Annotated in this window: 48 protein-coding genes, 1 pseudogene and 2 riboswitches (1 of these 51 running past the window's edge); of the genes and pseudogenes, 25 read left to right on the forward strand and 24 right to left on the reverse strand. The window is 57.9% G+C overall.

What is annotated here, in order from left to right; all coding sequences use genetic code 11:
- Nucleotides 1-19 precede the first annotated feature (19 nt).
- The 3 genes from FHK95_RS20555 (at nucleotide 20) to FHK95_RS04085 (ending at nucleotide 2,526) form a co-directional block, all read left to right on the forward strand.
- The gene (locus tag FHK95_RS20555) at nucleotides 20-526 is read left to right on the forward strand and encodes a sensor histidine kinase (RefSeq protein WP_456239135.1); all 507 of its coding nucleotides are present in this window, start codon (nucleotides 20-22) and stop codon (nucleotides 524-526) included.
- Between the two features lie 75 nt (nucleotides 527-601).
- Complete coding sequence (locus FHK95_RS04080; protein ID WP_150303346.1) at nucleotides 602-1,975, forward strand: sensor domain-containing protein; 1,374 nt, start codon at nucleotides 602-604, stop codon at nucleotides 1,973-1,975.
- Nucleotides 1,976-2,103: 128 nt separating this feature from the next.
- The gene (locus FHK95_RS04085; protein ID WP_150303347.1) at nucleotides 2,104-2,526 is read left to right on the forward strand and encodes an Hsp20/alpha crystallin family protein; all 423 of its coding nucleotides are present in this window, start codon (nucleotides 2,104-2,106) and stop codon (nucleotides 2,524-2,526) included.
- Nucleotides 2,527-2,738: 212 nt separating this feature from the next.
- On the opposite strand, the gene FHK95_RS04090 is transcribed toward FHK95_RS04085, so the two are convergent.
- The 3 genes from FHK95_RS04090 to FHK95_RS04100 are packed head-to-tail and all read right to left on the reverse strand — an operon-like array spanning nucleotide 2,739 to nucleotide 5,506.
- Nucleotides 2,739-3,032 (reverse strand): hypothetical protein, encoded by a 294-nt coding sequence (locus FHK95_RS04090; RefSeq protein WP_150303348.1) that lies wholly within the window; start codon nucleotides 3,030-3,032, stop codon nucleotides 2,739-2,741.
- 15 nt (nucleotides 3,033-3,047) lie between these two features.
- Nucleotides 3,048-4,139 carry a DMT family transporter gene (locus FHK95_RS04095; RefSeq protein WP_150303349.1) on the reverse strand — a complete coding sequence of 364 codons (1,092 nt, stop codon included), beginning with the start codon at nucleotides 4,137-4,139 and terminating at the stop codon, nucleotides 3,048-3,050.
- Nucleotides 4,136-5,506 (reverse strand): NAD(P)-binding domain-containing protein, encoded by a 1,371-nt coding sequence (locus FHK95_RS04100; RefSeq protein ID WP_150303350.1) that lies wholly within the window; start codon nucleotides 5,504-5,506, stop codon nucleotides 4,136-4,138. Before FHK95_RS04100 ends, FHK95_RS04095 begins: the two co-directional genes overlap by 4 nt.
- A gap of 570 nt (nucleotides 5,507-6,076) precedes the next feature.
- On the opposite strand from FHK95_RS04100, the gene FHK95_RS04105 reads away from it, so the two are divergent.
- Complete coding sequence (locus tag FHK95_RS04105) at nucleotides 6,077-7,720, forward strand: methyl-accepting chemotaxis protein (RefSeq protein ID WP_150303351.1); 1,644 nt, start codon at nucleotides 6,077-6,079, stop codon at nucleotides 7,718-7,720.
- Between the two features lie 22 nt (nucleotides 7,721-7,742).
- Here FHK95_RS04105 and FHK95_RS04110 read toward each other — a convergent pair whose 3' ends face one another.
- The 11 genes and pseudogenes from FHK95_RS04110 to FHK95_RS04160 all read right to left on the reverse strand — a co-directional run bounded on the left by FHK95_RS04110 (nucleotide 7,743) and on the right by FHK95_RS04160 (nucleotide 17,072).
- Nucleotides 7,743-9,074 (reverse strand): ferredoxin reductase family protein, encoded by a 1,332-nt coding sequence (locus FHK95_RS04110; protein ID WP_150303352.1) that lies wholly within the window; start codon nucleotides 9,072-9,074, stop codon nucleotides 7,743-7,745.
- A gap of 120 nt (nucleotides 9,075-9,194) precedes the next feature.
- The gene (locus FHK95_RS04115) at nucleotides 9,195-9,950 is read right to left on the reverse strand and encodes an alpha/beta fold hydrolase (protein ID WP_150303353.1); all 756 of its coding nucleotides are present in this window, start codon (nucleotides 9,948-9,950) and stop codon (nucleotides 9,195-9,197) included.
- Between the two features lie 261 nt (nucleotides 9,951-10,211).
- A complete protein-coding gene (locus FHK95_RS04120) occupies nucleotides 10,212-10,742 on the reverse strand; it encodes an outer membrane beta-barrel protein (protein ID WP_150303354.1) in 531 nt (176 codons plus the stop codon).
- Between the two features lie 153 nt (nucleotides 10,743-10,895).
- Nucleotides 10,896-11,282: a DoxX family protein gene (locus FHK95_RS04125; protein WP_178114707.1), complete on the reverse strand. Its 387-nt coding sequence runs from the start codon at nucleotides 11,280-11,282 to the stop codon at nucleotides 10,896-10,898.
- A gap of 180 nt (nucleotides 11,283-11,462) precedes the next feature.
- Entirely contained in the window at nucleotides 11,463-12,956 is a 1,494-nt protein-coding gene (locus FHK95_RS04130; RefSeq protein WP_150303593.1) for a cytochrome D1 domain-containing protein, read from the reverse strand.
- A pseudogene (cobA, locus tag FHK95_RS04135) lies at nucleotides 12,956-13,792 on the reverse strand (uroporphyrinogen-III C-methyltransferase); the annotation flags it as partial. The pseudogene cobA and the gene FHK95_RS04130, both read right to left, overlap by 1 nt.
- A 38-nt stretch (nucleotides 13,793-13,830) precedes the next feature.
- Nucleotides 13,831-15,027 carry a heme d1 biosynthesis radical SAM protein NirJ gene (nirJ, locus tag FHK95_RS04140; RefSeq protein WP_150303357.1) on the reverse strand — a complete coding sequence of 399 codons (1,197 nt, stop codon included), beginning with the start codon at nucleotides 15,025-15,027 and terminating at the stop codon, nucleotides 13,831-13,833.
- A gap of 91 nt (nucleotides 15,028-15,118) precedes the next feature.
- Nucleotides 15,119-15,628 (reverse strand): siroheme decarboxylase subunit beta, encoded by a 510-nt coding sequence (gene ahbB, locus FHK95_RS04145; RefSeq protein WP_150303358.1) that lies wholly within the window; start codon nucleotides 15,626-15,628, stop codon nucleotides 15,119-15,121.
- Nucleotides 15,603-16,085, reverse strand: coding sequence for an Lrp/AsnC family transcriptional regulator (locus FHK95_RS04150; protein WP_150303359.1), 483 nt, complete (start codon nucleotides 16,083-16,085; stop codon nucleotides 15,603-15,605). Before FHK95_RS04150 ends, ahbB (FHK95_RS04145) begins: the two co-directional genes overlap by 26 nt.
- Nucleotides 16,069-16,566, reverse strand: a complete 498-nt coding sequence (gene ahbB, locus FHK95_RS04155; protein WP_235906718.1) for a siroheme decarboxylase subunit beta — start codon at nucleotides 16,564-16,566, stop codon at nucleotides 16,069-16,071. Before ahbB (FHK95_RS04155) ends, FHK95_RS04150 begins: the two co-directional genes overlap by 17 nt.
- Before the next feature lie 41 nt (nucleotides 16,567-16,607).
- A complete protein-coding gene (locus FHK95_RS04160) occupies nucleotides 16,608-17,072 on the reverse strand; it encodes an AsnC family transcriptional regulator (protein ID WP_150303360.1) in 465 nt (154 codons plus the stop codon).
- Between the two features lie 306 nt (nucleotides 17,073-17,378).
- Here FHK95_RS04160 and FHK95_RS04165 point away from each other — a divergent pair, with 306 nt between their 5' ends.
- From FHK95_RS04165 to FHK95_RS04195, 7 genes are all read left to right on the forward strand, one after another.
- Nucleotides 17,379-17,717: a c-type cytochrome gene (locus FHK95_RS04165; protein ID WP_150303361.1), complete on the forward strand. Its 339-nt coding sequence runs from the start codon at nucleotides 17,379-17,381 to the stop codon at nucleotides 17,715-17,717.
- Between the two features lie 18 nt (nucleotides 17,718-17,735).
- A complete protein-coding gene (locus tag FHK95_RS04170) occupies nucleotides 17,736-18,953 on the forward strand; it encodes a cytochrome D1 domain-containing protein (RefSeq protein ID WP_150303362.1) in 1,218 nt (405 codons plus the stop codon).
- Nucleotides 18,937-19,695 carry a type 2 periplasmic-binding domain-containing protein gene (locus FHK95_RS04175; RefSeq protein ID WP_206668530.1) on the forward strand — a complete coding sequence of 253 codons (759 nt, stop codon included), beginning with the start codon at nucleotides 18,937-18,939 and terminating at the stop codon, nucleotides 19,693-19,695. Before FHK95_RS04170 ends, FHK95_RS04175 begins: the two co-directional genes overlap by 17 nt.
- A 105-nt stretch (nucleotides 19,696-19,800) precedes the next feature.
- Complete coding sequence (locus tag FHK95_RS04180; RefSeq protein ID WP_206668531.1) at nucleotides 19,801-20,505, forward strand: hotdog fold domain-containing protein; 705 nt, start codon at nucleotides 19,801-19,803, stop codon at nucleotides 20,503-20,505.
- A gap of 188 nt (nucleotides 20,506-20,693) precedes the next feature.
- On the forward strand, nucleotides 20,694-22,805 hold the full coding sequence (locus FHK95_RS04185; RefSeq protein ID WP_150303363.1) for a hybrid sensor histidine kinase/response regulator: 2,112 nt from the start codon (nucleotides 20,694-20,696) through the stop codon (nucleotides 22,803-22,805).
- Between the two features lie 42 nt (nucleotides 22,806-22,847).
- The gene (locus tag FHK95_RS04190) at nucleotides 22,848-23,645 is read left to right on the forward strand and encodes a glutaredoxin family protein (protein WP_150303364.1); all 798 of its coding nucleotides are present in this window, start codon (nucleotides 22,848-22,850) and stop codon (nucleotides 23,643-23,645) included.
- 51 nt (nucleotides 23,646-23,696) lie between these two features.
- A complete protein-coding gene (locus FHK95_RS04195; RefSeq protein WP_150303365.1) occupies nucleotides 23,697-25,412 on the forward strand; it encodes a sensor domain-containing diguanylate cyclase in 1,716 nt (571 codons plus the stop codon).
- Nucleotides 25,413-25,457: 45 nt separating this feature from the next.
- On the opposite strand, the gene FHK95_RS04200 is transcribed toward FHK95_RS04195, so the two are convergent.
- A complete protein-coding gene (locus tag FHK95_RS04200; protein WP_150303366.1) occupies nucleotides 25,458-26,519 on the reverse strand; it encodes an SDR family oxidoreductase in 1,062 nt (353 codons plus the stop codon).
- 337 nt (nucleotides 26,520-26,856) lie between these two features.
- On the opposite strand from FHK95_RS04200, the gene FHK95_RS04205 reads away from it, so the two are divergent.
- The 5 genes from FHK95_RS04205 to FHK95_RS04225 all read left to right on the forward strand — a co-directional run bounded on the left by FHK95_RS04205 (nucleotide 26,857) and on the right by FHK95_RS04225 (nucleotide 33,180).
- Nucleotides 26,857-28,323 carry a GMC oxidoreductase gene (locus tag FHK95_RS04205; RefSeq protein ID WP_150303367.1) on the forward strand — a complete coding sequence of 489 codons (1,467 nt, stop codon included), beginning with the start codon at nucleotides 26,857-26,859 and terminating at the stop codon, nucleotides 28,321-28,323.
- Nucleotides 28,320-28,742 (forward strand): hypothetical protein, encoded by a 423-nt coding sequence (locus FHK95_RS04210; protein WP_150303368.1) that lies wholly within the window; start codon nucleotides 28,320-28,322, stop codon nucleotides 28,740-28,742. Before FHK95_RS04205 ends, FHK95_RS04210 begins: the two co-directional genes overlap by 4 nt.
- Nucleotides 28,743-28,980: 238 nt before the next feature.
- Nucleotides 28,981-31,035 (forward strand): TonB-dependent receptor family protein, encoded by a 2,055-nt coding sequence (locus tag FHK95_RS04215; RefSeq protein ID WP_150303369.1) that lies wholly within the window; start codon nucleotides 28,981-28,983, stop codon nucleotides 31,033-31,035.
- Nucleotides 31,036-31,303: 268 nt separating this feature from the next.
- A complete protein-coding gene (locus tag FHK95_RS04220) occupies nucleotides 31,304-32,770 on the forward strand; it encodes a GMC oxidoreductase (protein WP_150303370.1) in 1,467 nt (488 codons plus the stop codon).
- Complete coding sequence (locus tag FHK95_RS04225; protein ID WP_150303371.1) at nucleotides 32,767-33,180, forward strand: type 1 periplasmic-binding domain-containing protein; 414 nt, start codon at nucleotides 32,767-32,769, stop codon at nucleotides 33,178-33,180. The genes FHK95_RS04220 and FHK95_RS04225 overlap by 4 nt, the downstream gene beginning before the upstream one ends.
- A gap of 1 nt (nucleotide 33,181) precedes the next feature.
- Here the strand turns inward: FHK95_RS04225 and FHK95_RS04230 are convergent, their stop codons facing one another.
- Nucleotides 33,182-34,171: an alpha/beta fold hydrolase gene (locus tag FHK95_RS04230; protein WP_235906709.1), complete on the reverse strand. Its 990-nt coding sequence runs from the start codon at nucleotides 34,169-34,171 to the stop codon at nucleotides 33,182-33,184.
- 49 nt (nucleotides 34,172-34,220) lie between these two features.
- The gene (locus FHK95_RS04235; protein ID WP_150303373.1) at nucleotides 34,221-34,919 is read right to left on the reverse strand and encodes a phytochrome family protein; all 699 of its coding nucleotides are present in this window, start codon (nucleotides 34,917-34,919) and stop codon (nucleotides 34,221-34,223) included.
- A 304-nt stretch (nucleotides 34,920-35,223) separates the two neighbouring features.
- On the opposite strand from FHK95_RS04235, the gene FHK95_RS04240 reads away from it, so the two are divergent.
- Together FHK95_RS04240 and FHK95_RS04245 are read left to right on the forward strand one after the other, a co-directional pair.
- Nucleotides 35,224-39,330: a CheR family methyltransferase gene (locus FHK95_RS04240; protein WP_235906710.1), complete on the forward strand. Its 4,107-nt coding sequence runs from the start codon at nucleotides 35,224-35,226 to the stop codon at nucleotides 39,328-39,330.
- A 14-nt stretch (nucleotides 39,331-39,344) separates the two neighbouring features.
- Nucleotides 39,345-39,671: a thioredoxin family protein gene (locus FHK95_RS04245; RefSeq protein ID WP_150303375.1), complete on the forward strand. Its 327-nt coding sequence runs from the start codon at nucleotides 39,345-39,347 to the stop codon at nucleotides 39,669-39,671.
- 48 nt (nucleotides 39,672-39,719) lie between these two features.
- On the opposite strand, the gene FHK95_RS04250 is transcribed toward FHK95_RS04245, so the two are convergent.
- Both FHK95_RS04250 and FHK95_RS04255 read right to left on the reverse strand, forming a co-directional pair.
- On the reverse strand, nucleotides 39,720-41,717 hold the full coding sequence (locus FHK95_RS04250; RefSeq protein WP_150303376.1) for a DUF3656 domain-containing U32 family peptidase: 1,998 nt from the start codon (nucleotides 41,715-41,717) through the stop codon (nucleotides 39,720-39,722).
- 113 nt (nucleotides 41,718-41,830) lie between these two features.
- Entirely contained in the window at nucleotides 41,831-43,282 is a 1,452-nt protein-coding gene (locus FHK95_RS04255; protein WP_206668532.1) for an alpha/beta hydrolase, read from the reverse strand.
- A gap of 300 nt (nucleotides 43,283-43,582) precedes the next feature.
- On the opposite strand from FHK95_RS04255, the gene tssI reads away from it, so the two are divergent.
- The 3 genes from tssI to FHK95_RS04270 all read left to right on the forward strand — a co-directional run bounded on the left by tssI (nucleotide 43,583) and on the right by FHK95_RS04270 (nucleotide 48,241).
- Nucleotides 43,583-45,520 carry a type VI secretion system Vgr family protein gene (gene tssI, locus FHK95_RS04260; RefSeq protein WP_150303377.1) on the forward strand — a complete coding sequence of 646 codons (1,938 nt, stop codon included), beginning with the start codon at nucleotides 43,583-43,585 and terminating at the stop codon, nucleotides 45,518-45,520.
- A gap of 397 nt (nucleotides 45,521-45,917) precedes the next feature.
- Nucleotides 45,918-47,297 carry a cytochrome c gene (locus tag FHK95_RS04265; RefSeq protein ID WP_150303378.1) on the forward strand — a complete coding sequence of 460 codons (1,380 nt, stop codon included), beginning with the start codon at nucleotides 45,918-45,920 and terminating at the stop codon, nucleotides 47,295-47,297.
- Nucleotides 47,294-48,241 (forward strand): c-type cytochrome, encoded by a 948-nt coding sequence (locus tag FHK95_RS04270; RefSeq protein WP_235906711.1) that lies wholly within the window; start codon nucleotides 47,294-47,296, stop codon nucleotides 48,239-48,241. Before FHK95_RS04265 ends, FHK95_RS04270 begins: the two co-directional genes overlap by 4 nt.
- 93 nt (nucleotides 48,242-48,334) lie before the next feature.
- On the opposite strand, the gene FHK95_RS04275 is transcribed toward FHK95_RS04270, so the two are convergent.
- Nucleotides 48,335-48,949 (reverse strand): trimeric intracellular cation channel family protein, encoded by a 615-nt coding sequence (locus tag FHK95_RS04275; RefSeq protein ID WP_150303379.1) that lies wholly within the window; start codon nucleotides 48,947-48,949, stop codon nucleotides 48,335-48,337.
- 22 nt (nucleotides 48,950-48,971) lie between these two features.
- Nucleotides 48,972-49,069: riboswitch (glycine riboswitch) on the reverse strand.
- A 23-nt stretch (nucleotides 49,070-49,092) separates the two neighbouring features.
- Nucleotides 49,093-49,180: riboswitch (glycine riboswitch) on the reverse strand.
- Between the two features lie 125 nt (nucleotides 49,181-49,305).
- On the opposite strand from FHK95_RS04275, the gene FHK95_RS04280 reads away from it, so the two are divergent.
- Together FHK95_RS04280 and FHK95_RS04285 are read left to right on the forward strand one after the other, a co-directional pair.
- Nucleotides 49,306-51,324 (forward strand): PAS domain S-box protein, encoded by a 2,019-nt coding sequence (locus tag FHK95_RS04280; protein WP_150303380.1) that lies wholly within the window; start codon nucleotides 49,306-49,308, stop codon nucleotides 51,322-51,324.
- Between the two features lie 590 nt (nucleotides 51,325-51,914).
- A complete protein-coding gene (locus tag FHK95_RS04285) occupies nucleotides 51,915-52,751 on the forward strand; it encodes an alpha/beta hydrolase family protein (protein ID WP_456239136.1) in 837 nt (278 codons plus the stop codon).
- Between the two features lie 85 nt (nucleotides 52,752-52,836).
- Here FHK95_RS04285 and FHK95_RS04290 read toward each other — a convergent pair whose 3' ends face one another.
- Both FHK95_RS04290 and FHK95_RS20200 read right to left on the reverse strand, forming a co-directional pair.
- On the reverse strand, nucleotides 52,837-53,922 hold the full coding sequence (locus FHK95_RS04290) for a 3-deoxy-7-phosphoheptulonate synthase (RefSeq protein ID WP_150303382.1): 1,086 nt from the start codon (nucleotides 53,920-53,922) through the stop codon (nucleotides 52,837-52,839).
- Between the two features lie 249 nt (nucleotides 53,923-54,171).
- The gene (locus FHK95_RS20200; protein WP_235906712.1) at nucleotides 54,172-54,300 is read right to left on the reverse strand and encodes a DUF3568 domain-containing protein; all 129 of its coding nucleotides are present in this window, start codon (nucleotides 54,298-54,300) and stop codon (nucleotides 54,172-54,174) included.
- Between the two features lie 248 nt (nucleotides 54,301-54,548).
- Here FHK95_RS20200 and FHK95_RS04295 point away from each other — a divergent pair, with 248 nt between their 5' ends.
- Complete coding sequence (locus FHK95_RS04295; RefSeq protein ID WP_206668534.1) at nucleotides 54,549-55,895, forward strand: alpha/beta hydrolase domain-containing protein; 1,347 nt, start codon at nucleotides 54,549-54,551, stop codon at nucleotides 55,893-55,895.
- Nucleotides 55,896-55,941: 46 nt separating this feature from the next.
- Here the strand turns inward: FHK95_RS04295 and FHK95_RS04300 are convergent, their stop codons facing one another.
- A complete protein-coding gene (locus FHK95_RS04300) occupies nucleotides 55,942-56,979 on the reverse strand; it encodes a sodium:calcium antiporter (protein ID WP_150303383.1) in 1,038 nt (345 codons plus the stop codon).
- Between the two features lie 243 nt (nucleotides 56,980-57,222).
- Here FHK95_RS04300 and FHK95_RS04305 point away from each other — a divergent pair, with 243 nt between their 5' ends.
- The gene (locus FHK95_RS04305) at nucleotides 57,223-57,513 is read left to right on the forward strand and encodes a hypothetical protein (RefSeq protein ID WP_150303384.1); all 291 of its coding nucleotides are present in this window, start codon (nucleotides 57,223-57,225) and stop codon (nucleotides 57,511-57,513) included.
- A gap of 127 nt (nucleotides 57,514-57,640) precedes the next feature.
- On the opposite strand, the gene FHK95_RS04310 is transcribed toward FHK95_RS04305, so the two are convergent.
- Nucleotides 57,641-57,671 carry the 3' end of a YgaP family membrane protein gene (locus tag FHK95_RS04310; RefSeq protein ID WP_150303385.1) on the reverse strand. It continues 329 nt past the right edge of the window, so 31 of the gene's 360 nt are visible here — the last part of the coding sequence; its start codon lies beyond the right edge, outside the window; the stop codon is at nucleotides 57,641-57,643.

Here is a 57,671-nt window from a genome sequence, read left to right on the forward strand (position 1 = left end):
AGAAATGCTGGATAACCTGATGGACTTTACCGAAAGCCGCCTTGGAACGGGCCTGAAGATAAGTTTTGGCAACGCCGATCTGGCTGCCATTTCTCGTCAGCTCGTAGAAGAATTTCGCTCCGTACATCATGCCCACCGTTTCAAGCATTATGTGTCGGGCGACTGTACCGGCACCTGGGACCGACTGCGCGTCGCACAGATCTGCCAGAACCTTATCAGCAACGCGATGCAGCATGGCGTGGCGGGCGGGGAGATCGTGGTGACCTGTGAAGGCGGTGATGGCAACGTCATCCTCACGGTCAAAAATGACGGCACACCCATACCGGTAGCGCACCAGCAGGAGATCTTCGAGATTTCCAACCGCAAGCATCATATGCAGGGCAACCCGAACAGAAATCTTGGGCTGGGCCTGTACATCGTCAAAGAGCTGGTGACAGCGCATAACGGCAGGATTCATGTGGAGTCCACCGAGAGTGCCGGGACGCTCTTCAGCGTGATGCTGCCCAAGGTCCCAGCCAAGCACTGAAAAGGTATGTATCTGCTGCAGAAAAAGCGCTATTGCGCTAGCGGACGCTACGAAAGTGCCAGTATAGTTACCGGCATGACCGCTCCTCCCCAACTCCCCCACGACAAGCTACTCGATCTGCTACTGGACGTTGTCTGCATAGTGGATACCGAAGGCCGTTTTCTCTCGGTCAGCGCGGCCAGTGAGCGTGTTTTCGGATTCCGACCCGACGAGATGATCGGTCGCACGTCCTTTGAGATGATGCACCCGGATGATCGTGATGCGACCCGGACCCTTGTAAAGCGCATCAATGCGGGCCTGCCCTCTTACGATCATGAGAACCGTTACCTGCACAAAAACGGCCATATTGTGCATATCATGTGGTCCACCCAATGGCTTGAGACTGAGCAGGTGCGGGTCGGTGTGGCGCGGGACATCACTGAGCGCAAGCGTGCCGAATCAATGCAGGCCGCCCTGTACAGAATTTCGGATGTCGCGCACTCGGCCAAGGATCTGCCGACACTGTATGCGCGGGTGCATGAGATCATCGGCCAGTTGCTGCCGGCCGAACATTTCTCCGTGGTGTTATACGACGCGGCGAATGATGAATTGAACGTCTCCTATTGCGTCGATCAATTCGACGCGCCCGCACCGCGCCAATCATTGCGTTCCGGCACGCTGAGTGCCGAAGTTATCCGCTCCGGCGAAGCCATGCTGTTCATGCCTGAGACGGCCGAACCCTGGTTGGCAACGTCGTGCACCCTAGCCGGAGCGCAGCCGGTTAACGGGCTGGGTGTACCGCTGCTATCGGGCACCGAGACCATCGGTGCTCTGGTGCTCCAGAGTTATACGGGCGCCGCGCGCTACAACGACGAGCATAAGCAGCTGCTGCAATTCGTAGCGGACCAGGTCACGACAGTGATAGAGCGCACGCGCACGCACTCGCAGCTGGAATACCTTGCATGCTACGACCACCTGACCCAACTGCCCAACCGGGCGCTGTTTCTGGATCGATTGCAGAATGGCCTTCAGCGAGCCAAAACCAACAGCTTGCGGCTGGCAGTTCTGTATCTGGACATGGATAACTTCAAGCAGATCAACGACAGCTTCGGCCATACCACAGGCGACCTTTTACTGCGCGAAGTGGCTGGACGCCTGACAAAGTGTGTGCGCGAGTCGGACACCATTGGCCGTCTGGGCGGCGACGAATTCGCCATTTTGCTGGATAACATCAGTAAACGGGAAGATGCCATTGTGGTGGCCGAGAAAGTGGTGGCCGCGCTGAGCACCCCCTACGTTCTGGATGGCAAAACCGTGTTCAGCGCGCCCAGCCTGGGCATCGCGGTATACCCCGAGCACGGCCAGAACCCGCTGCAGCTGATCCAGCTCGCGGACGAGGCCATGTACGTCTCCAAGCGCAACGGCGGCAGGCGCTATAACATTGTGGAGCACCCGGCAGCCGCCGGTTGAACCGTCGCTGGCGATAATGCCCATTGATCTGGGTCAGCCTTTGGTCATATTGCTGCAAGCCTCCTTGTAAAAGGGATTCCGGATAACTAGCTTCTCTCTTGTGCTAGGTGCTTCAAGAGGATATCCCCATGAGTAATCTTGTCCCGCGTAACCGGTTGCTTGACAATTTTTTCAAGGACTTTTCTGAGGGCTTTTTTATCCGCCCGCTGCATGGCGACAGCCTGCCTGAGCAGATCCGTATCGATGTGCAGGAAACTGACAATGCCTTTCAGGTCAGTGCGGAGCTACCAGGTGTAAAGAAGGAGGACATTCACATTGATGTGCAAGGCGCCCGGGTCACGCTGAAAGCGGAAGTGCACCAGCAGGACAGCAGTAAGGATGAGCGGTCCCTGCGCAGCGAACGTTACTACGGCAGTGTGGCACGTTCATTCGAGTTGCCCAGCGAGGTGGAAACTGACCAGGCCAGTGCCCGTTACGAAGATGGCGTGCTGAAGATGGAACTGCCCAAGCGGCAGAAATCACCGGGTGGTCGCAAGCTGGAAATCGAGTGAGAGGAAGGTCTGTATAGGAAAGGCAGTCCGCTGGCGCCCCGAACAGGGCGACCAGCGTTTTTGCTTTTAGAGCTTGGTTACAAAGGTTCGGGCCTGGTACAGAGCCAGGCCACTGAGCACGATGATAACCGCGACGGCGAGCATATCAGCCCCCGGAAAACCCCAGAAATCAGACATGGTATCTCCTTGGTTAGAGTGGGTGACGCTGGCGATCAGGCCAGCGCAGTATCACGCATGCGTTGCCGACCGAAGTCGTTGACTCTGAATTTGAACAGCACCCGACCTGCGCCGAAATACGCCTCGTCGTCGAGCTTCTCCTCAACGCTCTCGATGATGCCGCTGGAGAACAGGTCCGTCAGCGTGACGCGGGTGTTGCCGCGCCAGTAGGCGCCGCTCAAACCAAACTCCGCCATCAATGCGTCGGTGACTTGCCAGTCCCAGATGCCGGCGTCCTGCTTGGCATTGATCAGCTGAAGAATACGGCCTTTCATGTGCAGTTTATTCATGGGTTGCTCCTGTACTCACACATTGGCCGCATTAGCGGTGGTATTGGACGCTTTGCTGTCAGTGGACACGGCGCGCACGACTTCGAGTACTTCGTTATTTTCCGTGTACATAACGAACCCACCCGCGACGAACAGCACCAGACCTGCCAGGAAATTCCATTCCGGAAACTTGAAGGTAAAGGCCGCAAGGAAGATCACCGCGAAGAGTCCGTACAACGCCGCAATGGCCTGGCCACGCCCGACCCCAATCAACGGGAAGGACTTGTACCAGGAGACATAACAGAAGGCGAAGGTCACACCTGCCAACGTCAGCCAGCCCAGCGCTGCCCAATTGAATGTGGCCACGACCAGCTCCACTACCGGTTGATCAGTGAAGAGGTAGATCGCAGGCAGAATCAGCACTACCCAGTAGAGGACTTCAGCCGTGAACCGCACAGTGATGCCCACATCCGGGTCCGCCACGTCCAGCCCGCGGCCGGCGATAGCGCCTTCGACACCCCAACCCAGCGCCGCCATCGCGCCGCCGAGATAGCCAAGCCAGCCGGCCTCGCCCGTACCGGTCAGCTCGCCGATAATGCCGGGAGCATAGACGGTTACACCGCCGGCCAGGATGATGAAGATACCCAGCGCGGCGCGCCGTGTGATCTTCTCCTGATACCAGAGTCTGGCCAGCGTGGCGCCAATGATCGGATACATCAGCGCTGAAATAGCCGCGAACGCTCCGCCGATATACCCCATCGCCAGGTACGAGCCAAAGATCGCCATCGGACCGCCAAAGATGGCACCAATGAAGAACCATTTGGAGATGTAGCGCATCTGTTTGATGGTGCGTACATATTCACCCCATTTACCCAGCACCCCGTTCCAGACAAACAGGAAGAACAGCACGGCAATGGCATTGAAGGTAGTCAGCACCGCCGCTGCCAGCAGGAACTGGGCATTGGTGTCGTAGCTCAGGTCTACGTATGGCGCTTCAAACCAGACTGCCGAACCGGGTACATACCAGGCGCCCCAGAGCACGGCACACCACAGTGCCCACATGAACCCCCAGCGGATGCTGCTGGAGGTGAAACGCGAGCGTGCCTGGCTCAGGCTTGATTGACTCATGCACTCTCCTTGGCAGAGTGAGTCGGTTCTTCGTAGAGGAAGGCTTCCAACGAATCGTCCAGTGCATCCATCCAGCGCGTGTGGTGCACGGGCGCCAGAGTGCCGGTCAGGGTCGAGCGGTAGCTCTTGTTGCGATAACCGAGGATGTCCGCTGCCTTGTGGTGTTCCCACTCCTTGAAGATCTCGGCTACGCCGGTTACGTCGAACGCGGGGTAGTCAGTGGGCTCAAGCAGATCGAGTATGTAGGCTGCCTGGAAGTCGATCGCCTGGAAGGGATCAGCCACCTGCTCTTCGCGGCTAACCCATTCGTTGCAATCGGCCTGCATCGCTGCCGTTGTTGGCAGCTTGATGCGACCGAGCATCAGATCGCGGGCATACCAGGCCTGAGCATCGAACATGTTGAAGGTGTAGTACTGATCCTGCATGCCGAGAAACATCAGCTGCGGACAGGCCAGGGAAACGATGCCCTTGTACAAGCCTTCGGGGTACAGCCGGTTGTGCGTGGTCAGCGTCAGTTCATTGGGCAGAAACGGAAAGTGATGCTGATACCCGGTACACAGGATGATCGCGTCGACTTCCTTGCTGGTGCCATCCTTGAAGTGCGCCGTCTTGCCGACCACTTCGATCAACAGCGGCACTTCGGCGAAGGATTCCGGCCAATCGAAGCCCATCGGCTGGGTGCGATAGCTGAAGGTCACCGATTTGGCCCCGTACTTGTGGCACTGGGTGCCGATGTCTTCTGCGGAGTAGCTACTGCCGATCAACAGGAGATCCTTACCCTGGAACTCAACCGCGTCGCGGAAATCATGCGCGTGCAATACACGGCCGGGGAACTGCTCCAGACCATCAAAGTACGGCGCATTGGGGGTCGAAAAGTGCCCAGTGGCGACGATCACATGGTCGAACTCTTCGGTGCTCAGTTCGTCCTGCTTGAGATCGCGCACGGTGACCGCGAACTTACCGGTTGCTTCGTCCTGCGCTACCCAGTGCACCGCCGTGTTGAAGCGGATGTACTGGCGCACGTTGCTCTTGGCCACGCGCCCCATGATGTAATCACGCAACACGGCACGCGGCGGGTAGGACGGGATAGGCCGGCCGAAATGCTCTTCGAAACTGTAATCTGCAAACTCGAGACCTTCCTTGGGACCGTTCGACCACAGGTAGCGATACATGCTGCCGTGCACGGGCTCGCCGTAGGCGTCCAGGCCGGTGCGCCAGGTGTAGTTCCACATACCGCCCCAGTCGCTCTGCTTTTCGTAGCATACGATTTCGGGAATCTCAGCACCGTCACGGCGGGCGGCTTCGAAGGCACGTAGTTGGGCCAGGCCGCTCGGGCCGGCGCCTAGAATGGCGATTCTTAAGGTCATAATGACTCCAGTTAATAGCGATGCATCGTGCGTCGGGCGAGAACGCCCAGGCGACGATTAAAAGCGGAAATGAGCGCGGCACGAACCATAAAGGTTCGGCCATGAGGCTCCGCAATGGGCGCATTAATGTCGGGTTTACCGATGGCGCAATGTGATAAAGGCAGCATCTGTTTGATGAAACAGACGGCCGGGGGCGGACAGGCCGCCGAGCTGAAATACCAGTAAATCGAGAAGACGCCGGAGGGAAGCGCTCGACTGTCCAGGCAAATAAATCGCCGGGTAACGTGTATTCAGGAACGGCACGTTAACACAAGTTGGAGGTCCGTGTTTTCCATAACGGCCGTCCAGGTCGGCCGCGCCCCTCTGTGTCGGGCGTCGCAGGCTGACGCAAATATCTCTCATACATTCTTACAAGCGGCCGAAACAGTTAATAGGATCAGCATGCGGATCGCAGTCACCTGGACCGTATCAAGCTCGACAGTATCCCTTTAAGCCTTTCGGCGAATACGTTGCGCTAATGCTTGCAGACAGAGTATTTCAGCGAACAACCGCCCCTAATCGAGCGCACATATGAACCTTCTCCGTCGATTTACCATTTCCCAGCGGCTACTTGCCGTCACCTCGCTGACTCTGGTTATCATCTGTGTTTTGGTGGCGGGTTTTGCGGTGGACTTTCGACAAAGTCTGCTCGATGGGCGCGCGCTGAAAACCCAGCACATTGTCGAGTCCGGGATGGGCGTGCTGGAGTATTTCCATGACCGACAAATGAGTGGTGAACTCACCGAGGCGCAGGCCAAAGCACAGGCCATGGCGACTCTGGAGAAGCAGCGCTACGGGGAAAACGATTACTTCTGGGTGCACACGCTGGACTTGAAGATGCTTATGCATCCCTTCAGCAAGGCGCTGGAGGGCAACAGCATCGCCCAGGTAAAGGATCCGGACGGCAAGTTTCTATTCCGTGAAATGAACGATGTGGTCCGTGCCGATGCCGCCGGTTTTGTTGATTATGCCTGGCCGAAACCGGGCGTGACGGATCCGGCGCCCAAGATTTCCTATGTTTCGCTGTTCGAGCCCTGGGGCCTGGTGCTGGGTTCTGGCATTTATCTCGACGATGTTAACGGGTTTTTCTGGGCGCAAATGACGCCCAAGCTGACCCTTGTCGCGCTCGGTCTTGTGCTGCTCATTGGGTTCAATCTGCTCATCACCCGCAGCGTCAACGGTCCACTGGGCCAGGCAGTGCGCGCGATGAATAATATTGCCACCGGTGAAGGTGATCTGACCCAGCGGCTCGACGCGACTGGCAACGACGAAGTGGCCGGGCTGGCGCGCGGTTTCAACGCCTTTACCGACAAGTTGTCCGGGGTAATAGACGAGCTGCGCGATGTGGTCTCCCGCAACCGGCAGATCGCAACCGATGTGGGCACTGCAATGGGCAAGGCCGAGGCTTCCTACAATCAGCAGAGCAGTGAACTGGACACCATCGCCTCCGCAGTAGAGCAAATGAGTGCAACGGTGGAAGAAATCTCGCGGCGCATGTCCGATTCATCGGAGGCGGCAAAGGAAGCGGGAGCGCAAAGCGCACGGGGTCACCAGACGGCCGACAACACCTCGGCGATGATGACCACGCTGGCGACCGATATCACGCGTGCCAGCCAGGCAGTGAGTGAACTCAACGAGAACTCGAAAACCATTGGTTCGGTGCTGGAGGTTATCCGTGGCGTTGCCGACCAGACCAACCTCCTCGCTCTCAACGCGGCCATCGAAGCAGCCCGGGCCGGCGAACAGGGACGCGGTTTTGCCGTGGTCGCCGACGAGGTAAGAACGCTGGCCAGCCGCACGCAACGGTCGACTGACGAGATTCAGGGAATGATCAGCTTGTTGCAGAGTGGCACGACCAAGGCCGTGAACTCCATGGAAGGTAGCCACCGGCAGTCCGAAGAGATGCAGGTACAGGTTGAAGCGTCCCGGACCGCACTGGCGTCGATCGCCACGTCTGTATCGACCATTACCGATATGACGCACCAGGTGGCTGCGGCTACCGAAGAACAGTCACAGACATCCAACGAAATTGCGCGCAGCCTTCACCAGCTCAGCGCCCTGGGCGGCAAGGTCATGTTTGAACTCAAGGATACTGCCGAGAATACCGAGCACCTGAAGGTTGCGGCCGAACAGCTCGAGCGCCTGATTGGCCAGTTCAAGACAGCACGGCGCTGAGCGGGCAGAGACGATTGCACGCTCAACGCATATCAAACAGTTCCTGATGGAAGTCATCAACCTCAAAGCCCCGCGCAACCAGCCCCTCGCGCAGGGCATGCCCGAACCCCGCGGGGCCGCAGAACCAGACTGAGGCTTCCCGCCATCGGGGTACTCGCTCGCATAGCCGGTCGGGCGTTAGCCGCTCATCCCGGCCATTTATGATCAGATGCAGACGTACCCCTGCTTCCTGGGCCAGCTGCTCGAGACGCTTGATGAATTCCTGGTCAGGTTCGGCGGTGGAGTAAAACAGATCGATGTCCCGGCCGTCCTTCTGCACGGTCAACGCCTGCAATCGCGCGATAAAGGGCGTTATCCCGATGCCACCGCCTACCCAGATCTGGCGATCCTGTCGGCTGGCAAAATCAAAACAACCGTAGGGCCCCTCGACCGTCACCACTTCCCCGGCTTTGAGGAGTTTGGGCAGTTTGCTTGTGTAATCGCCAAGCGCCTTGATGTGAAAACGCAGCGTGCCAAGGTGGTTCCAGCTGGAGGACATGGTGAAGGGGTGCGCGCCTTCATGGTTGTCGAAGGTGACGAAGGCAAACTGACCGGCCTTGTGACTTTCCCAGCGATCACGTAGCTGCACTATTACTTCCAGCACGCGGTTGTCGCGGTGATATTCGAGTGAATCGACATACCCGATCGCTTTTTTGTTACGTCCGATCCCGCCCATCAGCGAGACCACCGCAGCGATACTGCCCGCAACCATGAGTGCGGCCATCACCAGACCGATAGCCGAATTCCAGTAGTCGGGTTTCATGAGGATGACCGAGTGGTAAACCAGAACCAGATAGACCAGCGCCAGCAGCCGGTGGGTGTTGAAGAATAACCGATAGGGAAACAGCTTTATCAGGGCGATCAGAATGAGCACAACGGCGGCGTAGAATGCCCACTCCCCTACCAGCTCGGCAAAACCGCGCTGGCTCTGCATCATTTCTACCAACGCAGAGTGATCGGGTCCGCCACCGCGTCCCCGCTGCGGCTTGGTCAACAGCCCCCAGCCAACCAGCCACTTCGGCACCACCGCCCAGGCCCAGTGCACGATCGACACCACCAGAGCGGTCACTCCTAGCCACTTATGCAAACGATAACTCTTGTCCATGCCCCCGAGAAAAGGCTCAACATGGAACGGCCGTAGCGCCAACACCATCCCCACGCTCATAGCGCCCATGGCAAGCACACCGGTGAAATTTACCAGTGACGCACGCACCGGGAAGAACGCGTGGGGGCCAGAGAGGATGTTGTCAGCCAGCAACCACAGCGCGGTAAGACCAACAAAGAGGATGGTGTAGACGATACGGATGTTTTTCATGGATCCCTGCCGGAACGTGATCGTTCTGGCAGGGGCGTCAGCGCATCACGTCGTACTGGATGGAGCACTCATGATAGCGAAGATCGGGCGATCTTGATTTGATCCAGGACAACCGTCAGCTCACCGCAGGAAGTCCACAATCGCGTTCTGAAAGCTCGGTTTGACCAGCACGCTGGAATGATCGCCAGGTACCACCTTGAGTTGTGCACCCGGGATCGCTCTCTGCAATTTACGCGGATGCAGGGCAAAGGGATCGCTCTCGCCGGCGAGAATCAACGTGGGTGCAGTGATGCGCTCCAGCGGGATACGCTTGGAGTGAAAAGCAAGCGCCTGAGCGGCCATGGCTTTGCGGTCTGCCCAGACCATATCCGCGAGTAACCGAAAGCCTGCCAGCGTCGGATTGCGGATGCTCCAGCGGCTGGCGAGCATAGCGTTGGCCAGAGCCTTATGGCCACTCGCCCGGTAACGGCTATCCAGATGCAAGGTGGCGCCGCCAATACCCCCCGCGACTACACGCCGAATGCGCCGTTCCTCCGTGGCGGCCAGCAGTGCGACCGTAGCGCCCATCGAGTAGCCAACCAGATCCACCTCTTCCAGACCCAGCTCATCCAGCAGGCAGCTTATGTCCCTGGCCATGCGGGATTCGCCATAGGAGGCGGAATCATGCGGTTTGCCGGAACGGCCATGGCCTCGGGCATCCAGCGCGATGACACTGCGTCCTGCCAGGTTGAGCCGGCGTACTATGCCTGGCACCACCCAATTGACGCGCATATTGGCCACGTAACCGTGTTGCAACACCACCGGTGGCAAGGCGGACTTGCGCGGCCAGGCCTGATAAAAAATCTCTACCCCATCGAACGACTTGAATCGACTCATACGCCCCCCAGGACATGCGTCAGTGACGATTAAGTATTAGACGGCGAGGCTAGAGTACAAAACCTAATTTTGTATTTTTTTTGATACGTATCCGAATTAAGATCACGGCGCCATCACGGCTATCGCGGCCTTTTGATTAGAACCTGCTGGAGGGGGGCAAAGTTATTGGCCGGTCCGACAACGTTAAGCGGCTTCTCCTGAAAAGAGAAACCAAAAAGAAGGCACCTGCCAGGCCTTCTCTATTGGGCTTGATCGAGCATCTTAGAACTTGAACAGTACCCCGATGGAATAAAGGTCAACATCACTGTCAATATCGTACCACTCCCACTCACCGACAATACCGAACTGGTTGGTGAGCATGTATTGAGCACCAAGCCCATACATGAGGTCGGTGCCATCGTCGCTAATACCGGAAGCAGCACCGCTCCCGTCAACATCCCACATAATCGCGCCGAACTTGCCGAACACGCCGAACTGCTCGTTGAGAGGCCAGGTGCCTTTTGCCGCGAGAGTCCATCCGTCCACTTCGGCGCTGGCTGCCGAGCCGCCTACCGATCCACTGATCTCACCGAAATCCACCCAAGCTGCCTCGAAGGCGACGTTCGGATTCATCTCCCAACCGCCAAAGATCTTCCAGCCGGTGTCCGTATCGTCGCAATTGGTGACACCATCGCACGCATCAATCGTAGCGTGTCCGATGCCTGCTCCGCCATAGAAGCCATTATCTGCGAGGGCGTCGGCCGTCATACCCAACGTCAACAAGATTGCGCCAACAAGTCTCGTTTTATTCATGATCTGCTCCTGATATTGACCCTGAAAAAATCATCCTGCTAAGTATAGATGTCAACGCCGCTTATATCCTGTGTGCCCGCCTACACCTGCCTTTACGCACGCGGCTCGAGGCAGCCGATTGCCAGGCGGGTCGCGCCACAACGAGACGGCAACCTAGTGTCTGTTGCGCTCGTCGATGCTTAAAGGCCCTGGGCCCACCGCAGCCAGCAGCAACAGCCCGCCAATCATCGAGATCTCCTTCCAGAAGGTGTTCCACTCGCCCTCGACCCAGAACGGGTGGAAGATGAACGCCGTACCCAGCGTGAACAGAATGAGCAAACAGGCCGCGATACGCGTCTGGAATCCGATGATCACTGCCAGTCCGGCAAACAGCTTGATGGCAAAACCGATCCACACGGCAAAGGCAGGCAGGCCCTTCGAGGCGGCGTATTCGATGGGCAGGTCACCTGTAAGCAAGGCAAACCCACCCAGGAAATAGACCAGCACCAGCAACACACGGCCTACGGCCATGACATAACGGTTGTGTAAGCTCTCTAGCATTGGGGTCACCCGTCGCGGTTGGTTAGTGAGCATTGATACCAGCCTAGTGGTGATAACCGGCAGGTCAATGTGATCCCACGTGCCCGAAAACCATTCCGAGCCTGCCCGCCTTTGGGGGTGAAGTGCGGCCTGCGCCACGCTGGCTGGCCATCAGGCAGCCAGCGTAGGCATTTTCGCCCTTCAGTGACTGGTCCCCTCCTCGTAATTGATCTTGTTCCAGACGTTATATTTGCCCGAGGGCTTGTTCATCGGAATCCGCTTCTCTTCCTCGAGGGTCTCTGCGTCATAGACGATGACGGCACCGTCCTTCTCCCAGATGCTCAGCAGCAATTTCTTGCCGTAGCGGTCAAATTCGACATGCGCGGCGACCTTGCCCGGTGCAGGCTGCAAGGTTTTCACAATCTCCAGGGTTTGCTTATCGATGACGTGAACCTTGTCCTGGTTAGGACCGAAGAAGACATCCACCCAGGCATAGCGAGAGTTTTCGTGGCTGCGCATGAAAAAGCCCGGCCCCTCAGTTTTGAGAGTTTTGATGACCTCCCAGGTTTGCATGTCGATGATCGAAACGGCGCCGGTGCCAAGGTGCGGCGTAGCCATTACCCGCCTGCCCTGCGATTCCCAGGTGACGCCCGACCCCAGGTGCGGCATGCCGGGTAGCGGAAGTTCGGCAATGGTGGCACCGGTATCAAGATTAATCACGTAGCCGCGCTTGCCGTCGCGCGCAGCGCCGATGAGGTGCTGATAGTCTGGATCGAAGAAGAAGTCATCCAGCCAGGTGTCGGTCTGCATTTGACGAACCTTAGCCTCGCCATCCTGCACGGTGATTTCCCAGGCTTCGGGGATATCCTTGAGCGCGGCGATGAAGCTGTTCCTGGGTGGCGCGGTGTAGACGGCGCTGACCCGGGAGCTGTCTCCGGCGTCATTTCCCACCGGGATGACGTCCACCAGCTCGAGGTTGGCGGCGTCGAACAGCACCAGCGTGTGGGGCAGATAGTTGGCGGCCATCACGTACTTGCCATCAGCCGATACGGCGATATTGCGCATGTTGATACCCGCGCGCACTTCGGCAGTCACGGTGAGGTTGAACAGATCGTATCGGGTGATCCAGCCGTCGCGGGAGCCGAAGTAGACATAACGGCCGTCAGGACTGTATTTCGGGCCGCCATGCAGAGCGTAACGACTCGCGAAGCGATGGATCGGCTCCATTTTGTCGCCATCAAGAACGGTAACGTGGTGATCGCCGGTCTCTACCACCAGAAACAGGTTCATCATGTCGGCCTTGTACGCCGGCTCGTCAGGTAACGTGCCCGAAGGATGAGGCAGTAAATGGCTGGCGAGAATTTCCGCCTGGCCCCAGTCAGGCGTTTTGGCAGGCGCGCGGTAAATGTAGTCTGCCAGCGCCGTGATGGCGTCCGCGTCGAGAACATCGGCAAAGGCCGGCATCTGGGTGGCGGGCTGGCCGTTGCGGATAACCGCCTCGGCAGCAGGCTGTTTGAGGCGGGAAAGGTTTTGCGGCAGCAATGCCGGGCCCATGCCGCCCAGCCGGTCAGCGCCGTGACAACTGGCACAATGTTGCTGGTACAGCGCCTCGGTTTCCTCGGTCGGGTTGGCCTGCAGCGAGGTGGAAATCAGTAGACTGGTGCCAAGAATGAGCAACGCGTTTCTTCGGATCATCATGCAGACCGGCCTCCGGCACTGGCTGCGACGGCGTCACACCGACCGCGCTGCCAACCGGATACGGCGGGTTGTGCGAGCTTGTCTGCCAGGCGAACAACTTCGCCCACGATGATCAGTGTCGGGGGCTGGAAATTTTCGCGGATGATGGTGGCCTCAAGGTCCAGCAGGGTGGTGACCGCCATGTGCTGTTGCGGCGTAGTGCCCCGCTCCACCAGCGCTACCGGACAGTCACCCGACAGCCCATGGGCCATGAGTTCGCGGACGATGGTCGGTGCATTGTGCAGTCCCATGTAAAACACCCTGGTCTGCCCCGGCGCGGCCAGTACCGCCCAGTTCAGCTCCAGGGTCTCGTCTGACTTACGGTGCCCGGTGACGAAGGTGACGCTCTGGGAATAGTCCCGGTGGGTCAGTGGTATGCCGCAGTAGGAGGCGCAACCGGCGGCGGAGGTGATACCCGGCACCACCTGGAACTCGATATTATTATCGACCAGGAATTCCGCTTCCTCGCCACCACGACCGAAGATATAGGGGTCACCGCCCTTCAGTCGGACTATCCGGCGCCGTTTCAAGGCCAGTTGCACCAGCAGTGCATTGGTGTCCTCCTGGGAGACGAAATGGCAGCCGCTGGCCTTGCCGACATGGATACGTTCGGCTGCCGGGTTCACCAGCTCCATGATCTGAGGCGACACCAGACGGTCATACAGGATGACATCGGCCTGCTGAATCAGCATCAGTGCCCTCAGGGTCAGCAGGCCGGGGTCTCCCGGACCTGCGCCAACGATGGCTACTTCACCGGCTCGTAAGGGTTGTTCCGCCATCTGAAACTCCACCAGGCACTTCTTCCCTTGACTGATAATCATGAGGCTTGTCCTTACAGGTTATTAACCGGAATCTCGACGACCGGAGTGGCGATGCGCCGGGGCGCATCGACCACGCCGATTTCTTCATTGGTGAGATAGCAGCCTGGGTCTTCTTCCCAGAAATCGTTGGAGATGTTGTAAGCCCTTACCCGTGTATTGCCATTGCAGATGTCCAGATATTTACACTCCGCGCAGCGTCCCTTGACCGGTCGTGGATGCTGGCGCAGACCTACCATCAACGGGTCGGTGGTCTCGGACCAGATCCTGGAAAACGGCGTTTGCCGCACGTTACCCAGATCATGGTTCCACCAGAAGGTGTCTGGATGTACCACGCCCAGGTTGTCGATATTGGATATATTGACGCCAGAGGAGTTGCCGCCCCAATTGGTCAGCCGCTGCTCCAGAGCCTCGACCTGATCGGGGTAGTGCTGCTTCGCCCACTCGATCAGGAAGGGACCATCGGCGTCGTTGTTGCCGGTGACGTATTCGCGTTCGATTCCCCGTTGCAGTTCCTGATGGCAGTGATTGAACATCATGTTCATCGCTTCCCGGGTCATGTCATACCAGGCATCGCGTTTGCGATTCCGGCCGCCACGGCCGGAGTAGTTCAGGTGCGACAGGTAGAACTTGTCGATACTGTGCTCATCAAGCATTTCCAGCATGGCAGGCAGTTCGGAAAAATTGTCCTGGGTCAGGGTGAAGCGCAGGCCCACCTTGATACCCGCTTGCTTGCACAGGGCAACGGCGTGCATGGATTCCCGGAAGGCGCCTTTTTTCTGGCGAAATTCATCGTGGGTGCTTTCCAGACCATCGATGCTGATACCGACATAGTCATAACCCGCCGCGGCAATCTGCTCGATATTGGCTTCGTTGATCAGCGTGCCGTTGGTGGACAGCCCCACGTAAAAGCCCATTTCCTTGGCGCGGCGGGAGATATCGAATATGTCCGGACGCATCAACGGCTCACCACCGGAGAGGATCAGAACGGGCACGCCGTACGCCTTGAGATCGTCCATGACGGTATAGACTTCCTGCGTGCTCAGTTCGCCTTTGAAGTCGATGTCAGCGGAGATCGAATAGCAGTGTTTGCAGGTCAGGTTGCAGCGGCGAATCAGGTTCCAGATCACCACCGGGCCGCTTGGTTTTGGCAGTTTACGCACTGGTGCTGGGTTCATCAGGCTTTTGATGTAGCGAGTCATGCGGAACATAAATTTTCTCTCTCATCGGGAGTGGCTGTTTCACCGCTCCGGAAGCGATGTATATGCGTACTCGTGATGCCATGCATCAGGAGGTATGCGTCTATCTTTTGAGTCGCAGTCCGGTTTTCTTGAGGATCGCGGAACTGTACAAAATCGTGCTGCCGGCACAGGTGTCACCCAACAGCTCACGTATGTGTTCGGCTTTTTCTTCGACCTCCCCCCGGCTGGTGCCATGCACCATCGCAAACAGGTTGTAGTTCCAGTAAGGCAGGTGTCTCGGGCGTCGATAACAGTGGCTGACAAAAGGCAGATCACCGACTGACTGGCCCATCTCGCTGATGGCCTCATCCGTCACGTCCCAGACGGTCATGCCATTGAAGCTGTAACCCAGACGGTAATGATCCGGTACCGCGGCAACCCGGCGAATAACGCCTTCATCCTGCATGCGTTGGAAGCGGGCCAGGACTTCCTCGGCGGGCATGTTCAACTGTCTGCCCAGCTCGGCCCAGGGGTCCGGAACCAGCGGCAGGCCGGCCTGAGTGGCCAGGATAAGGGCGCGGTCTCCGTCTCGGAGCGTGCTGATCTCAGACGGCGAAGTGGAGATTGACATGGAATTCTTCCTCCTTCGGCATGTTGTAAACCGGGTAGCCGGTGATCGCTTCAATCTGAGCGATGGTCGCCAAAATGCCTCCCGGCGTTTCCGTGGCGAGGACGAACCACATGTTCAGTTCATGTTCGCGGCGGTAGTTATGTGCCACTTCGTCGAAGGCGTTAACCTGCTCGGTGACGCGGTCAAAGTCCTGCTCCGGAATGCGCATGGCGGCCAGGGTCAGCCCGCCGCCCATTTCACCGGCGTGAAACATGGGGCCAAAACGCGTGAGAATGCGCCGTTCCAACAGGTCCTGAAGGGTTGCCAGAAGCGTCTGCTCGGTGATGCCGAGTTCATCAGCGACCGCGGCATAGGGCGATTGCACCAGCGGCAGGCCAGTTTGCAATCGGTTGATGACCGCCCGCTCTACCTCAGTGAAATCCGGGACGACCTGAGTGCGCTCAGCTGTGGCTGACATAACGACCTCCCCTTTGCCGGTAGGCTTTGGTGCTGAATAGCACGGCGTGGGGTATGTGTTGCAGGCCATTATCGGTAATCAATGATTGCAGCTGGCTCAGAACCCGCTGCCGGTCGGTGCCGTGAATCATGCAAAACAGATTGTAGGGCCAGTCGAGCCCTCTGCGCGGGCGCTGATAACACAGGGTGACGCAGGCTGTGCCGGCCATGGTCTGACCAACATCCTGTACCTGATCGTCCGGCACATCCCAGACCACCATGGCATTGGCGGCGTAGCCAAGTGTTCTGTGCCGCACCACAAGCCCGAAGCGTTTGATGAGCCCCTGGGTCTGCCACTGGCGGATCGCGATCATGACCTGCTGTTCCGACAGACCACTCATCTCAGCCAGTTTTGCATAGGGTCGTGGTGTCAGCGGCAGGCCCAGCTCAAGCTGCCGGCGAAGCCGCAGCAAGCCTTCGGTATTGTCCGGCCCAGCGGCGATATCAGGAATCGCGGCCTGGTATTCGGGGACGTCACTAAGGTTCACGGCAGTGCCTCCCAATCAATTTCAAAGCTCAGATCAATGTGATAGGCCTGCACCATCGGTAACCGAAGAATGGGGAGCCTGAGCTGGTGTTCCAGTTCATCGAGCCGCTCGTCCAGGGTCTCTTCATCGGGCGCAGTCATGACAAACCAGAGATTGTAGGTGTGCTCACGGGCGTAATTATGGTTCACCCCCGGAGCGCGGTTTATCCTGGCGGCGACCAGATCGAGCTGTTCATGCGGCGCCGCCACGGCAGCCAGCAGGCTCGCACCGGCCTGACTGTGTTCGAACACCGGCCCTACCCGGCTGAGGACCTGATTGTCCTGGAGCGACTGAAGGCGTTGGATGAGCTCGTCTTCGGCAATGCCCAGTTGTCGGGACATTGCCTCGTACGGCCTTTCACAAACGGGCAGATCCCGCTGGAAAAAGTTGATCAGTTGCTGGTCAGTCGCATCCAGTCTCATTAGTGTTCTCCTCAGAGCCGTACTGAGTATTGTAGACGGTGAACTTGCTGGACCCATTGGCAACGGTCATTGATTACCTCGTGCCATGCAGCACCGGTGGGGGTGATCTGCGCTCAGTCGGTCACCGGCTGCCATGGCGTTCAAGAGTGCGTATAGGTTTGCCTCCTTTGGCTCTCTTAACATTGATTGACGTCAAGTGAATGGTGTTTAGGTGGCTTTGCCACGGGCTTTTGACCAGTATCAAGGAGGCACTCAGGTGGCGTTGCGACGATAATGCTGACAGATCGAATGACCGGGAGCGGACACATGGCTAGGCGCATTGGGACAACACGGGCTTTGTGCTTCGCGGTGCTCGTTTTTTTACCGCCAGCAGTCTTCGCTGCTGAGAAGCAGCCTCGGCCTGATCGGGATCTGAGCAACTTCGTCTTGCAGGATTGTGGCTCCTGTCATGGCATGACGCTCAAAGGCGGGCTCGGCCCTCCTCTGCGACCTGCGGACCTGGAGCGGTTACCCACCGAGACCGTTGCGGCAATTATTCGTGAAGGTGTGCCGGGTACGGCGATGCCGCCCTGGAAGGCGCTGCTGACACCTGCAGAAATTGACTGGGTTAGCCAACAACTGAAGTCCGGCACCCTTTTGGATTGACCAGAGGATTCTCAACTTATGAATGTGCTTTCACCTGTTCGTACTCGGCTTGTGTTGCCACTCCTGTTGGCACTGGCCGTGACCGGTTGTCAGACAGTGTCGCCTGCCAGGCCTGCAACGGCTCTGATGGGTACCGGTGATCTCGGCTTGATCATCGAGCGCGCCTCGGGATCGGTGCTGGTGATCAATACCACCAGCCGCTCCGTGCTTGATCGGGTTGAGGGACTTGGCGATCTGTCCCATGCCTCGGTGGTCTATTCACGGGACGGTCGTTACGGTTACGTCTTCGGCCGCGATGGTGGCCTGACCAAAGTGGATCTGCTAACAAGCGCCATTGTTGATCGGGTCATCCAGTCCGGGAACAGCATCGGCGGCGCCATCTCCCAGGACGGCCGGTTCGTGGCCGTTTCCAACTATGAGCCGGGCGGCGTGAAGGTATTCGACAGCAGCACCCTGGAACTGGTGATGGATATTCCCGCGGAGTACACCGATTCAACAGGCAAGGTTAAGCGGTCAAAAACCGTCGGCCTGGTGGATGCCCCCGGGAACCGCTTTGTGTTCAGCCTGTTCGATGCGAATGAGGTCTGGACGCTGGATATGAATGCACCCGAGACGCCAATCCAGAAGTACAAGGCTGGCGATGCGCCCTACGATGCGCTTATAACGCCTGACGGCCGCTACTACATCGCCGGGCTGTTCGGCGAAGATGGCTTGTCCATGCTGGATCTCTGGAATCCTGAACAGGGCGTCAGCGAAATCCTGCCCAGTTATGGCAAAGCTGAAGAACAGCTACCGGTATACAAGATGCCCCATCTGGAAGGCTGGGCTATTGCCGACGGCCAGGCGTTCGTTCCGGCCGTTGGTTACCATCAGGTACTGGTAGCCAACATGAGCGACTGGTCGCTGACCGATCGCATCGCCGTTCAGGGTCAGCCGGTGTTTGTCATGGCCAGCCCGGACAACCGCCAGATCTGGGTGAGTTTTGCCCATCCGAACAACGATGTAGTTCAGGTGATTGATTCACAGACCAGGAAAATCATCCGCACGCTGGAGCCCGGTGTTGCCGTGCTGCACATGGAGTTCACGCCCCGCGGCGAAGAGGTGTGGGTGTCTGCAAGGGACAGTAATGAGGTGACCGTCTATAACACCCGGACTCTGGAGCCGGTCGCCACACTGCCTGCCGAAAACCCCAGCGGCATCTTTTTCACCAGCCGCGCGCATGCCCTGGGTCTTTGACTCGCGGCGGACGTTCGCTGGCGTCGTGCTGGCTGGCATGGGGCTTATCGCGCATGCCAGCGCTGGGAATGCGCCGATTCTGATCGCCATCGAGTCCGCAAACAGCGCATTGGCAGTCGCCCAGTATCGGTTGACGAGCTATCTGCAGGCTCAGGGCTGCCGCGCCAATATCCACTTTGATGCCGAGGTGCCCGGTCTTGCTCTGGCCTTTCTGCCAGGCGCCGCTGTGGGGGATTCTGATCCGATTCTGGAGGCCGTTAACCGCGACGGCCAACGCCCGGTTCCCGTCTGGGTAACCCGCAGCACGGCCGGCGTGCGGGATATTCGTGAGCTGCAAGGTCGCGACCTGGCCACCGTTGCCGGCACCGATCCTCTGGGTGGCAACCTGGCGCTGGCCGCACTCCGTGAACGAGGCATCACGCCCAGGCCAGAACAGCTTTATGAAGCCGGTGATTACAGTTCCGCGCTGGGGTTACTGCTGCACAACAACACCCACGCAGCGGTTTCCGAGCTGGGCTTTGTGCAGCCATTACTGACCGGGAACAGCCTGGTAGTAAGCTGGCAAGGCAGTCCTGTACAGGCCGGGGGCTGGTACCGGCAGAATGGCTGGAGCGAGCACGCAGGAGTCTGTGAACAGGCGTTGGCCCGAAGCCAGCGCGCAGCGGATCCGCAGATGTTTGCAGCCTTTCCCGAGTGGGTGTCCGGCTTTGCCCTGCCTGGCAGTCAGGACACCGGTCAATGACGTTTTTCCGATCACCATGGGCTCTTTCGCGATCGCCGCTTGCCTCGACAGGCAGCCCGTCAATGGCCTGCTAACATGATAAATCACTCGCACTCAGGAGATACCATGAACAGCTCAACGCTGCGTATTGCCCGCCGCTTTTGCGGGCCGCCGGACAGCGGCAACGGTGGTTATGTGTGCGGTTTGGTGGCAAAACACATGGATCAACCCTGCCAGGTTACCCTGCATGCGCCGCCACCTCTGGATACCGACCTGCAGCTTGTCCCCCATGAAGACGGGCTGCAGCTGAAGCTCGGCGAGCAGCTGCTGGCCAGTGCCCGGCCCTATACCTTCGATCTGGATATCCCCCCACCGCCCTCGTTGCAGGAAGCCGAACAGGCCCAGCAGCGGTTTGATGGATTTCGCCACCATAACCTGCCCGGCTGTTTCGTCTGCGGTCCCAACCGTGCGGCCGGCGATGGCCTGCGCATATTTACCGGCGAAGTCTGCGACCATGAAGATCAGGTCGCCGCGCTCTGGCAACCTGCGGCAGATCTGGCCGACGCCGATGGCTTTATAGCCAGCGAGTTTCTCTGGGCGGCGTTGGACTGCCCAGGCTTCTTCGCCGTCAAGCGGGTTTCGGACGCGGCCTTGCTGGGGCGTTTTAGCGCCCATGTCGAACATCCGGTGCGCCCCGGCGAGACCCTGATAGTGTCGGCGTGGGCGATCAGCCATGAGGGCCGCAAACATAACGCCGGCAGCGCCCTGTACCGCAGCAACGGCGAACGCGTGGCCCACGCCGAAGCCACCTGGATCAGCTTGAAACGTTGAGTTGGAAATGGAGCGGCGTTGATACAAACGGCGATCAACCCCCACTTGCTCTGCCTTGTTCCATCACTGTAACTTGGCTAGCAGTATCACGCTTTTCTATTTCTACCGTACGGTACCGGACTAGACGCAGCCTGCCTTTCGATGCTCAGGCCATTATAAGATTCAATACGCGACACGGGTGCCCGGTTATGCATAACAAGCAGTCCTTTCTGCTAGGCGGTGGTGAAATCGGTGCACGCATGCGTGCGCACGACTGGGCTGCGACATCCCTCGGCCCGCCCGAAACCTGGCCTCAATCGCTCAAATCAGCCATTTCGACCTGTATCAATTCACCCGTACTCGGTGCCGTGCTCTGGGGTCCGGAGCTGCGGATGTTCTATAACGACGCTTACATCCCTGCCATGGCAGAACGGCATCCCCATGCACTGGGCCGACCCGTTGCAGAGGTGTGGGGGGAATCCTGGGATACAGTTGCGCAACCCTTTTGGCAACTGATGGATACTGGAGAGGGGTTCATCCACAACAAGGTTGAGCTACCCATGACTCGCCATGGCCAGCGCGAAATCACTTACTGGGGCATTACTGCCAGCCCGATTCGCGGTGAAGACGGCAGCGTTGTAGGTCTGTACAACCAGGGTTTTGAAATTACGTCGAGGATCATTGCCGAACGCGAGCGGGATGTGGCTGAAACCCAGTTACGCCTCGTCAATGTCAAATTGGCCGAGGAAGTAACTGCTCGCACCGAGGAGCGCAATCTGATGTGGGATACCGCTCCAGACCTGATGCTGATCCTCGATTTCAAAGGCATATTCCGCCGGGTCAACCCCGCCTGGACCCAGGTTCTGGGTTATTCCGCTGATGAGCTGGTCGACCATCATATCAACGAATTCGTGATGCCCGAAGACCATGCAGAGACAGTGGCCGCCTATGAATCGGCGGAATATGGCCAGCATCCTCGCGTTATCAATCGCTACAGGCACAAGGACGGATCATTGCGATGGATCTCCTGGGCCGCCGCCCCGGCGGGCAAACTGACCTATGCCACAGGGCGTGACATCACGCAGGATAAATTACGTGAAACAGAGCTGGAATCAACCCAGGAACAGCTGCGCCAGTCGCTGAAAATGGAGGCGGTGGGCCAGCTCACTGGCGGGCTCGCGCACGACTTCAACAATCTGCTGACCGCGATAACTGCTAGCCTTGATTTGATCAGCCGGCGTATCGAGCAGAACCGTCACGACGATGTGGGTCGGTTTATATCGGCGGCGAAGGAGGCATCCAGCCGCGCAGCATCCCTTACCCATCGTCTGTTGGCGTTCTCCCGAAAGCAGACCCTGGCGCCTCAGTCGGTGGATCCCGATCAATTGATTGAAGGCATGCTGGAGTTGATCTGTCGGACGGTTGGGCCATTGATTACAGTCGAGCATGTTGGCGACCCGACACGCTGGGCCGCACTGGTGGACCCCTCACAGCTGGAAAATGTTCTGCTGAATCTGTGCATTAACGCCCGGGACGCCATGCCCGACGGGGGCCGTATTCTAATCGAGACCCATAATGTTGTTTGCGATAGTGAGCAAGCCGTAGAACGGGATATGCCACCGGGAGAATACGTACGGCTCAGGGTCAGCGACACCGGCAGCGGTATGTCCCCCGAGGTCGCCGCCCGGGCTTTCGACCCGTTCTTCACCACCAAGCCGATCGGCATGGGAACCGGGCTCGGACTGTCGATGATCTACGGCTTTGCCAAACAATCCGGCGGGCAAGCGCAACTGACCTCCATCATGGGCCAGGGCACTCAGGTAGCCATCTGCCTACCTCGTCATGTCGAAAAAACCCGTACAGAGCAACCATTGGCAGAGGCGTTAGCCCCGCCTGTCGGCGAGGTCAGCGAGGTCAGCGAGACCATTCTGATCATCGATGATGAACCCACTGTGCGCATATTGGTGGCCGTCGCTTTACAGGAACTGGGTTACATAACTCTCGAGGCCGAGACCGCTCTGGCGGGCCTGGTGGTATTGCAATCGGACCAGCCGATAGGCCTGCTATTGACGGATGTCAGCTTGCCCGGGGGCATGAACGGCCGGGAGCTGGCGGAGGCGGCGCGCGTAACACGCCCCCACTTGCCTGTGCTGTTCATGACTGGATATGCCGCGCATGCGCTGTTCGAAGACGCTAACGCCGAGACTGCCATGGCGGTGCTGACCAAACCCTTCCCCATAGCCACGCTTGTATCAAATATTCGAGAGCTGTTGCAGTCTTCGCCTGCGGACGCCGATTGGATGGAACCTCTGCCCGCCTGAGGGGGTTCAAAGCCTTAAAGCTACCTGATTAAGGAGCAGTGCATGTCTTCAGACCCGGCAAAACAGGCGACGCTTTACAGGATGGTCATGCCCGAGCATACGTGCCCCTTTGGCCTGAAATCCCTCGACCTGCTCAAACGCGAAGGCTATGAAGTCAACGACAATTGGCTGACCTCCTCTGAACAGACCGACGCGTTCAAAGCGGAGCATAATGTGAAAACCACGCCTCAGACGTTCATCGGCACCGAGCGCGTTGGCGGATATGACGAGCTGCGCCGACACTTCGGTAAAAAAGTGAGGGACCCTGACGCAACCAGCTATCAGCCAGTCATAGCGGTTTTTGGTGTAGCAGCGCTTCTGGCGTTGGCGGTGAGCTGGACGCTGAGTGGCGCATGGTTATCGATCCGTACGATCGAGCTGTTCATTGCCTTGAGCATGTGCATCCTGGCGTTGCTCAAGCTGCAGGACGTCGAAAGCTTCTCAAGCATGTTCCTCAATTACGATCTGCTTGCCCGTCGAGTGGTGCCCTATTCCTACGTGTATCCCTATGCCGAGCTGCTGGCTGGCGTACTGATGGTGGCCGGCGCACTGCTGTGGATCGCGATCCCGGTGGCATTATTCATCGGGACCATCGGTGCGGTGTCGGTATTCAAGGCCGTTTACATCGACAAACGCGAACTGAAATGCGCCTGCGTGGGCGGCGGTAGCAACGTGCCGCTGGGCTTTGTATCCCTCACTGAAAACCTGATGATGATGGCGATGGGGTTGTGGATGCTCCGGTATCTCGGAGTTGAAAGCGCAGCGCGTCGGCCCCCAGCTCTATATCATTACGCTTGGTAGGGATATGCTTTTTCGCTATTATGTCGCCATTACAAAAAGTGGCGATCGTAGATGGACTCTCACAAACACCTGTGGCTGCTCGTGCTCCTCCTGCTGACGTCAAGCCTGGCGTGGGCAGCGCCGCCGATCGACATACATGACGGACCGGTCAATCTGAACGATTTCCGCATGGCCTATCATGTGGATCCATCCAAAACCTTGACCTACGAACAAGTCCGCAGCCTTCCGTTTACCGAGATCAACAATAAAGCCTCTCTTGGAACAGACGCCAAAGTCACCTGGTTCAAGCTGCTGCTGAACAACAACACTGGCGTTGAGCAAAAGCTGTTCCTTCACCTGCCCCACGCCTATCACGTGGCGTCAGTCGAGATTCATGAAGAGCGTGCAGGTACGCTCCTGCGCCGCGCTCACCTGGATCTGGACGCCGCCCCGGTTAGCGACCTGATGTACCGCGGCACTGCCGTCTACCCCCTCACCCTGGCAGCCGAGCAGCCGACTGTGCTCTATCTGCGTAGCCATTCGTATTCGCACCAATGGTTTGCCGTCGACATTCTGGATGAGCAGGCGTCGCGACGCGCCCTGATCGGCGTCAATCTCGATATCGCCCTGATGGTCGGTATGTTACTGGCGCTGGTTTTCTATAACGGCCTGCTGTATTTCGCTACCAGTAAAAAAGAGAACATTTTCTACTCGCTGTATCTGATTTCAGGCCTGGTCTGGATCGCCCTGTCGTACGGCCTGATCGCCAATATCTTCGATGTGTACGGTAGTCAGGTGTTCAGACTGAACATCTCCTTGATCACCATGCCGATCTTTTTGCTGTTGTTCATGATGGCGATATTCGATACCAAACGAATCTACCCCACCGAACACCGCTGCCTGCAAGTACTGTTGATTTTCCTGAGCTGCACCCTGGCCTGGGGTCTTTTTGACATCGCCGGCGCGCTCAAACCCGCGAGCACACTGGCGGCAGTGATGATGGTGGTGACCTTTTCGGTGAGCATCTCGCTGTACCGTAAGGGCAACCCGTTAGCGCGGTACTTTCTGATCGGCCACAGCTTCTTCGTTGTGTTCAATGGCATCGCTGTCCTGTTCTATAAAGGCCTCATTCCAGTCAGCTATTTGAACAGCCACGGTGTCGGCATTGGCATCGTGCTGGAAGCGCTGACACTGGCCTATATCATCTCGCACCGAATCAGGATTCTGGAAGATATACGCGCCTCTCAGGATGAGCTGAAAAAGCAGGCGTCAACCGACCCGCTGACCAGGCTCTACAATCGCCGGTTTTTTCTCTCCGAAGCCGATTACTTACTGCAATCAGCACAGCTCAGCCAGGCGCCCATGGCCGTGCTGGCGCTGGATATCGATCATTTCAAAAGCGTCAACGACCATTACGGCCACGCCTGCGGGGACCAGGTTCTCATCGCGCTGTCTCACAGCTTGAAACAGCACAGCCGGGATAATGATCTGATTGCCCGTTTCGGCGGAGAAGAATTTGTCATGCTGCTTCCGGATGCCAATCTTGAGGAGGCATACAGGTGCGCCGAGCGTATTCGAGCGGCCGCCGAAACCCTTCAGGTAAGAGCCGACCCTGACGCAGCCGTGCATATAACCGTCAGCATTGGCGTGGCAGAGGTCGGCGTCGGATACGAGACGATTGAAACCGCACTGAGTCGTGCCGACCGGGCGCTGTATCAGGCCAAGCACAGCGGTCGCAATCGAGTGAGCACCGACAGACCAGCGCTCGAGACGCTACAGGCGGTCTGAGCGTCGCACCCGACTCATCATGAGTAGGGTGCGACCGCGCATTGGCTAGGGAATCAGTTTGCGCTCACGCAGCGTAGCGAACACGTCAAAGAAGGCGTCGTCGCTGGCCTGGTAACCAGTGAACCCCAGCTTTCGGCTTTTTGACATATCGGTCACTACTTCAATTGGCCGGCCCAGGTCTGCATCGGTATGCCAGGGTGAAACGAGCTTATCGATATCGGCTTCCGCCAGACCCTGCTTGGCAGCTATCTCTTTCCAGATGCGGGCATCGTCGGCCATCTGCTGCTCCAGCGGGATCAGCTTGCCATCAAAGGCAGCCGGCGGGATGCCGAACCATTCAGCGATGCGACTCCACATCCAGCTCCAGCGAAACACATCGCCATTGACGATATTGAAGGCCTCATTTGCAGCCGCCGGCGTGGTCGAAGCCCAGACCATATGCCTGGCCAGCTGGCGTGAATCGGTCATGTCCGTGAGACTGTTCCACTGCACCTCGGAGCCGGGGAAGCGAAAGGGGCGGCCGGTCACCTTGCAGATCGATGCATACACCGCCAGGGTCGTCGCCATGTTCATGGCATTGCCGACCGCTACTCCGGTAACGGTATGCGGCCGGTGCACGCTCCAGTTAAAACCGTCCCGGGCGGCAGCGGCGAACAGTTCATCTTCCTGGGCGTAGTAGAAGTTTTCCACATCCAGGCGCCCCTGCTCTTCACGGAACGGCGTCTGGGGCAAAGTCCCCTTGCCGTAGGCCTCGAACGGGCCGAGGTAATGCTTGAGCCCGGTGACCAGTGCAACATGACGGACTGACGCCGCGGGCCGCAGTGCTTCCAGTACGTTACGGATCATCAGACCGTTAACGCGAATATTCTCGGCTTCGGTGGGCTGACGAGCCCAGGTCGTCAGATAGACATGGCTAGGCGCCAAGCCTTTCAAGGATTCGGCCAGAGACGCGGGGTCCAGCAAATCTGCACTGATCGGCTGAACGCCCTCCTCGGCCAACGGCCGGCGCGCAAGCCCTGCGACCTGCCATTTCTGATCGATTAGCTCGCGGACCACCGCACTGCCGGTAATGCCGCTCGATCCAACGACGAGAGCGTTATGGGTCATGGTTGATACCTCGGATAAGAATATGCGGACCACCTTAGTGGAAGCTGACTCTTCTATACAGCCAGCATCGAAACTGTCCCCATCAAACCGATGGATGACTGGCCCACCGACGATGCCAGAGCACCCGGAGCTCGGCGTTTTTCTGCAGGGGTGCCAGGTTACTGCGAACCAGCGCACGTTGTGCGCTGCCATGGTGACCCCGGGGCTGGATCACGTGTTGTAATCCCAGCTGGTTACACAAGCATTGGATAGCAAACCAGGGCGCTGGACTGCATGTTGACAGGCGGGCCCAGCGGCAGAGACGGGCTACCAGGCGCCAGCTATAAGGATTGCAGATATGGAGATCAACCGCGTTTCTCCCGAACGCGTGGCGAACGAGCACTACGAGCTCATCATTATCGGTTCAGGATTTGGCTCAACTTTCTTTCTGAACGAAGCCGTCAAGCACCTCAGCGGCCGGGCGCTGGTGATCGAATGGGGCGATCATTACCCTTGGGCGACTCAGGTTCGGGAGCGACGAAACAGCGACATCCCCCATGCCTCTACCTACGAAAATCTGGGCGACAAGCCCTGGAACATGACCATCGCATTGGGCGGCGGCATGAACTGCTGGTTTTCGCAGGCCCTGCGCTTGCACCCCAAGGACTTCCACATGAAAACCCTCTACGGGGTGAGTAATGACTGGCCGGTGGACTACGAGGCACTTGAGCCCTATTACTGCCAAGCCGAAACGATAATGTCCATCTCTGGCGATCCGGCAATGGCGAGCATCTTGCCGCGCAGCATGCCGTTCCCTCAGCCCCCGCATAAGGGAACGACGGTCGATGAAATGATGAAGGCGATAATGCCTGATCGGCATTTCATCGTCCCTACAGGGCGCGCCAGTGTGGCCAACGACCAGCGCGGCGTGTGCTGTGCCAACGCCACCTGCTACCAATGCCCGGTCAATGCCAAGTTTACGGCGGAAAACGGCTTTCCCACTTTGTTCGCTCACCCCAAGGTGGACGTGTGCGTACGGTCGGAAGTGAAGTCTCTGGACTACCAGGGCGACACCATCACCGCCGCGGTCTTCGAGTCCAACGGCCGGCAATACAAGGTGCACGGAGACATGTTCGTGCTCGGTGCCAATGCCATCCAGGCACCCGCCATTCTGCTGCGCTCGGATATTGTGTACGGCGAAACGGCGCTCAATCTGCATGAGCAGATCGGAGCAGACGTTGAAGTCTATCTGGATAATCTCGCCTCAATGAACGGCAGCACTATCAGTACCGGCCTGAACTACCACTTCTACGACGGGGATTTCAGGAGCGAACGCTCCGCAAGCATTGTCACTTTCGAGAACCGCTGGCCGCATGGCCTGCGTCCCGAACCTGACAAGTGGCATCATTTACTCCCGCTCAGCATCGTGAGCGAGGATTTGCCGAGCCTGAACAACAGGGTCACGGTAGATCCTGGTTCTGGCCAGGCTGTCGTGCATCATGCCGGACCCTCGGAGTACGGTCGCAAGGGGCTGGATTATGTCATCGACAATCTGGACGAGTTGCTGGCAGGTATTCCGGTGGAGTCCGTGCACTTCAGACGCTGGCGGGCGACTGAATCGCACCTGCAAGGCACGCTGCGCATGGGAGTCAACGGGGATGGCTCAGTCATCGGCCATAGCCTGCTGCATCACCAGAAACGCAACCTGGTGGTCGTGGGCAGTGCCAGCTTCCCCACCTGCTCACCTTCAAACCCCAGTTTGACGGTCGCTGCCCTGTCGATCCGCGCGGCCGAGCTGCTGTACGGCAAAGGAGCGTTAGCATGAACCGGCGCCACTTCCTGATACTGGCTGCAACCGCGGTGAGCGCAGCCGCAGTGGCTGGGACTGTCAAGATGCCGGATGATCCCTATGCATATATCGGCGCATTGCTCAGTGAATTCGTCGGCGACTTCACAATGGACGCAGAGCAACAGCGGCAGTTTGTCGAGGCGTTCAGTAACCATTACGGCAACGACAAGGTAATGGGCTTCGTCGGCTTGCATCGTATCCGCAGGTCGATGTCCTTGGGCACCGCCTATACGCACACCAAGGTGGATCTATACGAACGCCGACTGATTTCAGACTTCATGACCTCAACCGACTTCTTCCGCCAGTATCAGGCAGGAGCCGCTCCCCACGTCAGCTTCACTGGCTTCAAACAGCCTTGCAGCAACCCCTTCGCCCGGCAGACCCAGACCACCTGAAATCCCCTCGGGGGTGGTTCCTCCCATAGACCGGCTCCCACTCTCCCCGGCCCGCCCAAGCGTCAATATTTGTGCGCCGTTCCAGATAACGAGACGCATGATTACTCGAAACGCACCCTTATTGCTATTGACAAGTATTATCGATAGCGATTGACAATCGTTCCCATTACTTTTTACTATCGCGTCCTGCTGATAACGCCTGCCCGCAGGCTTTCGTAACCATGCTCAGGAAGACGCAATGAAACCCGCAATCTTCGCCACACCCCACGCCCTCGCTATTGCAGTAGCCGCCTCACTCTCACCCGCCGTCTCGTTTGCCCAGTCAGACGATGTGCTGAAAATGCCCTCCATGCAGGTTGTCGGATCCGAGCAGGATGCGATATCACGCCAGACCGGCGCGGTGGTAATCGTCGATCGTGAAGAGATCCAGCGCATCCAGCCGACTTCTACCGAGGATGTGTTGCGCCGACAGCCCGGCATCAACGCCAAGACCGAGGAAGAGTCGGCGATTGTCAGTAACATCGGTATCCGAGGTCTGTCGGCCAGCGAGTCGAAGTCTCTGGTATTGGAAGATGGTGTACCGGTTGCGCCCGGCCTGTTCATTGGTAACGACCGCTATTACAACCCTCGCATCCAGCGCATGGACGGCATAGAGATACTCAAGGGCTCCTCCTCACTGCGTTACGGCCCCTCTACCATTGGCGGCGTAATCAACTACATCACCAAGACACCAGATGACGGCGTCGGTGTATCAGCGCGCGTCGGTTCGTGGAATACCCGGGAGGCGACTCTGGAAGCCGGCGGGCGCAATGAGGCAGGTAATGCCTTTGCTGGTCTGGTCGCTACCCACGCGCGCAGCGATGGTTGGCTCGACCGGGACTATGAGATGACCGATCTGATGTTCAAGGCCGGTATCGCTCCGAACGAAAACCACAATCTGGGTGTGAAGCTTTCCTGGCACGAAAACGATGCGAATATCTCCTACCGCGGGCTGTTCCTGGGCGACTACCGCGCGGGCAAGACCTACAACCCGGCGCCGGATGATTACTACCTCACCGACCGCAAGGCGATCGACGTTAACCATGAATGGCACCTGAGTGATCGCGCCACCCTGAACACCCTGGCCTACTGGAGCGAGCTCACGCGGGACTACTGGCGCTACGGGGTGGATACACCCGCCTCCAACGCCGCCGGCCGCTGGGTCTATACCGATAGCGTAACGGGCAATAACCGTACCTTCGACCGCTACGGCATCGAGTCACGGCTGTCGCTCGACCACGATCTATTCGGCTGGGTCAACGAAGCCGAATTCGGCGTGCGCGTGATGAAGGAAGAAGCAGATGACCGCCGCATTCGGGCGACGCGGACAGAGGACCGCAGCGGTATCAATGACCGCCATATTATCGATTCCGCCGAAAGCGTCGCAGGTTACGTACAGAACCGGATTGTTTTCAATGACCGTTTCAGCGTCACGCCAGGCGTGCGGGTTGAATCCTACGAACAAGAGCGCCGCGTCAAAACGCAGGATGATGCTTCGGCCACGACGCGCAACACCGAGGTGTTGCCCGGCATCGGCGCGACCTACCAGCTGATGCCTGAAGCGCAACTGTACGGCGGCGTATACAAGGCCTTTTCTCCGGCATCCAACGGCGTAGCGCTCGATGGTCTGGCCGATCAGAAGCTGGACGGCGAACGTTCAGTGAATTACGAGTTCGGGGTACGCGGCGCGAGCGGCGTGATCAATTACGAGCTGACGGCCTTCTACATGGATTTCCGCAATCAGGTGGTCACCGGCAACAGTGATCCGAATCTGTCGCAATCCAATGCCGGCAAGACTGAGCATTACGGTCTGGAAGCCGCGCTGGGCGTCGCCCTTGGCCGCGGCTTCAGTGTCGACTCCAACCTGACCTGGGTACCGGTGTCGGAGTTCAGCACCGGGGAATTCGAGGGCAACCGTCTGCCCTACGCACCTGAATTCATCGCCAACCTGGGTCTTCATTACATGCAGGGCCCGTTCGCCTCATCGCTCACCGCACACCACCGGGGCGAGCAGTTCGGCAGCCCCGACAACCTCAAGGCAATACCGGCGGGTGCTGAGGGTGGCATTTGGGGCGGAGAAATGTCCTCCTATACCCTGTTCGACTTGACCACCCGCTACCAGGTCACCGAGCAGTTCGGCGTGCAGGCGGCGGCCAAGAACCTTACCGACAAGCGCTATATCACTGGCTTGCGTCAGGGTATCTACGTGGGTCCTGAGCGCTCATTTGAAGTGGCGCTTGATTATCGGTTTTAAGCTACGGCCTCCACTGAACAGCCAACATATCTGTTGGCTGTTTTCTCCGCTTAACACCAGCCTTGTCTCCACTGGAAATCCTTTCGAATAACCGCGGCGGCTCTGAACTCGGCAATTCAGGGCGTGTCGTAAGCGTATAGAAGCCGTTATTCGAATACTCAAGGAAAGAGTCACGGTGACAGAAGTACGCCCTGGAAGCGGGGGCGCGAAGTATGTCCAGCGACATCGGTTTGCCGACGAAGCGCTAGGAAATTACAAGGATTCAGACATGGAGATCAATCGGGTATCGCCCGAGCACGTAGCGAACGAGCATTACGAACTCATCATCATCGGATCGGGGTTTGGCTCCACTTTCTTTCTGAACGAAGCCGTCAAGCACATCACCGGCAGGGCACTGGTGATCGAATGGGGCGATCACTTCCCATGGGCCACCCAGGTCCGGGAGCAACGTAACAGCGATATCCCCCAGGAATCCACCTACGAAAACCGCGGCGACAAACCCTGGAATATGACTATTGCCCTGGGCGGCGGCATGAACTGCTGGTTTACCCAGGCACCCCGTCTGCATCCCAAAGACTTCTACATGCAAACCCACTACGGGGTCAGCCACGATTGGCCGGTCGACTATGACGATCTGGAACCATACTACTGCCAGGTCGAGAGCAAGATGCTGATCGCCGGCGATCCAGCGATGGCGCAGATTCTGCCGCGCAGCATGCCCTTTCCACAGCCTCCGCATAGGGGCACAACCGTCGACGAGATGATGAAGGTCGCGATGCCCGAGCATCATTTTATCGTCCCGGCTGGCCGCGCCAGCGTGGTCAATGATCAGCGCGGTGTATGTTGCTCCAATGCCACCTGTTACCACTGTCCGGCCAACGCCAAGTTCACGGCGGAAAATGGATTCCCCACCTTGTTCGCCCATCCAAAGGTAGATGTTTGCGTGCGCTCGGAGGTGAAGTCGCTGGACTATCAGGGCGATACCATAACGGCGGTGGTGTTCGAGTCTAAGAGCAAGCAATACAAGGTGTATGGCGACATGTTCGTGCTAGGGGCCAACGCCATCCAGGCCCCCGCCATTCTCTTGCGCTCGGATATCGTCTATGGGGAAACCGCCCTGAATCTGCATGAGCAGATCGGGGCCGACGTTGAGGTCTATCTCGATGGTCTGGCTGCATTGAATGGCAGCACCATCAGTACCGGGCTGAATTATTACTTCTACGATGGTGATTTCCGCAAAGAGCGTGGCGCCACTGTGGTCGGCTTTGAGAATCGCTGGCCGCACGGATTGCGGCCCGAGCCGGGCAAATGGCATCACATCTTGCCGCTCAACATCGTGACTGAAGATTTGCCAAACCTGGACAACAAGGTGACGGTCGATCCGGACTCCGGCAAGGCGATCATCCACCACACCGGTCCTTCCGAGTATGGCCGAAAGGGGCTGGACCATGTACTCAATAACCTCGATGAACTGCTGGCGGCGATACCGGTGGAGTCCATCCACTTCAGGCGCTGGCGGATAACCGAATCGCACGTACAGGGCACGCTGCGCATGGGGGTGGACGGCGATGGATCAGTAGTCGATCACAGCCTGTTGCACCATCGCAAACGCAACCTGATGGTCGTGGGCAGCTCGACTTTCCCCACCTGCTCTGCCTCCAATCCCAGCGTGACCGTCGCCGCGATGTCCATCCGGGCGGCAGACCTGCTCTATGGCAAAGGAGCCCTGATATGAACCGGCGCAACTTTCTGATCTTGTCTGCAACCGCGGTAAGCGCAGCCGCAATAGGCGGGACCGTTACCGTGCTGGACGACCCCTATGCGTATATTGACAGCCTGCTACACGAGTACGTCGGCGAGTTCACCATGGATGACGCAGAGGAACGGCAATTCGTGGATGCGTTTAGCGGACATTACGGTAGCGAAAAGGTGTTGGGCTTCGTTGCCTTGCACCGTCTCCGTAGGGCGACGCCACTGAGCACTGACTATACCGACGCCAAAGTGGAGCTGTACAAGCGCAGGCTGGTGTCGGACTTCATGACCTCGACGGACTTCTTCCGCCAATATCAACAGGGCAAGGTCCCTCACGTCTATTTCACGGGGTTCAAGGTGCCCTGTAGCAACCCTTTCGCCCAGCGGGTCTAGCTCAGGATGAGCGAGCCGTCCGCGGTGACTCAAGAAATTTAATCAGCAAGCGACTGACCTCCTCGGGCCGCTCCTGCTGCACCCAATGCCCTGCATTCTCGATCAGATGTTTACCCTGCAGCCTGGGCGCAGTTCTTTTCATGGCATCAATGTCCTCGCCCGTTATTTTCAGCACGCCATCCAGGGCGCCGGCGATATACAGCAGCGGCTGGGTAATGCGCGCGCCATCCCAGAAGGGGGTCTGCGCCCAGTTCTGATCCATGTTGCGGTACCAGTTGATGCCGCCGCGAAAACCGGAGTGAGTGAAATGTTCAGTGAAGACGGATAGATCGTGCTCCGTGAGCCAGGCCGGCAGCTCATCCGGCGTGACCAGGTTGTCGACCAGTCGGGTGTTCTTGTCGAAAAACACCATATTGGTTTCTGGCCCGCTCGTACTCAGACGTGCCTCAGCCGATCCGTCATGCAGCACACCCAGGATGCTGCGGCGCACGTCCTCCTCCAGCTCCGCCTCTGCCCGACCGGGCGCTTGGAAATAGGCCTGGTAGAAGTGCGTTTTCTGGGAGGCCAGTTCGTAACGCACCGCCGGCCTGATTGGTTTGCGCTGCATGAAGGGTACGCTCAGCAGCCCTACCTGCGTGAACATGTCCGGACGGAGTAACGCAGCGGCCGAGGTAACAATGGATCCCATATCGTGACCGACGATGGCCGCCTGCTCTTCGCCGAGCGCGTTGACCAGCCCCACCACGTCGCCCACCAGATTGAAGATGCCGTAATCGCTTATTTCAGCGGGTGCTTCGGTATAGCCGTATCCCCGCTGGTCAGGCGCAATCACCCGATACCCCGCATCGGCCAGCGCTGTGATCTGGTGTCGCCAGGAATACCAGGATTCAGGCCAACCGTGCAGCAGGACAACCAAAGGCCCCTGCCCTTGCTCGACGTAATGCATGCGAATGCCGTTGGTGTGAACGTAAGCGTGCTTGATCGAAGCCAATGTATGATTCCTGAGTGTGATCATTAAGACGGTGCAGGTTTTGCCTGGGTTACGGCAGCTTGCCTCGACCGAGCTGTCGCAACTGTTCCACCCGTTGCCGCAACTGCGCTACGGCGTCGAGGATATGGCGCTGCAAGTCGATATTGCGTTCATCCTCAACCTTCAACATGGACGATGACATGTCGAGCGTTTGCAAGGGCGTAGACAGATCATGGGCCAGTCGACGCGCCGCTTGTGTATGAGCCTGTCGCCATTCGGTTGCCTGAGCGAGACATATCTCAAGCAGGTCGATTCGCAAGCGCTGGGCGGTTACGATGTCAGCTTCTGTCCAGCCTGGTTGCTTGGCGGACGCTGCGCCCTGCTTACGAAACCAGAATAGCCAGCCGCGCTCGCTGGGGCTGAAGCGCACAGCGAGCACGTTGCAATAGGTATCTTCCTCGCGCGCTGCACGGCCGTCCGCCTCACGCTGGATACCAACCTGGTCCTGATCCTCTGCGTCGTCCAGGTTTTCGGCCAGCTGTAGCGCGAGATAATCAAGCTCCCCGCCGGTGCTAGCGGCCTCTCCATTGCGCGTCACGGCTGCGGCTTCGCATGACACGAGCGAAGCGATATTCAGGTCAGAGGCGGTCAGGGCTGCCAGTAGGTTGTCGGCTTGCCTCAGCCTACGCACCATCTGCTTGTGTTGCTCAGAGGCGGTGCCGTGCGCCAGCACGCCATTCGCCAAGGTTACCTGAATCGCTTGTGCCATGAATCGTCCGCTGTGAGTCGTGAACAGGGTTAATGAGTGTAGTGCCAGATCGTCATACGAACGCTTCAGCCTGCCAACATGTGCGTCGGATTCGCAAGCGCCAAAGATTGGACCCGACGGCTGGTCAGGTTAGAGTGATCGGTCTTCATGTAGCGTAGCATTTCATGATTTTTTCAATGGAACGGCTCGGTACGGCGAGCATCTGTATTCTAAGCAATCAGCTCAGCATTCAAGCGCCAACGAGATCTCAATGGATACTACATCCGCGCGACCGGCGCCTTCGCAAGACGTATCGCAGGGGCCTATGACACAACGCAGTCATCTGAACTTTCCAGTCGTCGGCATTGGCGCGTCCGCTGGGGGGCTGCAGGCTGTATTGCGCTTTTTCGAGCACATGCCAGATGACAACGGCATGGCGTTTGTCATCATCATGCATCTCTCGCCGAACCATGAAAGCAACGCGGGAAAAATCATCCAGACCGTCACCAAGATGCCCGTCACACAAGTGAACGGGACGGTGCCGATCGAAAAGAATCATGTATACGTCATTCCCCCCGCACTGGATCTGACGATGCACGATGGCCATCTGCGCGTGAGCAAACCCAAGCCCAAGCGTGGCGGACAGATAGCCATCGATCTGTTTTTCCGGACCCTGGCTGATACGCACCGCGAACATGCCTTTTGCCTCGTATTGTCCGGAACGGGCAGTGACGGTGCGGTGGGCTTGTCGCGCATCAAAGAGCAAGGCGGCGTGACCCTGGCCCAACTACCGGAAGACGCGGAATACGACGATATGCCGCGCAGCGCCATCGCTACCGGCATGGTTGACCTGGTTTTACCGGTAGCGGAAATGCCACACAAGCTCATCGAGCTATGGCGTAACTCCCGCCAGATAAAGATGCCGGCCGACGTCAGCGTCGAGCCAAACGTACGCGCGCCCACCAGCGAAGAGGAAGCGATCGCTGCCGAACGGGCATTACGCGATATTCTCACGCTGCTGAACAGCCGCACCGGCCATAACTTCAAGCATTACAAGCGGGCGACTGTGCTGCGCCGCATAGAGCGTCGACTGCAGGTCAATGCGCAACCCGATTTGCAGTCGTATCTCGCGTTCTTGCATTCGAACCCGCAGGAAGCTGACGCGCTGTTGGCCGACATGCTGATTGGCGTGACCAATTATTTTCGAGATCGTGAGGCTTTTGAAGCGCTTGAACGGGACGTCATTCCAGAGCTCTTTCGTGCACCGGACATCGCAGCACGCAACAGAAACACCGAAATCCGGGTTTGGTCAGCAGGCTGTTCAACCGGGGAGGAAGCGTATTCACTGGCGATACTATTGGCCGACCAGGCACGCATCGAGCAGTGTTCGGCAAAGCTGCAGATATTCGCTACCGATATCGATGAGCAAGCCATCGCCATTGCCCGCGCGGGTATCTATCCGGAGTCCATCCTCACCGACATAGCGCCATCTCGGCTACGCGAGTACTTCGTCAAGCACGACAATCGCTACCACGTGAAGAAAGAGCTTCGCGAATCGGTGTTGTTCGCGCCTCACAGCCTGCTTCGTGATCCTCCATTCTCCCGGCTGGATCTTATCGTCTGCCGAAATCTGCTGATCTACCTCGATCGTGAAGTCCAGGAACACATCCTCAAGATGTTCCATTTTGCGCTCAAGCCTGGCGGTTATCTGTTTCTCGGCAGCTCCGAATCAGCGGACATGTGCTCCAGTTTGTTCACCCCCGTGGACAAGAAAAACCGGATCTTCCGTGCCCGGACTGACCAGGCGCCGAAACGCTCTATTTCTGCCCTACCCGTCAATATGGGTGTGGCTACCCGCTTACCTGGACCCTCCACCCAGGACAACCCGCTGCCGCGCAAACGCACCTATGCCGAGATTCATCAGCGAGTGCTCGAGCAATATGCTCCGCCCAGCGTAATTGTGAACGCTGATGCTGAAATCGTGCATATGTCCGACCATGCCGGCCACTTCCTGCGATACATAGGCGGCGAGCCGTCGCACAATCTGCTCACGTTAATCAGGCCTGAGCTTCGGGTGGAGTTGCGCACCGCCATTTTTCAGGCAGTGCAGTCGGGACATAGCGTTGAGGCCCGCCGGGTGCGCATGCAACGGGACAACCGGACGTTATATGTCAACATGACTGCGCGGCCCTTTTGCGACGAGGATTCGCGCAGCAACTACATCCTGGTGCTTTTCGACGAAGTCGAAGGCACCATGAGTCAGGAACCCAGCGAATCACACGAAATGAACAAGGATGGTGTGTTGATGCAGCTGGAAGCCGAGTTGCAACGCACCAAACTTGAGCTACAGCACACCATAGAACAATCGCGGGTCTCCACTGAGGAGCTCAAGGCTTCCAATGAAGAGCTACAGGCGATCAACGAAGAATTGCGTTCGGCGACCGAGGAGTTGGAGACCAGTAAAGAGGAGCTTCAGTCGATCAACGAGGAACTGGTGACTGTTAACCATGAGCTCAAGATCAAGGTTGAAGAAACCGATCAGGTCAATAATGACCTGCAGAACCTGATCACCTCTACCGACATTGCCACGGTGTTCGTCGATCGTGGGATGCGTATCAAGTGGTTCACGCCGCGCGCCAAGGATTTGTTCAGCATGTTGCCGGTGGATGCTGGTCGACCGCTGATGGATATCACGCACCGTATGGATTATCCGCAGCTGATCGAGGATGCCAGTCAGGTGTTCGAATCATTGCGACCGATAGAACGCGAAGTGCCCGCGCAGGATGGACGCTGTTACCTGGCCCGGCTGCTGCCTTACCGGACCAGCGAAGATCACATCGAAGGCGCAGTGTTGACCTTCATTGATATCACCGCGCGCCGTGCGGCAGAACAGGAGCTGCGCATGGGTGAAGAACGCATGCGCCTGGTGGCGGATAGCACCCAGGACTATGCGATCATCGTGCAGGACAGCGAGGGTGTAATTACCAGCTGGAATAAGGGTGCAGAACTGATCTTCGGCTACAGTCGGGCTGAAGCCATAGGCAGCCACAGTGATCGTTTGTTCGTGCCAGAGGATCGAGCCGCTGGCGTGCCACAGGACGAATTACGCCGGGCTCATGATTTCGGTCGTGCGGAAGATGAACGCTGGCACCAGCGCAAGGATGGATCGCAATTCTACTGCAGCGGAGTGGTTACCCGCCTGAACGGCGACAATTTCAAGGGATACGTTAAGATCGCCCGGGATCTGACTGAACGACAGAAACAGCAGGACGAGCAACAGCAGCAACTGGCTCAATCGCAGAATACGCTTCAGCTGAAGGACGAGTTCTTCGCAGTAATGTCCCACGAACTCAAACATCCATTGAATCTGATCCAGCTGAACGCGGAGTTGCTCGGACGCTTGCCAGTCACCCGCACCATGCCGGTGGTAGGCAAAGCGGTGAGAACCATTGCCGAAGCGGTGCGAAGCCAGGTGCGCATTATCGACGATCTGCTCGATGTGTCGCGCATTGCCACCGGCAAGCTGAACCTTCAGCGCGGCCCGGTGGATCTGGGCAGGATGCTCAGAGGCATCGCAGACGTAGTCAAGGCCGATACCGAGGAAAAACCTCTGGAACTGGAGATCAACGACAGTGAAGAGCCCCTGATACTCAATGCCGACCCGCTACGCGTGGAGCAAATTATCTGGAACCTGGTGAATAACGCGCTGAAATTTTCCAACGCGAATGAGGCCGTGCACGTCCGGGCGACTCGGGAGCAGGATCACGTGCGTCTCGACGTTATAGATAGCGGCCAGGGCATAGCGCCAGAATTTGTCGACAAGGTATTCGACCTCTTTGGCCAGGTTGAATCGCAGCATGCTCATCTACACAAGCAAGGGCTGGGCATCGGTTTGTCCCTGGTGCGCCAACTGGCTGAGGCCCACGAGGGCGCAGTGCAGGTGCGTTCCGAAGGGCTTGGCAAGGGCAGCCACTTCACTGTGTGGCTGCCCTTGTACACCGAAGACTCCATCGATTCGGTTACCAGGGAGGCATCCGGTTCCGATGGCCGGTTGAAGGGCATGCATGTATTGCTCGTGGACGATGCCCCTGAAGTGGTCGAGGTCATGGGGATGTTATTGAATGCCGAAGGCGCACAGGTAAGCAGTTTCACCGATGCTTCGCAGGCGTTGGCGGCGGCGACCAGGCACGCACATCACTTCGATCTGATCATGTCGGATATCGGTATGCCAGGCCTGGATGGACACCAACTGATCAAGGCCCTGCGGGCCATTCCAGGTTACGCCAAGGTGCCGGCCATCGCGCTGACCGGTTACGGTGGCAGTGAGGATGCGAAGAAAGCACTGGCCGCAGGATTCGACCGGCATATGGGCAAACCCGTTACCTATGATGGGTTGATGGACGCCATCGGCGAGATCAGGCTCGAGGGCTGACAGGAGGATGAACAATGCCAATGATTGAGACCTACACAAACCAGGCGCCATCGCGCTCTGAAGTCGATGCGTTGCAGGGTGCGACGCTCATCGAGTTTGGCACAAACTGGTGCGGCCATTGCAGTGCGGCGCAACGCCATCTTGCCTTGGCGTTTGATGATCATCCCGACCTGCGTCATCTCAAGATCGAAGATGGCCCGGGTCGCAAGCTGGGCCGCTCGTTCAAGGTCAAGCTATGGCCCACGCTGATATTCATGAAAGACGGTGAAGAGGTCGAACGGCTGGTGCGTCCCACTGATGTAGAACCCATCCGCCAGGCAATGAACAGGATTGATCCCTGATCGTCCATTACCCGGCGCTGGTGGCCAAGCCTGACTTTTAGCCAGGTATCAGCGCGGCGATCGGCGGATAGTTTTGACCAGGTCTTCCGGGGTAATGGATCCGACAATATTCTGCGCGCTGCCCAGTTGCGGCAGCTTGAAGATATTGTTTTTCATCTTGCCAATGACGTGCATCTCGCAGGGCTTGCAATCAAACTTCAGCGTCAGCACTTCATCATCATGTACCAGCTGCATGGGAGCCGCTTTGGTACGCACACCAGTGAAGCCTTTGGCCTGCTTCGGGCACAGATTAAAAGAAAAACGCAGGCAGTGTTTGGTGATCATCACCGGCACTTCGCCGGTTTCCTCATGGGCCTCGTAGGCCGCATCGATCAGCTTCACCCCGTAACGCTGGTAAAAAGCCCGCGCCTTGTGGTTATACACGTTGGCAAGGAAGGTCAGATGCGATTGCGGGTATACCGGCGGCGGCACGCTTACCGGCTTGCGGCTGCCATGCGGGAAGGCGGCAATGCGCGCTTCGCTCAGCTGCTCGATCAGTTGGCGGCGTAGGGTCTTCAGCTGCGAGTTGGGCACAAAGGGGACGAACCCTCCGGTTATATCTACCTGCTCAGCGTGGTATTGCGTGGTACCCAACTGACCGAGCAGATCCTGCAACTGCTCCAGCGCCCGCTCCGCTTGCTTGGCAGACTCGAAGGGCCCGTTCAATTCGCCGCTGACAGCGACGCCCTCTTCGCTGGTGGCGCTCACGGTGATGCGCTCAGCCGTCAATTCGACCTGCCAGCGCAGACCGATACGGCGTTCGGCTGATACCCGTTGCAGGGCCTGCTGCCAGTCGTGATCGAGGTTGCGACTGAGTGTTTGCGGCAGCCGGGCGCGGCGCAACTGTTCAGGCAGCTCGTTGGGTTCGATGCGGTACTGCCAGCGCGGCTGGCCGTCTTCTTCAAACTGTTGAAGCTGCTCGGCAACGTTGGCGCGGAACCCCACCACCTCGCGCTTGACCATCACATTGAGCCCGTCACCATTGGAGAGCGGTGCATGGGTAACCGCCAGCAGATCATGCTTGCGTACCTGCTGCAGCTCGCCGACGACCAGACCAGTGAAGGTCGGCGAATCAAAGGCGCCGATATCGATCTTGCGGTCGGTGACGAAGTAATCCGTGCTGCCGCGGTGAAAGGTCTTGTCCGGATCGGGCACAAAGAAATGATCGGTTCGCCCGCTCGAGGCGCGCGCCAGATCCGGCCGTTGTTCGAGCAATGCATCGAGCTGTTGCCGATACCAGGCGGTGATATTCTTCACATAGCCCAGATCCTTGTAGCGCCCTTCGATCTTGAACGAGCGAATCCCCGCGTCGACCAGCGCTTCCAGGTTAGCGGACTGATTATTGTCCTTCATCGACAGCAGGTGTTTTTCGTAGGCAATAACGCCGCCGCTTTCATCCTTGAGGGTGTACGGCAAGCGGCAGGCCTGGGAGCAATCACCGCGGTTGGCGCTACGTCCGTTCTGCGCATGGGAAATATTGCACTGGCCGGAAAATGCCACGCACAACGCGCCATGAATGAAGAACTCCAGCGTGGAATCGACCTGCTCATGGATCGCCTTGATCTCCTGCAGATTGAGCTCGCGGGCCAGCACCAACTGCGAAAAGCCGGCCTTATCCAGGAACGCTGCCTTATCCAGACTACGGATATCGCACTGAGTACTGGCGTGAATCTCGATTGGCGGGAGGTCCATTTCCATGACGCCCATATCCTGCACGATCAACGCATCCACACCCGCCTCGTACAGCTGATGAATCAGCAGGCGCGCAGCCTCCAGCTCATCGTCATGCAGGATGGTGTTAAGCGTGACAAAGATGCGCACGTGGAACAACTTGGCAAAACGCACCAGCTCGGCGATGTCAGCCAGGCTGTTTTCAGCATTGTGCCGCGCGCCGAAGCTCGGGCCGCCGATATACACCGCGTCAGCACCATGCAAAATAGCCTCACGGGCAATGGCGACATCCCGGGCGGGGCTGAGAAGTTCGAGGTGGTGCTTGGGAAGGGACATGGAGGCAACCACGCTACGGGAAAGCCGCCAATTGTAGCCGGGTTGATCGCCTGCTGCACGGCCAGGCGATCATTGGAGATGACCATGGTGGGGTTACCGCCATGGTTAGTTTATTAGCTGGGGCAAGCTGGCAAGCCATCGCGTGATGTGATGTTCAGCTCGGACGGAAACTCACGGGTAAAGGTGCATCCGTAGTTGGGGTCTGCCAGCTCCGCTGGATCCAGTACCTCATCACCAGCGGGTTTCGGTCCATCATTCACCCATATCAGCCAATCATTCATTGCCTCCATCATCTCTCCCGGCGAGAAGTCACAATGCCCGGGTGCGCGAATGGCTCGTTGAACCAGCATGTTTGCGTTGCCATTCTCCTCGGCACCCTCACGGTAAAGCTGCTGATGACGGAAAGGAACGTAGAAGTCGCCCAAGGTATGCATGGTCAGGACAGGGACGTCAAAGTCACCCTTCACCAGAGGAATCCAGCGCACGCCATCATTACGCAGCGGGTTGGCATCTGGATCGGCACTGACTCGGGCTATACGTTCGTTAAACTCGACTTCCTCAGCGTCCGGCTGCGGACCGGTAGTCCAGCGGTAGACCTGTTCCTCATTGCCGTAGCCATTTTTGGCAAGGATGCCATTAATATCGCCTCCGGAGCCGCCCGTACCAAGCACTGCTCCCTGCCACGTGCTCACGCGAAAGCCATTCTCGAAAATGGGACGTGGGCCGCCCGTCAAGTTGCGAGCGATGTCTTTGAGTCGTTGGCCAGCCTCATTCCGCGGTACCCATGTGGGCCCGTTGGCGTCGATCTCGAACAGCGTCCCGATCATTTGTGGCAGCAGGTCTTGAAACTCGGAATACTCTCTGTCACCAAACCCACTGAGCTCCATCATGGCCCTGGGGTAATCACCCAGCCACTGGAACTGGTTTTGCTCGGCCTGACAGAAAGGCGCAGCGCCTGCATAAGGAACTTTATGCAGGGTGCGTTCCATGTTCTCTCGATCCACTGCCGCCGCCGCCGTGTGCCCCCCTAGCGAGACGCCGGAGATCAGATACTGTTTGGGGGCTTCCAACTGGTCACCGTGGTCGTACTGGACGTAATCCATTACATTCAGCGCCAGCTTGTTGGTATCTTCAATACCCGCCCGAACATCGTAGTAGTTGGCGGAATAAGATGAAGAAGCCCAGGCATATCCGTGCTGGAGCACGATCATGCGCCAGGGCAAGGGCGGCTCCACTGTAGTTACTGCTTCTCCCTCGCCACCGTAGCCCCGCGTCCACATGACAATACCGCGACCATCCCAGTTTTTCGGGATCTCCAGCGCATAAGCGGCTTCGCCCTGGAGGCCGTCGTACTTGCCAAAATAGATTTTTTCAGCGAGAGACAGAGCATCAAACGACTTCTCAACCGCTTCGAAAGAGCGCTCATCGTGCTCCCGTGTCACTTCTGGTGTTCCCGGGGCTTCGGGTTCATCGGAACTCCCACCCCCACTGCTCAGACAACCGCTCAATACTATCGCCGACAATGCCATGGGCACGGCAGCCGAATACCAATGATGTGTACGCAAGTTAGACCTCCACTGTCTTCTATTCTTTTAATTGTTATCCGTGGGCATCTGAGCCCAGCGCACGTCAGAGAATAGCCAAGTGGCTATCAGAATGCTTTCATATCACCGCGAGTGATATTACTACCCACGCTGAAGCGAATATCGCGCCCTGCGGGCAATAATTGAATGTTCTCGTCCATTGCGGTTGTGCCGACTGACTCACAGCCTTCCCCGTCTCGATCCACGACAATATGCGGCATCGAAGGGTAACGAATGCTCAGCTGCGTTACCTCTGCAAAGGACTTGCACAAGGAATCACCGATGTTCTCACCCGCCAACACGCCTCACTTCGCCCTGCGCATTCAAGGCGACCACCACGACTTCAAAGTGTTGGCTTTTAATGGCCAGGAAAGCCTGTCAAAACCCTACCGTTTTGAGGTTGAGCTGGTCAGCGAACAACCTGACCTGAATATCGAAGATTTGCTGCATGTGCCGGCGTTTCTGAATTTCGCCGGGGAGAACCAAGGCGTTCACGGCCTGATTCACAGCATTGCCCAAGGCGAAGCCGGCAAACGCCTGACCCGCTACCACCTGACGCTTGTGCCGCATCTCGCCTATCTGCAACACGTCACTAACCAGCGCATCTTCCAGCATCAGTCCGTGCCACAGATCATCACCAGCGTGCTGCACGCGCACGGTATCCATGCCGATGCGTTTCGCTTTCAGTTGCTCAAGGACGCTCCGGAGCGCAGCTACTGCACGCAATATGATGAAACCGATCTGCAGTTTATTCAGCGGCTTTGTGAAGAAGAAGGTATTCACTATCACTTCCAGCATGGTCCAGACCGGCACGTGGTGGTGTTTGGTGACAATCAGACCGTTTTCCCTACACTCGCGCCGACAGGTTTCGATCAGGGCAACGGCATGGTGGCCGACGAGCCGGTAATCAAGCGCTTCGCCCTGCGCCTGGAAACCCGGCCCAGCCGCGTCACCCGCCGCGACTACGACTTCGAGAAACCCCGCCTGTCGATGCAAAGCCATGCTCGAAGCGAGACGCTGCCCGATCTGGAGGACTATGACTACCCGGGGCGTTTTACTGATCGTCAGCGCGGCAACGATCTAGCGACGATCAATCTGGAACGTCACCGTAGCGACTACCGCCTGGCCAGCGGCGAGAGCGATCAACCCCTGCTGGTGAGCGGGCACTTTCTCGCGCTGAACGGGCATTCGCGGCAGGATTGGAATGATTTATGGCTGTTGACCGAGATTCACCACGAAGGCAAACAGCCGCAGGTGCTGGAAGAATCCATCATCAGCGACGTCCACCCGCAAGACGGCTTCACGCAGGGCTACCGCAACCATTTCACGGCGACGCCCTGGGACGTTCCATACCGCCCACCGCTTGCACACACCAAGCCGCGCATCCGAGGTAGCCAGAGTGCGGTCGTCACGGGGCCGCAGGGCGAAGAAATACACTGCGATCAGTACGGCCGCATCAAGGTGCAGTTTCACTGGGACCGCCTCGGCCAGGCCAATGACAAAACCAGCTGCTGGCTCAGGGTGGCAAGCAGCTGGGCTGGCGATCGCTACGGCGGCGTTGCCATTCCCCGGGTTGGTATGGAGGTGTTGGTCAGTTTCCTTGAAGGCGATCCGGATCAGCCGCTGGTTACCGGTTGCCTGTACCACAAGGAACATCAGGTTCCCTACGACCTGCCCGCCCATAAAACCCGCACGGTATTCAAGACCCTGAGCAGCCCCGGCGGTGACGGCTTCAATGAGCTACGCATCGAGGATAAAAAGGATCAAGAGCAGGTCTTCATCCATGCCCAGCGCGACTGGGATCAGAATATTCAGCACGATCAAAAAATCCGCGTCGGCAACGAACGCCACGACCGCATCGAAGCCAACTGCTATACCGAACTGCTCGCAGAGCAACACCACACGACCCACAGCGACCGCAAAACCGAACTCAAGGCTGACGACCACCTTACCGTAGGCAACGATCAGCACATCAAACTGGGCACAGCTCAGCTGACCCAGTCCGGTCGAGAGATACATCTCAAAGCCGGACAAAAAATATTCATAGAAGCCGGCGCGGAGCTGACCCTGCAGGCCGGAGGAAGCTTTCTAACCATCACCCCCTCCGGGGTGAGCCTGAACGGGCCAGGCATCCGATTGAATGCGGGCGGTCATGCTGGAAGCGGTTCGGGAGCGAATGTGCTGCGGCCTGCCCTACCCACGCAGGCAGATGCCGACTGAGCAGCCGGCACCTCCGCCGCAGCGCCTGCTTGTTTCCAACCAATTGTTTCCAACCAACAGTAGGCACCGCGCGAAGCATTAGCCAAACCTTACAGGTTCCGCTGGAATCGGACTGGAGGTTGATTTGAGTCAACCTCAGTTCACCCACCTACAGGCAATCTGGAAGGGTCAGTATTCCCGCGGTTGCGCAAGCCGACGATCCGCCTCCGCATCAGGCCCAGGTCAACATTCGAACGCTCCCCCCTGGCCAAGAATCGACATTGATATAAGCATATATCTAATTAACATATATAATGTTTTGGCAACCACGAACCGATCTAAATCAGCCCACCGTGACCTAAGAAACGGTCGCTGACTCGAACCATGGCAACTAGCTTGCTAAACGGAGCGCGCACTTATGAAAAAATGGCCGATGATTATCATTGCCGTCGGATTTATCGGGATGGCACTGGCGTTTACTCTTGGTCAGATATTGCCTCATCTGCGCGCCAGCACCAGCGGCATGGAAGTGGATATCACAGATCCTGAGCTGATCGAAGAAGGCGAATATATCGCGCGTACAGCTGACTGCGTCGCTTGTCACACAACGCTGAACGGCGAGGAGTATGCCGGTGGCCTGCCGATGCTCACACCGCTTGGGGCGGTCTATTCGACCAACATCACCCCCGATAACGATACCGGCATCGGGACCTATTCTTTTGACGATTTCAACAATGCCGTAAAGCACGGTGTGCGTCAGGATCAAAGCGCGCTCTACCCTGCCATGCCCTATCCCTCGTACCAGATCATGCCGGACGAGGACGTAGCGGCCATGTATGCGTATTTCATGTCCGGTGTGGCGGCGGTCAGTCTGCCCAACAGGGATAGCGAGCTCCCGCCGGTGTTCAACTGGCGCTGGCCGCTCGCGTACTGGCAGGCGCTGTTCGCCCCCAAGCGTGAGTTCGTCGCCGAAGCTGACGACCCTATTCTGGCGCGTGGTCAGTATCTGGTGGAAGGCCCCGGCCACTGCGGTTCTTGTCATACCGAACGCGGCTTAGGCTTTCAAGAAGTGGCCCTGAGCAACCTGGATTCTGATCACTACCTGAGTGGCGCGGTGATTGATGGCTGGCGGGCCAAGAGTCTGCGCGGCGAGCATCGCGGTCTTGGGACATGGCATACCGATGAGCTGGTGGAGTTTTTAAAGACCGGCCGGACCGATGTCACCGCTGCCTTTGGAGCAATGGCGGAGGTGGTTGAGGACAGTACGCAATATATGACTGACAGCGATCTTCACGCCATGTCGGCTTATCTGAAGACATTAAGCCCTGCACCTGGCAAAGAAGTCACCTTGCCCCCCAAAGAAGACATCACTACCCAGAAACTGCTCGATGGTGCCTATGATTCGCGCGGTGCGATCCTCTACGCCGAGTACTGTCAGGTATGCCACCGCGCAGACGGCAAAGGCGTTCCGCGTATTTTCCCGGCTCTCGACGGAAACAGCGCGGTCTACTCGCATAACGCCGATTCCGTACTTCAGATCACCCTGAGTGGCGGCCGAATGCCTGATACCCCCCATGATCGCATGGCTTTTACCATGCCTGAGTTCATCAATCTGAGCGACGCTGATATTGCAGAAGTAGTTAACTATGTCCGCAACAGCTGGACAAATCAGGCATCAGAAATAGGTGTGGACGATGTGGTGCAAATGCGGGATTTCCTTAACAAGAAACCAAAAACGGCCACAGATCTGCCACCGGACCTGAGCGTTACTGCTGCGGCAGAAGGAGCAAACCCGTGAATAACCTACCGCTAACCCTGCCCGTTGTGACCAGCAAGTCGGTTCGCTACAAGAACCTGGCTCTGATCGTCGCAGCAGCATGCGTCATCGGCATCAGCGGCTGCTCAAAGCCAGAACCTGTCGATCAGAACGCGGCACAATTCGATTTGGTAACCGCTGATGACGCAAACGAAGGCATTGGCACCTATGTATTACCGCAGGACACTGCCATTCTGGATGAGCCCAACGCGGACGAGATCTTCTACGGGAAGCGGCTGTTAAATGAAACCAAACGCCTGCTGCCGGACCATGTTGGCGCAAGCATGAACTGCAATAGCTGTCATATCTCCCAGGGTAAAGTCCCGCTTGGAGACCCCTATATCAACAGCTACAACACCTATCCGCGGGTCATGCCACGAGCAGAGAAAGAGATTGATCTGGAGGCACGGATAAACGGGTGTTTCCAGCGTTCAATGAACGGTAAACCGCTGGACCGGGAATCGCCTGAGATGCTGGCAATGATTGCCTACATGAAATGGCTTTCCCAAAATACGCCCAGAAATCAAAAGGTTGATATAGCCAATGCGGGCCAGGTGGATACCTCCTTGGTTCCGGACCCTGTGCGCGGAGAGCAGATCTACGAGGCTCAGTGTGCTGCCTGCCATGGTGACAACGGCGAGGGCCTCAAGGACAGTCGTGGCGATATCGTATTTCCACCGCTATGGGGTGACGAGTCCTTCAATATCGGGGCTGGTATGGCTCGTACCTATAAGGCGGCCGCCTTTGTAAAGTACAACATGCCAATGGGCATCCAGGTCAAAGGATTATGGGGTCACGGTAACGTCTTGAGTGATCAGGACGCCGTCGACGTAGCGCAATTCTTTACGCACAAGCCGCGCCCTGACTTCGCCGGCAAGGTTAACGATTGGCCCTCCGGAAACAAACCGAAGGATGCCCGTTACTAGCCTGCTACCTGGCTGGATTCAGTGATAAACCGAAACGCCTCGCTGACTTGATAATCAGCGAGGCGTTTCTGCGTTCGGGGGCTCGATTCACTCCTACCAGCGCCCAGGTCCATAGGAGAACACTGGCAGCGCCAATGACCAGCGTATGGCGCTCAGCCGCAATGCCAGGCCCACACTGAAGGATGCCAGCAGATTGATGTCTTCATTCACGCCCAGACGTATAAGACCAAGGTGCAGAAGCGCCACAAGCAGCGAAACACTGGCATACAGCTCCTTACGCAGGACCATTGGCGTGCGATTGCATAGCAGATCACGCAGGATGCCGCCGAATATGCCGGTAGTGATGCCGGCCATGATCACCACGGGGGTGGAATAGCCGAGCTTTAGCGCTACGTCGCAGCCGATAACGGTGAAGGCGATCAGACCCATGGCATCCAGCACCAGAAACAGTGAATGCAGATGGTGCATGATCCGGGCAATGACCATGGTCAGCAGCCCTGCGGAAATAGTCAGGTAGATGTACATCGGGTGCTGGGTCCAGGTAACGGGGTAGTTACCCAGCAGCATGTCGCGGACGGTGCCGCCGCCCAAAGCGGTAATGAAGGCGATGAAGGCAACGCCAAACATGTCCATATTGCGACGCCCTGCGGCGAGGGCACCGGACATGGCTTCGGCGGTAATAGCGATCAGATAGACGTAGATAAGCACACAGTACTCCTGCAGCTGTGTCGCCTCTCCCCCTGTCCTTTGTACCTGAGAGTTACGCAGTCATGGACTGCTTGCCCCTTCGGTGGGTTGTCTGAACAACCTCTCTCCAGCTGGCATTACGGAGAAGTTCTAAGGTGTCTCCGGTAAAATTCGCAGTACGTCTGCCTGAGCGATTATGGGAGTTTGCGTCTTCGGCGGAGGCTCGAAGCCTCTCTCTCCTGCGAGCCGGCGATTATACAGAAAGTCGCGCTCAATCATACGCTTGGAAAAATAGGGTCGTGCGGGGCTTTCGGTCATCAGCACCATTTGCAGATAATGCTGTCATTTCCATAGAAGATCATCAAACAGGACAGGCAATGAATTTAACGTCCAGCATAAGCAATCAGCGACTGGCGAAGGCCCTTGAGATCCAGGCCATTGGCGTCATCTATTTGGATATGACGGGCCGGCTGGTGGACGCTAACGATGCCTTTCTCGCTGCCACTCAATATAGCCGCGCTGAGCTGGAGTCCGGTGAACTCAGTTGGCAGAGGCTCACCCCTGCCGAATGGGTTGCAGCGTCAGAGCATGCCCTGGCTGAACTCAGAACCTATGGGGAGACCACGCCCTACGAAAAAGAATATATCCGACGGGATGGCTCTCGCTGGTGGGCACTGTTCGCCGCCAAGATGCTCGACGATGACATTGCCTTCGAGTTCACGATCGATATTACCGACCGCAAACTGGCCGAACAGGCGCTGGAGCGCAGCGAACAACGCCTGCGCTCACTGATCAACACCATCCCGCAGCTGGTCTGGCGCGCAGCACATACCAATAACTGGGTGTGGGCCAGCGACCAATGGACAGTTCACACCGGTCTGTCCACGAAACAAAGCAAGGGCAAAGGCTGGATGGCTGCAGTTCATCCGCAAGACCACGCGCGCGTAAGGGCCGGTTGGCAAAACAGCTCAAGCGCACAACCCGCCGAGTTCGAATGCCGGATCCGCAGCGCCGAAACCGGCGCGTACCGCTGGTTCCAGGCGTGCGCCACACCGGTACACTCGGCCACCGGAGAGCTGCTGGAATGGGTTGGCACGCTTACCGATATCGACGACCAGGTGTGTGCTCGCGAAGCGCTCACCCAGAGCCGCGATCAACTGGAAGCGCGAGTGGCGCAACGTACTGCAGAACTTCAAGCAGCTCTGGATAAACTGTCCATCGAGGCGAGAGAGCGCAAACAGGCCGAAGAAAAGCTCGTTCAAAGCGAAAAACTCAAGGCGATAGGACAGCTCACCGGTGGCATCGCCCACGATTTCAACAACCTGCTGGCGGGGATCAGCGCCAGCCTGGAGGTCATGCAGCAACGCATGGAGTCGGGCCAGACCGAGAACCTGCAGCGTTACAGCAACATGGCACTAACTTCTGTCAATCGAGCCGCCGCGCTCACCCACCGGTTACTGGCCTTCTCCCGCCAACAATCGCTGGCACCCAAATCGATCTCGCCCCAACAGGTCGTTTCAGAGCTGGAAGACCTTATCCGGCGAACGGTGGGCCCGAACATCCGGGTCAATTGCCACTTTGCAGCACGCGGCTCGGTTGTTTGTGATCCCCAGCAGCTGGAGAATGCCATTCTCAATCTGGCTATCAACGCCCGCGATGCAATGCCGGACGGCGGTGCCCTGACGATCGAAACACGTCAGTTCACACTCGATCAGCCGCATGCCGATGAGCTGTCGTTGAAAGCAGGCGAGTACATTTGCATCGCCGTGACCGATACCGGTGTGGGGATGGATGGCAGCGTGGTTGCCCGCGCGTTTGACCCCTTTTACACCACCAAGAACATTGGCGACGGAACGGGGCTGGGGCTGTCCATGGTGTATGGCTTCACGCAGCAGTCCGGCGGCTCTACCCTACTTCAAAGCGAACCAGGGCTAGGCACAACGGTCAGCATGTTTTTCCCTTGCGACAATCATCGACCACGTGAAACCCGAAAACAGACTCATCATGAACTGCCAAAAGCCAATGGCGAGAGCATTCTGGTGGTGGACGATGAAATGCTGGTGCGTGTGCTGATCAGCGAGGGATTACGTGAGCTGGGGTATCGAGTAAGCGAAGCCGAAGACAGCGAATCGGCCTGTCGGGTACTTGAGCAGGAAGAGCCTATAGACCTGCTGATCACGGATATTGGACTGCCGGGCGCGAGCAACGGCAGAGCTCTGGCTGAAACGTTCCGTGCCCAGCGGCCGGACCTCAAAGTGCTGTTTATTACTGGCTTTGCTGCAGACCCGCAGCTGGAGCAAGCAGCCAGCATGCGCGGCACCGCCTTGATGACCAAACCCTTTCCGATGAGCGAGTTGGGCGGACGCGTGAGAAGTCTGATTTCCGAAATCGACTGAATCCGTGGCCGAGCCGCTGAGGCGCCGGAAAACGACTGGGCTGCATGATCCCGGACTTTTGTGGTGTGTAGGGGGCCGGCACAGGCTCCCCATCGCTCTCAGCAGAGCAAAACAGCATCAAATAACCATCACTCTACTCGCCAGGATTTGATTCAGGTTGCCAAACAGCCAGCCTAAACATCTATTTATTAAGTTAATATAAAAGCACGCTTGCCAAACATTTAACAAAACTCTAAAACATCGCCCCAATGGGTGATATTAGCAAATTTACGAAATATGAATATGATCCATCTCTAACTTTACAATACGACGCACCAAACTCAGACCGAAAACAAAACCCCGACCTAATATGTCTCAAATAATACTCTTACCCCATAAGGGTGGACTTTTCCTCTGAGCATTGACGGTGCGTAAATACAACGTTACAACCTTGACTCCGGCCCGCGGTAGTTCGATGTCCTGGCCATCATGGAATAGCACTCAGTTTAATAATCGAGCAACTTATCGGAGTTATAATGAACAACAAAAATATGCCGAAAACGGCACTTTCTTTTCTCGCCGCAGGCGCCCTATTCCTGTCGGCTGCTGCCATGGCAGCAAACCCAGTCCCACCTCCCACTGATCCCGGCAACCCTGATAGCAGTTATCAGCGCGGCCCAGATCCAAGCGTTTCCATGCTCGAAGCTCGAAACGGGCCGTTCTCGGTGAGGACTGAAAATGTGTCGAGCTTCACCAGCGGCTTCGGTGGCGGCACCATTCATTACCCTACCAACACCACGGGCACTATGGCGGCCATCGTCGTTATCCCCGGGTTTGTTTCGGCTGAGTCGTCCATCGAATGGTGGGGACCCAAACTGGCTTCCCATGGTTTCGTGGTTATGACCATTGATACCAATTCAGGATTCGACCAACCGCCGAGCCGGGCTCGTCAGATCAACGCAGCTCTTGATTATCTGATTGATCAGAACAACGCCCGCGGCAGCGCCGTGTCAGGCATGATCGATACTGAGCGTCTGGGCGTAGTCGGCTGGTCCATGGGTGGTGGTGGCAGTCTGCGCGTCGCCAAGGAAGGTCGTCTTGATGCGGTCATCCCCCTGGCGCCCTGGGACACTACCAACTTCCGTACCGTGAACACGCCGGCGCTGATATTTGCCTGCGAGTCGGACATCATCGCACCAGTGCGCAGCCATGCATCGCCGTTCTACAACCAGATACCGGCTAGTACGCCCAAGGCTTTTGTTGAAATCAGCCGAGGCTCTCACTACTGCGCCAACGGGGGCGGGTCGAATAACGATGTTCTCAGCCGGCTCGGTGTTTCCTGGATGAAGGTGCACCTGGATAAGGATCAGCGCTACCAGCAGTTTATCTGCGGACCACGACACGAATCGGATCGCAGCATCTCCGAGTACCGAGGCAACTGCAGCTAAATCGCAGCTTGTTGAAGCAAAAACCCTGCGGCTGTTATGGCCTCAGGGTTTTTTATTGAACAGCCTGCGATCCAGCCGCCGCTGACTACCTACGCAACCGCTCCCCCGCGCGCATCAATGCCGCTTCGGTTTTACTCCAGCCCAGACAGCCGTCGGTAATGGAAACGCCGTATTCGAGGCGGGACGAGAGCGGCTGACACCCTTCGAACAGGTGACCTTCGAGCATCACACCACGCAGTGCCTGTTCACCGGCCAGACGCTGCTCGACAACGGAATCGAGCACTGCGGGCTGGCGGAGAGGATCCTTACCGCTGTTGGCATGACTGCAGTCGACTATCAGGCGGGCATCAATGCCCTGACGCGCTAAAGCGACACGCGCGGCAGCTATCGCCTCAGGATGGTAATTGGGGCCGGCATGACCGCCCCGCAGCACCAGATGGGTATCGGGATTGCCGTGGGTCTGAATCAATGCTGGCTGTCCCTGATCGTTGATTCCGAAATGCTGGTGCGCGTGCTCAGCCGACCGCATGGCGTCGCAGGCAATACCCAGACTGCCGTCCGTGCCGTTCTTGAAGCCCACCGGCAGATCGAGGCCGCTGACCATCTCTCGGTGTATCTGCGATTCGCTGGTGCGCGCTCCAATGGCAGCCCAACCGAGCAGATCATCGAAGTAGCCGGCGGCCATTGGCTGAAGCAGTTCAGTGGCAATCGGCAAGCCCGATTCCGCGATTGCGAGCATCAGCCGCCGTGACAGCGCCAGCCCTTCGGCCATGTCACCAGTGCCGTCCAGCCGCGGATCGTACAGCAGCCCTTTCCAACCGATGGTGGTTCGTGGCTTTTCGACATAGGCGCGCATGACCAACAGTAGCTGGTCACCAACCTGAGCAGTCAGCTCAGCCAGACGCTGGGCATATTCAATGGCGGCATCAGGGTCATGCAGTGAGCAAGGGCCGACCACAACCAGCAGGCGAGGATCTTCACCGTTCAGCACACTGCGGATGTCGCGGCGATGCTGCCGGATTGAATCGGCTAGCTCGGGGCTAAGCGGCAGGCGGCCACGCAACTGAGCGGGCGTGGGAAGCGGCTCGGCGCTACGGCGCTGCAGGCTTGGGGTGATCGCGGTCGCTGTGGTCAGGTCACTGGATGTCAGGGCTGAAACATTGGCGTTCATGAATGCTTTCCTTTGTCGGGCGGTCAAACCGCCGGCTCTATCTTGGTGTTCGTTCAAGGCATCGTGCGGGTGCGCGCAGAGCGCTGCTAAATCGCCAGTTACGGTAGGAAAACAGAACGTCGTTGCAGTAGTTGTACATGGTCATATCCTCGTAGCGCAGTCTAGAAACGAAAAAACCCCGGTCGGGTTGCCGACCGGGGTTTATGAATTCTCTGGTGGCGACCCGTTAATTCTGGCCGCCTGTGGGTATCAGGCGCGCCAGTGGCTAAACCAATACCCGAAATAGAAATACTTGCCAGCGGAAACCGAACGCCCAGCCACCAACGCAGCGCACAGGGCACTTGCGGGGGTAATCAGACTTTCGAGCAGCAGTGGCATGGGTATCTCCATTGATTTGATAAGACTTTAGCGGATCAAGCGGGAGAGACGCAACAGCCGCACGGCAATTCACGCTAATTCGGGCCTCAAACAGACGTACTTGAGCGTTTGCCTTGACATAGACGAAGTGCAGAACTAGTACCAATATTGGACATACGTCCGGATCGTCTCACAATAAGAATATTGGAGCCCCCCACATGATTCGAACAAGAATTGCTTCACCTCATGGCGGGACGCAGTCTGTCCGCATGTCACTTCCGCTGTTGGCTGGCCTGGCGTTGGGTCTGTGCTGGTCGACCAGCCTGTTTGCGGCGCCAGCTATCGACGGCCCTATACCGGGCTCGCCCCCTGGTGACCCGCTGGCAGCGGAGCTGGAAAACACCTACCCGTTCTTCGCCACTCAGGACGCGCTGGCCCGCCGGGGTTATGTCGAAGAAGAATTCTATCTATCCGGAACCGCAACCGGTTACAGCGTCTCAGGCGAACAACTCGCCGACGATGTGCCCTACCGTACGCGCATTCTCATTCGGCGCCCGACGTCGCCGCGCAAGTTCAACGGCACGGTTGTCATGGAATGGCAGAACGTAACGGCTGGCTATGATCTCGACGCACTCTGGCACGGAGAGCAGCTCATGCGTGCCGGCTTCGCCTGGGTCGGCGTATCCGCCCAGCGCGTGGGGGTTGATCACCTGCGCGAATGGAGCCCGACCCGCTATGGAGAACTGGATGTAACGGGCGGCGGGGTCTACAACACAGATGAACTGTCCTATGACATCTTCGCTCAGGCAGCTGAAGCAGTACGTCAGCCAGCGGGCATCGACCCCATGGGTGGCCTGGATGTCGAGAAAGTACTGGCAGTGGGCGGCTCACAATCGGCTGGTCGGATGACGGTTTACTACGACAACATCCTTCCCCAGGTCGATAACCCGGTGTTTGATGGATACAACTTCGTTGTGGGGCCCGCGCCATCACGCGTCGGCACCGAGCCCGTCTTCCACGTATTGTCCGAGACGGACGTGAGAACGCCTGAAGGACGACGGCCCGACAGTGATGTGTATCGCCGCTGGGAAGTGGCCGGGGCTGCACATTCCGGATACCAGGGCCAGGTCTACCGGGCACCCTTGTCCGAACGCGACCTGCCGGATGGTGCCCCGGAATACGAATGTGTGGCTGAACCCTTCAGCCGGATCCCCCTGCATCATGTAGTGGTCGCGGCACATGACCATCTGGTCGACTGGATCGACGGGGACGCGCCCCCCACCGCCCCCTATCTGGAATTCGAGGGCACCACCAAGGTGCGCAACGAGCTCGGCCTGGCCCAGGGCGGCATCCAGTTATCGCAAATTGCCGTACCGACCGCGATCAATACCGGCGATAACGCAGGGCAGACGTTCTGCTTCCTGTTCGGCAGTTATGAGCCACTCGGTGAAGCGCAGCTCAGAGAACTTTATCGAAACCACGGTCGTTACGTGGCCAAGGTGACCAAAGCCGCGGGCAGCAACGTCTCGGACGGCTATATCCTGCCGGCGGATGGCTTGCTGACCATCAGGGAAGCAGCCAAGTCCGACGTTGCCAAAGGACGCCGGGGGAAATAACAGGCATGTCTGCGGGGCACGGAGGCCCTGCTCTTCTCCACCTCACTTACCCCAGCACCAGCAGCGCCACACCAAACGCATACAGCACGACAATTCCAAGGCTCTCCACGCCCACCCGCCCTGGCCCCTGCTCCTGACGCCTGATCAAGCCCATCATCAATACGGCGGACATGACGATGGTGAGTGAAATCCAGAAATATATCTGGTCGGACATCACGTGGTAGATAGAGCCGTCGCGGTAGGCGATATCGGACGCCGCCGTAAACAATGTATCGAATGCGTTACCGCCGACAATCCCGCCAACGGCCAAGGTCAAAGCCCCCCTGCGTACCGCCGCAATGGAGGTAACCAGTTCAGGGATCGAGGTACTCACGGCGGTGAGTAACACGCCTACTGTGGTCTGACCCAGGCCAGTGAGCCGAGCGATATTGGCCGCAGCAGGCTCCAGCAACCAGCCAGCGACGCCCAGGCCTGCCATCAGCACAAAGAAACTGACCCACAGCTTGGCAAGCGAGGGCGCTGCCGGATCATCATCCGGCGTGTCTTCACGCGTCTCATCGGTCATCTGAGGATGCCACATCGGATCAGTACGGGCTTTACGGACCAGATTGATACCGTAGACGTACAACGCCAATAACGTCGGGGTAACTGGATGGATACTCCAGAGGGTGACATCAGGCAAGTTGGGGGATAACAGCAGCAGGCCAAGCAAGGTGATGAGCAGTGCGTTCTGGAGCATATTCGGTGCCGAGGCCGCAGCATGCTCCAGATTGGCCCGGGTATAGGCCATGTCTGCCACAACCAGAAACAGCGTCTGCACAGCGATGCCACCCAGAGCATTGGCCAGAGCCAGCTCAGGGTGACCATTCCAGGCGGCCGTGACAGACAGCACCGCACCTGACAGTGAGGTCGCCGCGCCGAGCAACACCGCACCAACCACTGCCTCGCCCAAGCCTGTTCGATCAGCCAACTGGTCTACCACCCGCGTGATCCGGGTTCCCAGCACGGTGATAACGCCCGCGCACAGACAGAACACCAGAATACTTTCGGTCAGGGTCCAGGTTATGGGACTGAAGATATCCACACTATCTCCTTTCACGAACCGGCAAAGGGTCTTCCCAACGCGCCAGGGTCTGCAACCAGAAGCGTGCTAGCCAATTGAACGGGGTGCGCGGTTTGGCAGTCTACCGGCTGTGCACCCGGGTGCCGCAGCGTCGTGTTCTGGCGACTGGCCCCGGTACATTCGACGTTATTTACATCGACCGGCCCGAGCCCGCCTGACACAGGGGCGGTCAGAATCGAGGCCATGCCCAAGGAGACACGCTTTATGCCTACTCTCAAGACGCTGATCACCGCTTCTCTGCTCGTTAGTTTTAGCCTGGCAGGACCCGCCATGGCGGCCCAGGAAGGCAGCGATGACAAGACAGGTCAGAGCGCGACCAGCAATCAATCCAGCAATCAGCAAAGCGGCATGGATAGCAACCGCAGCCCCGAGCCTGGTGAAGAAATGGATGGCGCGACCCACACCAGTCCGTATAAGAAGACCTATCCTGCTGAAGACCCCGTGAGCAGTGGCGAGGCGAATGAAACCGATACTCAGGACGATGAGGCTAACTGACCCTGGCATCGCGGCAGTTCCTTATGCCGCAGAACGAGCAAAGGGCCCATTGGCCCTTTGCTCGTTGCGCTTCAAGGCCTCTGGACTCGAATAACCAGTCGAAGCCAACTCTCCCGTTCTCCCGTGCCTAGAGTCCTGGGGTCGATTTCGGGTGGGTT

This window comes from Pseudomonas saliphila (genome assembly GCF_008638345.1).
In the GTDB taxonomy this organism is placed as follows: Bacteria; Pseudomonadota; Gammaproteobacteria; order Pseudomonadales; family Pseudomonadaceae; genus Halopseudomonas; species Halopseudomonas saliphila.

Excerpts from the sequence above, each read along its gene's own strand:
- FHK95_RS20555 (WP_456239135.1), top strand. The coding sequence starts at position 20 with ATGGACTTTACCGAAAGCCGCCTTGGAACGGGCCTGAAGATAAGTTTT.
- FHK95_RS04080 (WP_150303346.1), top strand. The coding sequence starts at position 602 with ATGACCGCTCCTCCCCAACTCCCCCACGACAAGCTACTCGATCTGCTA.
- FHK95_RS04085 (WP_150303347.1), top strand. The coding sequence starts at position 2,104 with ATGAGTAATCTTGTCCCGCGTAACCGGTTGCTTGACAATTTTTTCAAG.
- FHK95_RS04090 (WP_150303348.1), bottom strand. The coding sequence starts at position 3,032 with ATGAATAAACTGCACATGAAAGGCCGTATTCTTCAGCTGATCAATGCC.
- FHK95_RS04095 (WP_150303349.1), bottom strand. The coding sequence starts at position 4,139 with ATGAGTCAATCAAGCCTGAGCCAGGCACGCTCGCGTTTCACCTCCAGC.
- FHK95_RS04100 (WP_150303350.1), bottom strand. The coding sequence starts at position 5,506 with ATGACCTTAAGAATCGCCATTCTAGGCGCCGGCCCGAGCGGCCTGGCC.
- FHK95_RS04105 (WP_150303351.1), top strand. The coding sequence starts at position 6,077 with ATGAACCTTCTCCGTCGATTTACCATTTCCCAGCGGCTACTTGCCGTC.
- FHK95_RS04110 (WP_150303352.1), bottom strand. The coding sequence starts at position 9,074 with ATGAAAAACATCCGTATCGTCTACACCATCCTCTTTGTTGGTCTTACC.
- FHK95_RS04115 (WP_150303353.1), bottom strand. The coding sequence starts at position 9,950 with ATGAGTCGATTCAAGTCGTTCGATGGGGTAGAGATTTTTTATCAGGCC.
- FHK95_RS04120 (WP_150303354.1), bottom strand. The coding sequence starts at position 10,742 with ATGAATAAAACGAGACTTGTTGGCGCAATCTTGTTGACGTTGGGTATG.
- FHK95_RS04125 (WP_178114707.1), bottom strand. The coding sequence starts at position 11,282 with ATGCTAGAGAGCTTACACAACCGTTATGTCATGGCCGTAGGCCGTGTG.
- FHK95_RS04130 (WP_150303593.1), bottom strand. The coding sequence starts at position 12,956 with ATGATCCGAAGAAACGCGTTGCTCATTCTTGGCACCAGTCTACTGATT.
- nirJ (WP_150303357.1), bottom strand. The coding sequence starts at position 15,027 with ATGTTCCGCATGACTCGCTACATCAAAAGCCTGATGAACCCAGCACCA.
- ahbB (WP_150303358.1), bottom strand. The coding sequence starts at position 15,628 with ATGTCAATCTCCACTTCGCCGTCTGAGATCAGCACGCTCCGAGACGGA.
- FHK95_RS04150 (WP_150303359.1), bottom strand. The coding sequence starts at position 16,085 with ATGTCAGCCACAGCTGAGCGCACTCAGGTCGTCCCGGATTTCACTGAG.
- FHK95_RS04160 (WP_150303360.1), bottom strand. The coding sequence starts at position 17,072 with ATGAGACTGGATGCGACTGACCAGCAACTGATCAACTTTTTCCAGCGG.
- FHK95_RS04165 (WP_150303361.1), top strand. The coding sequence starts at position 17,379 with ATGGCTAGGCGCATTGGGACAACACGGGCTTTGTGCTTCGCGGTGCTC.
- FHK95_RS04170 (WP_150303362.1), top strand. The coding sequence starts at position 17,736 with ATGAATGTGCTTTCACCTGTTCGTACTCGGCTTGTGTTGCCACTCCTG.
- FHK95_RS04175 (WP_206668530.1), top strand. The coding sequence starts at position 18,937 with ATGCCCTGGGTCTTTGACTCGCGGCGGACGTTCGCTGGCGTCGTGCTG.
- FHK95_RS04180 (WP_206668531.1), top strand. The coding sequence starts at position 19,801 with ATGAACAGCTCAACGCTGCGTATTGCCCGCCGCTTTTGCGGGCCGCCG.
- FHK95_RS04185 (WP_150303363.1), top strand. The coding sequence starts at position 20,694 with ATGCATAACAAGCAGTCCTTTCTGCTAGGCGGTGGTGAAATCGGTGCA.
- FHK95_RS04190 (WP_150303364.1), top strand. The coding sequence starts at position 22,848 with ATGTCTTCAGACCCGGCAAAACAGGCGACGCTTTACAGGATGGTCATG.
- FHK95_RS04195 (WP_150303365.1), top strand. The coding sequence starts at position 23,697 with ATGGACTCTCACAAACACCTGTGGCTGCTCGTGCTCCTCCTGCTGACG.
- FHK95_RS04200 (WP_150303366.1), bottom strand. The coding sequence starts at position 26,519 with ATGACCCATAACGCTCTCGTCGTTGGATCGAGCGGCATTACCGGCAGT.
- FHK95_RS04205 (WP_150303367.1), top strand. The coding sequence starts at position 26,857 with ATGGAGATCAACCGCGTTTCTCCCGAACGCGTGGCGAACGAGCACTAC.
- FHK95_RS04210 (WP_150303368.1), top strand. The coding sequence starts at position 28,320 with ATGAACCGGCGCCACTTCCTGATACTGGCTGCAACCGCGGTGAGCGCA.
- FHK95_RS04215 (WP_150303369.1), top strand. The coding sequence starts at position 28,981 with ATGAAACCCGCAATCTTCGCCACACCCCACGCCCTCGCTATTGCAGTA.
- FHK95_RS04220 (WP_150303370.1), top strand. The coding sequence starts at position 31,304 with ATGGAGATCAATCGGGTATCGCCCGAGCACGTAGCGAACGAGCATTAC.
- FHK95_RS04225 (WP_150303371.1), top strand. The coding sequence starts at position 32,767 with ATGAACCGGCGCAACTTTCTGATCTTGTCTGCAACCGCGGTAAGCGCA.
- FHK95_RS04235 (WP_150303373.1), bottom strand. The coding sequence starts at position 34,919 with ATGGCACAAGCGATTCAGGTAACCTTGGCGAATGGCGTGCTGGCGCAC.
- FHK95_RS04240 (WP_235906710.1), top strand. The coding sequence starts at position 35,224 with ATGACACAACGCAGTCATCTGAACTTTCCAGTCGTCGGCATTGGCGCG.
- FHK95_RS04245 (WP_150303375.1), top strand. The coding sequence starts at position 39,345 with ATGCCAATGATTGAGACCTACACAAACCAGGCGCCATCGCGCTCTGAA.
- FHK95_RS04250 (WP_150303376.1), bottom strand. The coding sequence starts at position 41,717 with ATGTCCCTTCCCAAGCACCACCTCGAACTTCTCAGCCCCGCCCGGGAT.
- tssI (WP_150303377.1), top strand. The coding sequence starts at position 43,583 with ATGTTCTCACCCGCCAACACGCCTCACTTCGCCCTGCGCATTCAAGGC.
- FHK95_RS04265 (WP_150303378.1), top strand. The coding sequence starts at position 45,918 with ATGAAAAAATGGCCGATGATTATCATTGCCGTCGGATTTATCGGGATG.
- FHK95_RS04280 (WP_150303380.1), top strand. The coding sequence starts at position 49,306 with ATGAATTTAACGTCCAGCATAAGCAATCAGCGACTGGCGAAGGCCCTT.
- FHK95_RS04285 (WP_456239136.1), top strand. The coding sequence starts at position 51,915 with ATGGCAGCAAACCCAGTCCCACCTCCCACTGATCCCGGCAACCCTGAT.
- FHK95_RS04290 (WP_150303382.1), bottom strand. The coding sequence starts at position 53,922 with ATGAACGCCAATGTTTCAGCCCTGACATCCAGTGACCTGACCACAGCG.
- FHK95_RS20200 (WP_235906712.1), bottom strand. The coding sequence starts at position 54,300 with ATGCCACTGCTGCTCGAAAGTCTGATTACCCCCGCAAGTGCCCTGTGC.
- FHK95_RS04295 (WP_206668534.1), top strand. The coding sequence starts at position 54,549 with ATGTCACTTCCGCTGTTGGCTGGCCTGGCGTTGGGTCTGTGCTGGTCG.
- FHK95_RS04305 (WP_150303384.1), top strand. The coding sequence starts at position 57,223 with ATGCCTACTCTCAAGACGCTGATCACCGCTTCTCTGCTCGTTAGTTTT.